The 57,671-nt window shown below is 35.9% G+C and carries 29 protein-coding genes (2 of these 29 cut by a window edge); 5 read left to right on the top strand and 24 right to left on the bottom strand.

Annotated features, from left to right (window positions below):
• The 5 genes from A8B35_RS03215 to A8B35_RS03195 all read right to left on the bottom strand — a co-directional run.
• Positions 1 to 740: the 5' portion of a glycoside hydrolase family protein gene (locus tag A8B35_RS03215; protein WP_075601967.1), read on the bottom strand. The gene continues 529 nt to the left of window position 1, outside the view; the window shows 740 of its 1,269 coding nt (coding positions 1–740); the start codon lies at positions 738 to 740; its stop codon lies off the left edge, out of view.
• Between the two features lie 159 nt (positions 741 to 899).
• A complete protein-coding gene (locus tag A8B35_RS03210; RefSeq protein ID WP_075601966.1) occupies positions 900 to 2,756 on the bottom strand; it encodes a T9SS type A sorting domain-containing protein in 1,857 nt (618 codons plus the stop codon).
• A 58-nt stretch (positions 2,757 to 2,814) separates the two neighbouring features.
• Positions 2,815 to 6,138, bottom strand: a complete 3,324-nt coding sequence (locus tag A8B35_RS03205; protein ID WP_075601965.1) for an Ig-like domain-containing protein — start codon at positions 6,136 to 6,138, stop codon at positions 2,815 to 2,817.
• A gap of 342 nt (positions 6,139 to 6,480) precedes the next feature.
• Entirely contained in the window at positions 6,481 to 7,377 is an 897-nt protein-coding gene (locus A8B35_RS03200) for a sialate O-acetylesterase (RefSeq protein ID WP_075601964.1), read from the bottom strand.
• Positions 7,378 to 7,552: 175 nt separating this feature from the next.
• The gene (locus A8B35_RS03195) at positions 7,553 to 9,172 is read right to left on the bottom strand and encodes a hypothetical protein (protein ID WP_075601963.1); all 1,620 of its coding nucleotides are present in this window, start codon (positions 9,170 to 9,172) and stop codon (positions 7,553 to 7,555) included.
• A 509-nt stretch (positions 9,173 to 9,681) separates the two neighbouring features.
• Between A8B35_RS03195 and A8B35_RS03190 the strand changes: the two genes are divergently transcribed.
• The gene (locus A8B35_RS03190; RefSeq protein WP_083634290.1) at positions 9,682 to 12,780 is read left to right on the top strand and encodes a T9SS type A sorting domain-containing protein; all 3,099 of its coding nucleotides are present in this window, start codon (positions 9,682 to 9,684) and stop codon (positions 12,778 to 12,780) included.
• A gap of 87 nt (positions 12,781 to 12,867) precedes the next feature.
• Here the strand turns inward: A8B35_RS03190 and A8B35_RS03185 are convergent, their stop codons facing one another.
• On the bottom strand, positions 12,868 to 15,504 hold the full coding sequence (locus A8B35_RS03185; protein WP_075601961.1) for a PQQ-binding-like beta-propeller repeat protein: 2,637 nt from the start codon (positions 15,502 to 15,504) through the stop codon (positions 12,868 to 12,870).
• Between the two features lie 290 nt (positions 15,505 to 15,794).
• Here A8B35_RS03185 and A8B35_RS03180 point away from each other — a divergent pair, with 290 nt between their 5' ends.
• The gene (locus A8B35_RS03180) at positions 15,795 to 16,760 is read left to right on the top strand and encodes a beta-1,6-N-acetylglucosaminyltransferase (RefSeq protein WP_075601960.1); all 966 of its coding nucleotides are present in this window, start codon (positions 15,795 to 15,797) and stop codon (positions 16,758 to 16,760) included.
• Positions 16,761 to 16,833: 73 nt separating this feature from the next.
• On the opposite strand, the gene A8B35_RS03175 is transcribed toward A8B35_RS03180, so the two are convergent.
• The 6 genes from A8B35_RS03175 to A8B35_RS03150 all read right to left on the bottom strand — a co-directional run bounded on the left by A8B35_RS03175 (position 16,834) and on the right by A8B35_RS03150 (position 30,319).
• Positions 16,834 to 18,294 (bottom strand): sulfatase family protein, encoded by a 1,461-nt coding sequence (locus tag A8B35_RS03175; RefSeq protein ID WP_171973145.1) that lies wholly within the window; start codon positions 18,292 to 18,294, stop codon positions 16,834 to 16,836.
• Between the two features lie 220 nt (positions 18,295 to 18,514).
• Positions 18,515 to 19,678 carry a T9SS type A sorting domain-containing protein gene (locus tag A8B35_RS03170; protein WP_171973144.1) on the bottom strand — a complete coding sequence of 388 codons (1,164 nt, stop codon included), beginning with the start codon at positions 19,676 to 19,678 and terminating at the stop codon, positions 18,515 to 18,517.
• Between the two features lie 610 nt (positions 19,679 to 20,288).
• Complete coding sequence (gene galB, locus A8B35_RS03165) at positions 20,289 to 22,739, bottom strand: beta-galactosidase GalB (protein WP_075602146.1); 2,451 nt, start codon at positions 22,737 to 22,739, stop codon at positions 20,289 to 20,291.
• A 192-nt stretch (positions 22,740 to 22,931) separates the two neighbouring features.
• Positions 22,932 to 24,455: a sulfatase family protein gene (locus A8B35_RS03160; protein ID WP_075601958.1), complete on the bottom strand. Its 1,524-nt coding sequence runs from the start codon at positions 24,453 to 24,455 to the stop codon at positions 22,932 to 22,934.
• A gap of 241 nt (positions 24,456 to 24,696) precedes the next feature.
• Positions 24,697 to 27,492: an outer membrane protein assembly factor BamB family protein gene (locus tag A8B35_RS03155; protein WP_075601957.1), complete on the bottom strand. Its 2,796-nt coding sequence runs from the start codon at positions 27,490 to 27,492 to the stop codon at positions 24,697 to 24,699.
• Positions 27,493 to 27,742: 250 nt separating this feature from the next.
• On the bottom strand, positions 27,743 to 30,319 hold the full coding sequence (locus A8B35_RS03150) for a T9SS type A sorting domain-containing protein (protein WP_083634288.1): 2,577 nt from the start codon (positions 30,317 to 30,319) through the stop codon (positions 27,743 to 27,745).
• Positions 30,320 to 30,496: 177 nt separating this feature from the next.
• On the opposite strand from A8B35_RS03150, the gene A8B35_RS03145 reads away from it, so the two are divergent.
• On the top strand, positions 30,497 to 32,539 hold the full coding sequence (locus A8B35_RS03145) for a T9SS type A sorting domain-containing protein (protein ID WP_075601955.1): 2,043 nt from the start codon (positions 30,497 to 30,499) through the stop codon (positions 32,537 to 32,539).
• 70 nt (positions 32,540 to 32,609) lie between these two features.
• On the opposite strand, the gene A8B35_RS03140 is transcribed toward A8B35_RS03145, so the two are convergent.
• Entirely contained in the window at positions 32,610 to 34,892 is a 2,283-nt protein-coding gene (locus tag A8B35_RS03140) for a beta-galactosidase (RefSeq protein ID WP_075601954.1), read from the bottom strand.
• 925 nt (positions 34,893 to 35,817) lie between these two features.
• Between A8B35_RS03140 and A8B35_RS03135 the strand changes: the two genes are divergently transcribed.
• On the top strand, positions 35,818 to 37,125 hold the full coding sequence (locus A8B35_RS03135; protein ID WP_075601953.1) for a chitobiase/beta-hexosaminidase C-terminal domain-containing protein: 1,308 nt from the start codon (positions 35,818 to 35,820) through the stop codon (positions 37,123 to 37,125).
• Between the two features lie 394 nt (positions 37,126 to 37,519).
• On the opposite strand, the gene A8B35_RS03130 is transcribed toward A8B35_RS03135, so the two are convergent.
• Complete coding sequence (locus A8B35_RS03130; protein ID WP_083634287.1) at positions 37,520 to 39,331, bottom strand: alpha-1,3-galactosidase-related protein; 1,812 nt, start codon at positions 39,329 to 39,331, stop codon at positions 37,520 to 37,522.
• An 82-nt stretch (positions 39,332 to 39,413) separates the two neighbouring features.
• On the bottom strand, positions 39,414 to 40,871 hold the full coding sequence (locus A8B35_RS03125) for a sulfatase family protein (protein WP_075601952.1): 1,458 nt from the start codon (positions 40,869 to 40,871) through the stop codon (positions 39,414 to 39,416).
• Positions 40,872 to 41,323: 452 nt separating this feature from the next.
• On the opposite strand from A8B35_RS03125, the gene A8B35_RS03120 reads away from it, so the two are divergent.
• Positions 41,324 to 43,777 (top strand): T9SS type A sorting domain-containing protein, encoded by a 2,454-nt coding sequence (locus tag A8B35_RS03120; RefSeq protein ID WP_075601951.1) that lies wholly within the window; start codon positions 41,324 to 41,326, stop codon positions 43,775 to 43,777.
• Positions 43,778 to 43,870: 93 nt separating this feature from the next.
• Here the strand turns inward: A8B35_RS03120 and A8B35_RS03115 are convergent, their stop codons facing one another.
• The 9 genes from A8B35_RS03115 to A8B35_RS03075 all read right to left on the bottom strand — a co-directional run.
• The gene (locus tag A8B35_RS03115; protein ID WP_075601950.1) at positions 43,871 to 48,019 is read right to left on the bottom strand and encodes a hybrid sensor histidine kinase/response regulator transcription factor; all 4,149 of its coding nucleotides are present in this window, start codon (positions 48,017 to 48,019) and stop codon (positions 43,871 to 43,873) included.
• A 103-nt stretch (positions 48,020 to 48,122) separates the two neighbouring features.
• Entirely contained in the window at positions 48,123 to 49,073 is a 951-nt protein-coding gene (locus A8B35_RS03110) for an alpha/beta hydrolase family protein (RefSeq protein WP_139314793.1), read from the bottom strand.
• Positions 49,018 to 50,007 carry a family 43 glycosylhydrolase gene (locus tag A8B35_RS03105; RefSeq protein WP_075601949.1) on the bottom strand — a complete coding sequence of 330 codons (990 nt, stop codon included), beginning with the start codon at positions 50,005 to 50,007 and terminating at the stop codon, positions 49,018 to 49,020. Before A8B35_RS03105 ends, A8B35_RS03110 begins: the two co-directional genes overlap by 56 nt.
• A 164-nt stretch (positions 50,008 to 50,171) precedes the next feature.
• Positions 50,172 to 52,580, bottom strand: a complete 2,409-nt coding sequence (locus tag A8B35_RS03100; RefSeq protein WP_139314792.1) for a glycoside hydrolase family 2 TIM barrel-domain containing protein — start codon at positions 52,578 to 52,580, stop codon at positions 50,172 to 50,174.
• A 146-nt stretch (positions 52,581 to 52,726) separates the two neighbouring features.
• Positions 52,727 to 53,572 (bottom strand): patatin-like phospholipase family protein, encoded by an 846-nt coding sequence (locus tag A8B35_RS03095; RefSeq protein ID WP_075601948.1) that lies wholly within the window; start codon positions 53,570 to 53,572, stop codon positions 52,727 to 52,729.
• A gap of 41 nt (positions 53,573 to 53,613) precedes the next feature.
• Positions 53,614 to 54,129 (bottom strand): hypothetical protein, encoded by a 516-nt coding sequence (locus A8B35_RS03090; RefSeq protein WP_075601947.1) that lies wholly within the window; start codon positions 54,127 to 54,129, stop codon positions 53,614 to 53,616.
• Positions 54,130 to 54,431: 302 nt separating this feature from the next.
• A complete protein-coding gene (locus tag A8B35_RS03085; RefSeq protein ID WP_083634285.1) occupies positions 54,432 to 55,451 on the bottom strand; it encodes a DUF1254 domain-containing protein in 1,020 nt (339 codons plus the stop codon).
• 191 nt (positions 55,452 to 55,642) lie between these two features.
• Positions 55,643 to 56,965 (bottom strand): hypothetical protein, encoded by a 1,323-nt coding sequence (locus A8B35_RS03080; protein WP_139314791.1) that lies wholly within the window; start codon positions 56,963 to 56,965, stop codon positions 55,643 to 55,645.
• A gap of 353 nt (positions 56,966 to 57,318) precedes the next feature.
• Positions 57,319 to 57,671, bottom strand: partial view of a LytR/AlgR family response regulator transcription factor gene (locus tag A8B35_RS03075; protein ID WP_075601945.1) — the end only. Its footprint extends 415 nt past the window's final position; 353 of the gene's 768 nt are visible here — the last part of the coding sequence; the start codon falls outside the window, past its right edge; it ends in the stop codon at positions 57,319 to 57,321.

The following is a 57,671-nucleotide window of genomic DNA, read 5'->3' as shown; positions in this document are numbered from 1 at the left end:
TCGAGACGCAGCGTGCAACCTCCTAAACCGTATAAGTTTTTAAATAGGATGTTTTCGCCCAACTGCATTTGCACCAAACCGTAACCGTAATCGGAATTGTAAATAGATACATCACTAACAACGCCATTTACGGGTCCGTAGAGGTACGAATCTATTTGGAGGCTATTGAAAACAAAGGCCGAATATTTAGAATAATTGTCTAAAACCTTAATATTACTGAGCTTGAAGTTTTGTACATTTTTTAGGTTGAATACCCTATTCAGATGGTTGTTTACCTGTTGCATATCGATGGTAAACATGCCCCCCTTGCCCTGAATGCTAACGTTTTTAATGGGGTCGGTGGTATTACTAGTTAAATGAAATAGTACAAAAGATCGATACCCTTTTTTGGTTTTATTTACATCGATAGGCGGTCGGATGCTTGCATTTTTATCCACAAGGATATGTACATTGGATTTCATTTGTATTTCAGCAAAGGTATACTCTCCTTTGGGGATAAATATTTGTCCGCCGCCCAGGCTGGATACTTCGTTGATGGCCGCTTGAAATATTTCGCTAATGTTTTGCGAAAACTTACCGCTAGCTTTGTAATCCTTTTTTAGGTTTTTATTGAGTGTAAACTCGCTTGGCGCTTTGAAATAATCGGCTTCGTTGGTGCTTTGTGCAACGCCATTTATTGATACGATTAATGACAGCATTAAAAGCCATTGTTTGCAAGTGTTTATGTATTCTTCATTCATATAACTTGGTTTTATTTTGAATAAAGATGCACCGTATTTATGAGTTAATTGTGCGGCTTAGTTTTGTTTTTGTACTTGACACAATATTGTAGCTGAAGTACATTGACGAAATAAAAAAGGCGCAACGTAATGCTGCGCCTCTAAACTATGAATTAACAACTATTTAACCACTAATCGTTGTTGGGCATTATTGCCTACTTTAATAAGGTATATCCCTTTAGGTAAACTTGAAATATTTAACTGATATGTACTATTGGTTGGTATTTGCTCAACTATTTGGCGAACGCCCCCAATGCTTACAAGCTCAACAAAAACACTAGCGTTAATAGGATCTTTTACCTTAATATTAACTTGGTCCTGTGCTGGATTGGGATAAATTGACAACTCGGCCTCTTGCTCAGTAAGCGATGAAGCTGTGGCTACTTTGAGATCGGATACTCTTTGCAGTGTAAATTTATCGAGATTCCATGCCCAATTAGGTCCGCCAGCGGTTAACCTTATTTGATGATTTCCGGCGGTAAAATTGGCGGTTTTACTTGCCGTTAATGCCTGAAAGTTGCTCCAACTCCCATTATTAGGAACTGTAGTAGTATTAAATTTTGTACCACTCACACTAAAATCAACGGTTGATCCTGTTGAAGGAGATGATATGTAATACTTTATTTCGTATGCACCATCGCTGGGAATAGAAACAGTATACTCTGCCCAATCCTCTTTATTTACATAGTTAATAATTGTTCCTCCATTATTCACACCATAACTTACATAACCATCGTTAAAAGTACCTCCGGTATTGGTAAAACTTTCTGCTTGTATGGTAATTACTTCGTCGGTTCCACCAGAGTTTCCTCCATCATCATTAACGGGTTTGTAGGCTCGTACCCAATCTACTTTCATTTGATTTTTTGTGGCATTACCCAAATCGCTTGCTGAAGGTGTTGAACCTGTTAACCAACTTTGCGATTCAATATTGATAATAATTTCAAGCTCCTTGGTAAAACCTTTGGGTTCGTTTGTAACGCCATTGCCATCAACATCACTACCATCGCCACCTTGAAACCAACCCGGATCAATTACACTGTAACCTTTTGAAGCATTGCTTGCGGCTTTTAAAGTTGCCAAGCTATACGAAGTACTTGTGGTATGCGTAGTAACATCGGAATATCCTGAACTGTTATTGGTAGGCATATAATATCCATTACTATCTTGAGTTACCGAATTGTAATAGGTATACTGCCACGTTCCGTTAATATTGGTAGCCATGGCATTGTAATACATTACACGAACCAATTCACCATCGATATAATATTCCCAATGTTTAGGGCCAATCCAATTAACCCCCATGCGCATGTATTTTCTATTTCCGCCATTCCAACAATATTCTCCCCAACCACCTGCAGCTGTAACTTCTGCAATAGGGTACCAACTATTCCAATCGCGCGGTTGGTAATCGGTAAAGGGACTTCTGACAAATGAATGGTGACTAATGTGTGTAAAGTTTTTATACCAATTAACACCACCATAATTTTCGATTATATCGATTTCTTCAGTATCATCAGGACTTAATAACCAAAAACAAGAAGCCAAAGAAATATTAGCAACACTTAATGAGGCTTCAATATAAACCGGATACTTTACTTTGTTGTTTGAGGTAACACAACCAGATGCCACTCCATACGAGCCACCCTTGCTATTGCTAGAAGTATAACCTGCTGTAATTACCAAGTTATCGCCATCAACTGAAACCTGAGAATTATTCCAGTAAGTATAACCAGGACCATCCCATGCATTGTGATAAAAGTTATACCACTTACCACTACCAAAATTTGTTTTGTTAGCATATGCTCCTGAACCAAAGGATTTGGTGTAGTTAAAATCGTCGGAAACATTATCCTGAAGTTCCCAAACTTTGCCTTCTCCTGCATCAGCAGGAATTGGAATATTACTCCAATCTTGGGCATTAAGCATCATCGAAAAGATGAATACTATTAATAATAGACTTGTACTTTTTTTCATTTTTCGTATTTAATTAAGAGTAAAAATGAAAGGGCGTGTGCACCCTTTCGGAAATTTATTACTTTTTGATAAAGCGTTTAACGGAATTGATATTACCATTACGGATTTTTACAATGTACATGCCTGCAACTAAATCACTAACATCAATTGTATTACTTCCTTCTGATATAAACTCTGATTTTAATAGATTACCCATCGAACTAAATACCATTATTTCGACTAAAGAATCTGTTATTCCCTCAACTTGAATACCTAACTTATTAGAAACTGGATTAGGAAATAACTCAACTTTAAGGTTATTCAAAGACGTATAGTTTGAACTTGATTGCTTTAATAAATCATTTGACAATACAATCTTATCTAAATTCCACTGCCACAAACTTGTACCCGATGCTAATATTTTCACCACATGGCTTCCTACAGGTAAAACAACTTCGCTTGATGCCTGCAGTGCATTGTAAGAGTCCCAATTATTGTTATTACTCACGTTATCAGTACTGATTAAACTATCATCAATATAAAACTGAATTTGAGCTGCATCAGAAGGGGTTGAAATGTAATAAGTAATTTTATATGTACCTGCGGTTTGTACATTCAAGTTATATTCTGCCCAATCATTTGAATTTACATAATTGATCCCAATATTACTTTTATTAACCCCATAGCCAGGACCTCCGTATTCAGCATCATTGTATGTTCCACCTGTTTGAACAAAATCCTCAGCTTGAATTATAAATTCAGACACAATAGGTACATTGTTTACTGTAATATCACAAGTTACTGACTTATTACCTGTATTGGTTGTTGCGGTTATAATTGCAGAACCTTCCGCAATAGCATTTACCTTACCCAAAGCATCAACAGTTGCAACTGAGGTATCACTACTTTTCCAACTTACTGTTTTATCCGTTGCATTATTTGGTGTAATTATAGCTTCTAAAGTAATTGAATTACCAACCGATAAATCAAGAGTTGTTTCGCTCAATGTAATCGATGTTGGATTAATTACATTATTAGAAACAGATACAGAACACTGGTCTGAAATTGATTCATCATCAGCTGATGATACCGTAATAATGGCATCCCCAGTAGTTATTGCACTTACTACTCCAGTTTGGGATACACTTGCAACTAATGCATTAGATGTACTCCAAACAAGCCCTTTATTTGAGGCTGAAGTTGGCAAAACATTTGCCGTTAATGAACTAGTTGAACCTGCACTAAGACTTAACGACCCAGTAACTAAGTTAACATCGCTTACAGGAATATAAATATCCTTTGTAGTTTCCCAAGTCACAATATTAACCACGTTTACCTCTCCACTATGATGAAAATCGACTTCTATTTTATTATTAGCCTTCAATACACTGACAGGAATAGGAATATCAAGAGTTCCGAAGTATCTACTACGCCCCTGACTTTTTCCTTTCCAATCTAACGGAGTTTCTACTTCTGTACCATTAATTAATAACTTATCTATTGATAAGAAGCCAACTTGGTCATCCTTTGCATCAAATAAATTTGCTGTTATTTTTAAAAGAGCTTGAGATTTATTAGAATCAGTAGGTACCGTTACATTATTAACATAAAATGTATTTAACCCTGCTTGAATACTCACTCGTTGATCATCACTAACAGGTTCACCATAAAACTTATACTCATTCACTACATGTTCAATATCTATACTTTGAGAATAAGTATATTTTATAATCATAGTACCTTCAGCAGCTAAAGAAACAGAGGATGGAGCTTCTGAAAAATTTGATTTATTGAGTATGATATTATCTTCGCCTTGTAAGTAAAGATGCTTAATATTAACATTTTGTGGAATAAGGGAGGAACCTAATATTCCCAAACTAACATTCGCTTCTGTTTCCTCTAGATTATTTAATATCAAGTACACATTTTTATTGTCAATATAACAATCTACTTGAACATCAGGATCTGTTGATTTTGTATACACACGTGTACCTTTTACTTCAGACCACAATTCAAACCATTTGATATAATCACTCCATTCAAAAACACCATCATCATCATCATCGCGCATCATTTTATATTGATATGGATATTGCAAACTACCATCTGCATTCTTGATGTCGCCCCATTGTGCTTTAATTGGCGTAAATGGCATTGTTAGAGGTATATAATCTGGCCTCTGCAAAAACTGCATCAACATAGAGCTAAATGGTTTCAAACACTCCCAATCGTAACGCCTATCGTGCGGCTTATATTCCCATGCCCCTTGAACAGCTCCATACTCAGAAACAACAACGGGTTTACGATTTTCAATTCCATTTTTATAAACATCATACCATTCTACCATTTCAAGTGTTGCTTCAACCGCTGATCCACTTCTTATTGTTCCGCCAGTAGCATCATATGTCGGCCAGTCGTAAAAGTGTAATGAATAAAAATCCATATCCGATCCTGCAGTATTCATAAAACCTTTCCAAAGTACATCCCACTGAGTCCATGGACCAGTTTGTGTTAAATACTCCGATTCCATTTTTTGCTGCGCTAACTGTCTCATTACTTCATCACCTTCTGTATTTCCCCAATAGCCATCATGAAAATTAACAGTTCTACCTCTATTTAGATCATCACCTGCCAGATCATGCAATCCCCAGGTCATCCCGCCTATTTGAGGAGCTTTATTACCTAATCTTGCTTTTATGCCTTTTGCAACTAAACTATGATACTCCCATAATTCTTCCCAACTAGAAGCCATAAAAGCACCAGTATTCATAAGCATATCAGGTTCATTAATAACCTCCCAATACTTTGGAAGCAACTCGCCTTCTTCTTCTATAGAATTCGCAAAGAAATTATCGAGATATTCCACCATCCATTCTGCTGATGATTCTATACTAAGAGGAAGCCAAGCTTTTCCATTTGCTCTTTCTGTTTCGGTACCACACATATGCCAATATGATAAGGTAGGAAAGGTAGGATGAGGGTTTGTACCACAAATCATCCCTCTAGAGCGTTCTATATAGGGTTTTGTATTATTACGTGTAAGGATATTTTCATACTCTTCCTTCCACCATCCACTAAAGGACTTAAGACTATCAATATCAGCAAATCCAGGTCTATTTTGATCTTGTGCTGAGTATTGAAATTTCCAAGTTGCAGACCCGTTATCTCTACCTAAGTAAACATCAAGATCATTTAATAAATACTCCGCTTTAGTTTCCTCACCAAACCAATCGGTTTCAACTAATGAAGAATGTAAAGTAATATGCCGCTCTCGTCCAAAATCGGACACACCCTTAACAGAGTGTTTTATGTCGAGGTTAACGCTAACATCAACCTCTTGAGCTTCTGCTAATAGACAAAAAAATGCCAAAGCAGATAGTAATACAAATTTGTTCTTATTCATTTTTCGTATTTGATTAATTAGTAATGTTATATCTGTTGCAACAAAACTAAAACCGTGAACTACTAATCAGCAGCAACTCACGGTTGGGCCTAAATCAAAAGTAGATTTACTAGTACTAATTAACAGATGCTAAAATGAAGAATGATGAGGGTTAGTTGATAACACAGGTACCTCTATGCCTTTATATTAAAGGAGTAGAGCCTGGCGTTATTTAAAATTAATTCACTAGAACAGTTTAAAAACTAGGGATTATAACTAACGCTATTAAAATACAAGTAAAAGAAAAGCGTATCATTTATAATAAGTGACACGCTTTTAAAAAATTATGAAAGAAAAATGTAATTATTGCAACAGTATCAATTGAGAGCCCATTGCTTTGCCAAGCTTAATTTGGCCTTCGGCATTATAATGCACGTTATCAAAATGCTTTGGGTAATCATTCCAAGTTTTAGTACCATCGTTAACGGTTTTAATTACTGCAGTATTTGGTACTATTTCAGCTACATCAACAAAGGCCTTACGAACCATGGCTGGCCCTTCTTTGAACCTACCGTAGTTAGAGTTAATTTGTCCGAATACAAAAGGCATGTTGGGTGCATTAAACTCGGTACGGTAACAATTAATCAGCTGTTTTAAATTAGCCTCATAGCTACGAGCCGATACTTCCTTGGCTGCATCATTTTCGCCTTGCATCCAGGCCATACCCAGAATTACATAGGGTGTGCCTTCCTTTTTTAAACGGGCCAATTGTTCTTTAATTAAAGTAATATGCTCATCGTATAACTTTACGTTTTGTTTTTGTTCTCCTTTTTCAACGGCTTTCGATTTTTCGAGGCTCCACTCCGGACTCCAAGCGCCGTATAATGCGGTTCCGCCCATGGAATGTTTAATAAACAAGAATTCTCTATCGGGAAATTTTTCGCATAAGCTGATGGCAATACCCATTTCAGGCCCAAAGAAAGAAGCACATTTAAATTTTTCACTTTTACCTTTTGATAAATGTGGACCTACTGGCGCAAGTTTGTTTTTTGTGGCCATTGCTACTTTTGACTGCAAGTTCTCTATCTTCTGCATATTTTCAGCATCGATATTATCAAAACAACCCGATCCGGCCATATTTGATTGTCCGGCTAATAATACAACATATACAGGCTTTTTTGGTGATGTTGCAAATAAATTAATGCTTAGAACTATACTTACAATAAGCAGAGTGTTTTTGAGAAATGTACGTTTATTCATTTTACTGATGGTTATTTGTTATACTCAAATGAAGTAATTGTGGAATTAAACAATGTACTAATCAGTAATTATTAGTGGTGTGAGAAACAATATGCGCTGAAAGATCAGAAGAACTACTGCTTAGTCTGAAGCTCTACTATAAAATAGCATTGTAACTAAAGTCTCTGATGCAAACTTAAATATCAGCAATATAATTACTTAAGTTCTCCTCGCGTTTTAAACCCATCTTTTTTCTAATCCTATGCCTAGAAATATTTACGGTATTCAACGAAATATTAAGTAAACGAACCATTTCTTTACTATCGAAATTTAATTTTAGTAAGGCGCAATACTTTTGTTCGGTAGGAGTTAGATCTGGGTGTTTCTTTCTTAAGCGAAGGTAGAATTCTGAATTTACTTCAGTAAAACGTTTATCAAATTGCTCCCACATTACTTTATTACCTTTTGCCATAACCACTTTAATAGACTTATAATCAGCATACGAAAGGTTTTTTAGTTTTTGCAGCAAGGTGTCAAGTATTTTATCCTTTTCAATTATTTGTAGGGTATATGATGTAAGCTCCTTGTTCTTAATTTGCATGATGGCCTCTGCTTTATCTCGATCCAATTGAGCTTGCTTTTTTTCAATATTATACCTTTTTATACGCGAACGCATCTGTAAGAATATAGCTGACACAATAATTGCACAAATAATAAAGGCTATAAAAAGCTTCAATCGCAATTGAACTAGCTTAGTCTTTTCAAGTACAATGTTTTGATTTCTAATATACTCATCCTTTATACGAATGGTTTCTTCATGTTTATTTTTAATCTTAAATAGCTCGTTATTTTTAGATGTTTTTGCATTATACAAACTATCTGTTAGTGCATTAGCCATATAGATGTAAGAATATGCCTTAGACGAATTCCCAATTTTATTATAAATGATCGAAGTCTTTTTTAATAACTCTCCCTCCAAATTAGTATGTGAGTTTGTTTTGTTTAATCTATCTAAACTACTTAAATAGTATGTATTTGCTTTTTCCCAATCTTCCTGACCAGCTGATAAATCTCCCAAATTTAATCCTGTAATTATAGCATAATTACTTTCCTTTAATACAAAATGTTTATGTGCCTTTTCTAATAAGTTTTTCGCTCTTTTCTCTTGCCCTAACTTCATATAAATAATTCCGCGCTCGGCATCGGTATATGGAGTATTATAGTTATTAGGGGTTTTATTGACTTTAACCATTTCGCACGAGTCTAGATAGTTGAGGGCAATTTGATACTTTTCCATACTTCGTTTGGTTATCGCAATAGAATAATAAATCCCTGACAAGCCATCTTCGGGGAATTTATGTAATGAATTCTGCCTTTTGGCCAGACTTAAAGCAGTATTAAAATGATACTCGGCTTGCTCAGTTTTTCCGTAAATATTGTAAAGTGTTCCCAGATCATAATAAATATCAATCATTTCAAGGGAATCCTGTATATCTTCAGCCAAAAATAAGGCATCCCATAAATGATCATACGCCAAGCCGTATTGTCCTTTGGTTTTACGAGCATCTGCTATACCAATATGGCATTTAATGATGTTAGTTGTGTCTTTTTGATTCTCAAAAGTGACAAATAATTGCTTAAATAAAACAATGGCGCTATCTGCGTTTATGTCTAAGTATTGATTTGCAATTAATAATGCTTTTGTATACTCATTATCTTGGCTAGTTTGTGCGTAATTTTCAGAAACTGATAATGTGTTTACAAATAGAATTGTAATTAGAACGCGGATGATGAAAATATAGGATCGGAATTTCATGTGTAATGGATATGTAGGTAGTCCAAAGCTAGGTAATAAAAAGTAAATATACTTACCTCCTCAAAAGCAACAATTGTAAATATGCGTTTTCATTTGGGAGAGCATTCCAGTCTACTTTCGTTTTATCAAGCACAAGCGGCTGCACATCTAAACTATTTCTAAAACACAAACTCAACAACCAATATTACAAAAATCACATTATTAGACAGGTAAACATATCAAAAACTATACACAAAATTTCGACAGCCTTTTTAGAGACTAACTTTTTACAGATTCTCCTTTATAAAAATTCATATAAAATTTTTGTTCCACCCCTCCTCTTAAACTTCAAAAGTAAATATAAAATACATACTAAAATCACTACATGTAAATATATAGCTAATAGCTTTCTATGCTGCAAGCATTAATCAAAGAGTATATTTCGAATATGTTAAGAACCATCGCCTTCAATAAAAGAAAACAACAAAAATCCATATAATTTTTAATCTCATATTTATAAATCTACAATCATGAAAAAAATGATTTTGTGCCTCGCAATGGCACTCATTGCAATACCCATTTTATCAGCATCTGGATGGGGGTATAACAATCACCGAATTGCTGTTAGTGCAGATGGAAACAATCAACCCGACCCAGATACATGGGGTGGTTCGGTTTCACCTAATGCTCCTGCTGCTGATGTTGGTAATACATTTACTTATAATTCAGCTTGGCAAAGAGGCGATGAAGATGATTGGAGTGCAACTCCTGCCGCTTTGGCCATGCTTGCAAATGCTGGATTAGAGGGTAATCTTGTACATTATTCGTATAATAATTTCATTGGATCTCCTGCTCATACTACCGCAAGAAATATAATGAAAGAAGGAGTAGACGGAGCATTGCTACGATGGACGGATTTTGATGCTTCTGTATTTTACGATGTTTCTGCAGATAATACCGCAGCAATCAATCATTTGGCTGAACAAATTAAAATATCAACAGGAAGCGATCCTCTATACTTTGTGTCGATGGGACCTTCTGAGTTTCTTTACAGAGCTTTAGAAAAAGTAAAGGCCGATGGCAATGAATCTTCTATCAGTCATTTATATATTCTGTCGCATAGTAATTATAATGACAATCATATCCGAAGAGTAGATCACCGCAGAGTTGAGCATATTTTAAATGATTTCCCTGTTACTGAGGGTGTAAATTTCAAACGAATTAAAGATCAAAATCAGTCTTCGAACCTTAATAATGGATGGAGTTCTTCAAAAGTAAATGGCAGTAAAACGTGGTATCCGTACAACTTTTTGAGAGATCATTTTGATCCAGATTGTAATTTCTTGTGGGATATGCTAAATGTGGATGCAAGCCTTAGTAAACCAGATATTTCTGATGCTGGTATGATTTGGTTTCTTTTATACAACGATCAGGATGGTAATCCGAGTAAATTAAAAACACAGTTTATTGATGGCATAAAAGCAGGCAGTACTCCCCAACCTGATGGGTATTGCCCCGCATTAGATTCTTATGAAACCGATGGTCTTTTAGTATTTGAAGCAGAAAGAATTGAATTAAAAGGAGATTGGAAATTAGGTACAGATGATGCTAACGCGTCGGGCGGTAAATATATTTATTACGACGGTCCAAACAATTATCAAGCTCAAAACCCTGCTAATACATTATCTTATAGTTTTGACATAAATACCCCAGGCACCTACACATTTAAGTGGTTTGTTCGCCAAAATGAAGAAGAACGCGGTAAAGTTGAAGGACAACAAGGTACTGACCTAAGTAATGATGCATGGATAAAATTTTCTGACGGTATAGGCTATTTTGGTGAGGATCAGGTTACGGATTTTATTAAGTTTTACGGACGTAGCGACCCTGGTTTCTGGTTGCATGGTGTTGGAGAATATAATCATTCACACAAATGGGTAAATGTAAAAATTCCTGCGGCAGGTACCTATACTATGGAGATAGCAGGGCGTTCGCACGGTTATCAAATCGATAAAATTGTTATGGCTAAAGGACTCTCTAATTGGGGTTCGTATACTGAAAAAACCGAGGCCCAGGCTCGCAAATACTGGTCGGAGACTGGAACGCCGGACCCAGATTGTGTTAGGCCAGTAAGAGGTTGCGAAACAATATTAGCAAAAGATTTTACCAATCTTAATGTAGATGATTATGACCCAGCTACAGTTGAATGGAGAAAAAGCGTTACTTGGGATGGAGGTGCTAAGGAATTGATTAAATGTAATGGAACAAATGGAATAAACAGGCCAATTGCTGCTGAGGTAGTTTATAGCGGTACTCCACAGGGTAATGCTACATTTAAGGTTCATGCCATGCAGGAGCCTGATGGGGAATGTACTTACGAAGTTTTTGTTAATGGCATAAAGGTTGGCGAGAAACAAATTTCTTCTTCTTATGATGTAACACATGATATTGAAGATGAGGGATTAAGAAATGCCATTGAGATATTGGAAATAGAAACGCAGGCAACAATCATAACTGGTGATATTATTAGGGTTACATCAAACCAAGTAACAAACGGAAAAGTACCCGAAGAAAATACAACTGCAACAGCTCGCGGACGCTGGTATGCTTTGGAAGTTTGTGTTGGAGATGGCCCCATTCAGGATAGATATTTAATTTCGAGCAGTAAAGTAAAAGCGGTTGTAAACACAACTGAGGCAGATAATAAAAACATCACTATCGGAATTACATATACAGCTTCTGCAATTTGCGATTTAGCCTATGCGATAAAAAGTATGGATGATTCCGAAGAATTTGCTTTTGGTCGTATAAACGGAATTGAAGCAGGAACGCATTCTACTGATTTAGAACTAAATCTCAAAACAGCTTTGGTGCTGAATACAGAGTATAAAATTGTGCGTTGGTTTATGCCTTCTGGAGGAACATTCAATGATCAGTTTGAACCAACCCCAACGGATATTAACTGGACTTATGGAGCTTCGGCAGGGCCTCCAACTATTGTTTTTAATGGTACAGAACCTAATGAATGGGGTTATATTGACGCAGGGTCTGCTGCTGCTGGTTCATCATTAGAAATAACTGGAACAGGTTATACTGCAGGTGATGTGGTGACTGGTACATTAACTCCCTGGACAGGATGGAGTAATGCAGGTGCTACTATTTATGGTACATATGAGGCTACGGCCGATGCTTTGGGAAATATTTCAGGATCTTTAATTATTAATCCTACAACCCCAATTGGCTCAAAATTAGACACAGGTTCTGGTACCGGTTACATGATTCAATTAAGAGGTACAAGCGGAGGTAATGTTATTACTTTTAAGCATACTAAAAACTTTACAAATATTAAAATCGATATATCAGAAGCAATTGCAACTACCATTAAACCAATAATCGACAAAGAGCTTAACGTATTTCCAAACCCTTGTAACAACTGGGTAAATTATGAAAACAACGGAGAAATTGAATCTGTTGATTTATATAATATAAACGGTCAAATATTATTATCAGAGAAGGTTAATAATGGATTAAATAAATTATCACTTGAAAAATACGATAAGGGTATTTTTGTACTTAAGTTTAAATGTATTGATCAATCTCAAAGAATAATGAAAATTATAAAGAACTAATTGATGAATTCTCATCGAAATTAGTGGCCACTCAAATACTTGAGCGGCCTTTTTTATCAGTACTAATACTTTGCTATTTTAAACTAATTATTCAAAAGTAAAGTCGATGAATTTGGCAGAACCCGCAGGAACAATTGTTTTTATCGCATCACTTACTTTAATATTTTCTTTACTTAAGATATCAACAGCCTTACTAGGCTTCGAGCCATTAAATGTAATGGCAACTTCACGATCTTGAGGATTAATATACCCTTGATCTACCATAATAACACGAATATGTGTTTCATCAATTCTAATGGCACACCACGAAGCTCCTTTTACATTGATGCGCATTTGAGCAGCTCCTTTACTTACTTCGGAAGAAATTGTTTTACCAAACTCTTTTGCACCAACGTCTTCTCCATCGATAAAACCAGTCTTAAGGTCTGTAACAAAATATGGAATACCTGCACCTTTCAAATCTTTTTCCATTTCAACCGGACCAACAGGTATCATTCCGTTTGGCATTTCAGGCATATAATTCATCCAACGATAATCCGAGCCTAATGCTTTAGAATAATCGTAATCATTAATTGTACTTCCTGCCCAATGCATTTGGCTATTCGCAATTACAGCATTGGTATCATCCGTTTTAAACTGCTTCATGTTATGATGATCATCTACTGAGTGAATTAGATCTGCATTAACATCCTTTATTAACATCCAAGAGCTTACCGATTCAATATCTTCCTTCTCAACTAAAGGAATTGCTCCCGATGTCATCAATGCAAATAAAGAATTTAAACCTGGATCTTCTAAATAACTATTATTGAAGATGATTCCGTAATGACCACCATAAGCTGCCATCATAATACCATTACGTAAATATGGCGAAACTGAACGCTGACCTCCTGGTGTATATGGTCTCCAACTGGTTGGATTATCATCGACCAAACGCATGGCATAATCATCAACAAAACCACCCATTAGCATTCCCACACGACCGGAAAAATTTACATCCTGTGTACGTGATGATGTATCCTCGGCTGCCGGAACTAAGATATCGGCATACTTTCCGCTGTAAAACATATCTTTCCAAATTCCCTGGTGCGAACTAGCTCCCCAGAACATGTTTTTATATCGGAAATATAATTTTGCTTTACCGTTTTTACGAAGTGCTGTGGCCAAACGTGGCATATATTCGTTTACAAAGTGAACCACACGTGGATCATTAGGATCGTGCATCTCAGCATAAACAAAACCATAACAAGTATTAGGAGCTACTCTTAAAATTTCTTCTAAGGTTTCGATATGTAAATAAAATGGATCGGTTACATGACCTGCCCATATGGTAAATGGCTCGCCCTTTGATTCGTAGGCCTTAGCCATTTTAATAATCTCAGCTCTTGATAAATTATACTTACCACGCTTGTCCTTCTTTAAAGCATCCTTACCAATGGCAGCAACTAATTCTTCACGCGAAGTATTTTCTTTCCAACTTTCTTGAACTACTAATTTAAGATCACCTCCCTTTTTCTTCATCACCTTAGCTTCCGGCTGAAACGGAGTTATCATCACCCATTCTTTTTCTGATTTAGTTTGGTATGATGGTGGTGTAAACTTTAAAGCTTGCTGATAAAGCTTTTCAATATTTTTTTGCACCTCTATCATTCTTCCTTCTTTTGTTTGAGGAGTTGTTAACCACGATGCTTTGTTAACAGGATAAGTGTACATTTTATTTCCACCTCCTACTTGACCACCAGCAAATAATTGTTTTGATGCCGCATCAAAGGCTAATTGATTAAATATAATTTCGCCATAACGCGATCCTGTTACTTCTAAATCTTCACCTTTTAAACTTAAACGGTGCATAAAACCACCATGCTGAAAAGCAATTTCATCACGCACTGGCAATAAGCAAGCACCCTGTGAATGTGCATAACGCTGTTTCTCTTTGTTTTTACCAATATACTCGGCTACCTGATTAATTTGGCCATCTAAACCAATAAACACGCCTGCTGTATTAGTACCGTAGAACAAAAGATCATCTAATCCATCTTTGGTAATATCAGCTACCTCAAAATCAGTGATCATCATTTTAGATAGCATTTTGAGCTTCTTATTTTTTGGCAATTGTTTTTTAAACGCTTTGGTTTCAGTATCAATAATTCCGAAAACTTCCCAACGGTATTTATCGTGTCCATAGGTCATTACGAACAGGTCTTCCCTATCAGCTGATAAAAAGTTCCCCGAGTCCATTAAACGAAATACACCATTTATTTTAGTTGTACTTACTTCTTTCCCTTCTGTATCGAGCTCGTAAAGTTTAGAATCGTTACCTCCAGCAAATACTTGGGATTTGCCATTATTCTTAACTACAGCAACTTCTGTAAAACTCACGGGAGATTTAGGACTATATTTCCATAATAACTGCCCTTTACTACTCCAACAGTAAATATTACCATCGGCTGAAGCGACTAATAAATCGTCATTTCCATCGCCATTGATATCTGAAGCCTTCAATTTAAACACGAGGGCCTTTTTATCAGTAGCTACCTCCCATATCTTCTTTCCATCAATGCTATAGGCAGCTATTGCCCCATCAAGTTCAGATATGTATAAAACTGATTTACCTTTTACCGTAGCCGTAACCGTATTTCTAATACCATTACCATCAGTAACAAAGCTTTTTGCACTAACTACTAATGAAAATAGCGCAATTACTATTGTGAAAATTTTTCTCATGATGTATTCTATTACTTTTGCTTTTGCAATTAATTTACAATCACTAAGGTCGACTTTCGAGGCTATAATAATGTTCTTGTCGGTAAATCACTTACATTTACCACTAGAAACAATTACCATACAATAATTTAATTAACAACACCTTATACAATAACTTCACAGGTTAAACACGGTTACATGTACTTATTGTAAAAACGTTAGTAAAAAAATTATAGCAACTCATAAATAAAACAAAGCTAATGTGCTTAATTTAAATACCTTTCTGTTGAAGTTGCTTAAATATAATAACCATGAAGAAAAATTATATTGTTTTAACCCATAAAAATCAGGAGCACATCAGACGAATTATTGATATTCTTGATGATGGAGAATCGCACTTTTACGTACATATTGATAAAAGAAAACCCTTAAGTGAATTTACTCTTTTAAATCTTCCTTGTGTTACTATAATTGAGGAACGTGTACATTGCTATTGGGCCGATTTTTCGTTGGTGCAGGGTACTGTAAATTGTATTAAACAAATTGTGAAAGACAAGCGATTATACAGAACTATATTATTTAGTGGTCAGTGCTATCCCATAAAAAATAAAGAAGCAATAAATACACTTTTTGAAGGAGATGAAAATGATTATATAACCATTGAACCTATAGAAAAGAAGTGGCCTACATCGTACTTTAAACGCATTGAAGATTACAAATTTATTTTAAGCCAAAAACGAGGGGATAATATGGTAGTTCCCTACATTTTTAATTTTAACAGAAACCCTTTTAAAACTTTTGCAAAGTATTGCATTCTCGCTTATACTGCAGTACGATATGGAGAATTAGCGCCAATTAAGCACTTTTTTAAAACCTTTAGAAAACGAAAAAATCCAGTAATAAAAACGTATGCTGGCCATCAGTGGTGGGCCTTTAAAGGCGATACAATTAAACGTATTAACGATTACATTATAAATCATCCTGAATACTCAGAATACCATACCTATTCCGTTTGTCCTGACGAAATGTTCTTTCAAACCATACTGATGGAATTGAAACAACAACATTCTGATATTATTACAAAACCTACCTTAACCTATGTCAATTGGGATCGGAAAGGTTGCAATTTACCGGTTACTTTTGAAACTCCTGACGTAGATTTAGAAGAAGTTATGGATGCTGCAGACAAAGGTTATATTTTTAGTCGCAAGTTTGTTCCGGAATCTCCAATTCTTGATTTAATTGATTCACGAGCAAAACATAAAAAAATGAGATGATAAAAAAAGATGCCTATTCTGGATTTCCAAAATAGGCACCTCTACAATTACTATTTAGGGATAAAATATTATGCTATTTAATTTTGTATGGTTGTGTTTTTAAGCCAGGTTCTTTGTATTGCTCTAGCTGAACAAACAACTCTTTTTGCATTTTAGTTGCAATTTCTTTGTATTCAGGATTGTTATAAAAATTTTTGGTCTCAAAAGGATCTTTCTCAAGATCAATTAACCAAGGTTTCTCTTTTTTATCAATAACCAATTTGTAGCGATTGTTAACCGCACAAACCCACCATCCGCCATTTTTGGCAAAGTAGGTGATTCTATCATCCTCAACCTCTTTAGTTTTGCTAGTAAAATCAGTAGATGCATCAATACCCTCAAAGAAAACTTTATTTTCTGCACCCATTAAACCTAATACGGTAGGAGTAAAATCAACATTAGTATAAGCTTTACGAATAATCTTTCCGGCAGGAATAGCTTTTGGATATCGCATTACATAAGGGATACGAGCGGAAGCCTCATAAGGCACACCTTTATTCTTTCTGTTGTGCTCAAAGAACATATCGCCATGGTCAGCTGTAAATACTATAATGGTATTATCTGTAAGGTCATTATCATCTAAAAACTTTAAAATGCGCCCTACATTATCATCAATACAACTTACCATCCCGAAGTATTCTCGAAGGGAACGTTTATCGAATTCTTTGGCCTCATTTTTATCATCTTTATTAGTGCTTTTTCCCCAGCTTGGCTTTTGCGATACATATTCAGGAGCCATAGTAAAAGGTGCTTCTACGGGCATATCTTTATACATGCTTTTGTATGGTTCGCGAGCAGCATCTGGTGTATGTGGATCTGGAATAGAAAGCATCAAAGCAAAAGGTTTATCCTTATCGCGCTCTAAAATTTCTAATGTTCTATCGGTAAAGAAATCTGTTACATATTCAATATTATCAGCACCGTCTTTAATTGCTTTTTCGCCTTCGCGCTGACCTAAAGCTTTAATTTCACCATTGGTAATTCTAAAATAAGGCGCATGCCCACCAGTCATCATATAACGATTATCGGCAAAGCCCGCTTTGTACTTAATATCAAAAGCATATTTCTTATGGCCAGCTAAATGCCATTTCCCTACATACGAAGTTGCATAACCTTGATCTTGCAGGATGGTAGCAAATGTTGGAATATCCTCACGAATACTCATCCCATTTTTTGGTGCTCCTGTTGATTGTGGATAAAGGCCAGTTACCATTGATGCACGAGAAGGGGTACAAACTGGCGATGATGCATAGTAGTTCATTGCAATAGCTCCTTCGTGCGCAATTCTATCAATGTTTGGTGTTTTTGAGTTATTTCCCTTACCCCAAACAAAGGCTTGATCTTCGGGCATTAGCTCTTGGTAACAACTTAATGTTCTGAAGCTATGTTCATCGGTATGAATAACTATTAGGTTGGGTTTTTCTTGCTTCTTTTTTGCGTAAGCATTACCTCCCAACAAGGTAAGAGCTACAAATACTATTGTATTAAATTTCATATAAATAAATTTAGGTGTAAGCTTTCTATATAGCTCACACATTCATATAGTGTTATGATTTCGAATACAATATCAATACAATTACTCTGAGGTTTGTTTTCGTCAGTTTAAATTAAATGCTCATAAATTATTAAACTGAAAAGTACATAGCCTTGTCTTATGTTGAAAACAAAAAAAGGGGCAATTTTCACTGCCCCTCGATTTTAATTACTTTGTTTTTTTACTTTTTAAGTACTCTTGTTGTTTGTTTACCTGCTTTTACAATATATATACCGCTTGGTAAAGGTTTCATATCTATAGAAACTACATTAGCTGAAGCAGGAACTGATGCCACTAGAATACCAGTTGCATTATACACATTTACTACCTCATTATTCTCCAAGTTTCTCACTGATAGTATATCTAATACCGGGTTAGGATATACACTTATTTCTTGTAATGGCGATTTTTCAACTCCACCAATTGAAGTTGGTGAATCATTTTTCTCAAGATTCAAATAACTCCATACTGTTGTACTTGTATCCTCAGAGTCATTGGTTGCATTTCCATCACCATTAAAATCATACTTAATTCTATTTAACTTACTATACCCTGTAAATGCTAAAACCGAAGCATCCGCAGCATAAATATCAGCATGGGTAACAGTTCCTTGAACGGTTGAACCTACCATATTAAAATCTTCACCGGCAGCTTTATATACTTCAAACGCAATATCAAGTTCGTTAGCTGTAGTGCTCTTAATCGCTGTACAAATAATTCTTAATTTATCATCTAACTGTAAATCTGACACATTCATAGTTAGGTTAGCTTTATCGTTAATTATGTAAATTTTTAATTGGCCTATGTTTACTGTAGCATCAACTCCTATACCCATTGTATACGCTAAATCACTGACTGCTCCATCTGCCCCATTATTATTGGCTCCTTCGCCTATTCTTCGTATGGTAAAGCCGTAGATCATCTGATTTGCTACGGCCACATAATCTTCTTCTGGCTCAGTTAGCATATTTTTGGATAATTGGTGTACATTTAAATCAATAGTAAACCTAAGTGCTTCTCCTACTGTCCAGTTTAATGGTACTTCCTTTAAGTTAGCACCTCTCCAGTTTCCTGGCCATAGCCCCTTACCATTTGGTTCTAAATACCAATTATTTACTCCCTGTATAACTTGATTCGCTCCAATCCAATCTGGTGTACCACTACTAATTTTTTCTAAACTCTTTATACTAGCTAGTTCTGAATTTGCTAAATCAGAATCGTAGGCCGGCAAATCTGTTGTAAAATCAGCTTCGTATAAACTTACATACTGTGCATTTACATTTGCGTATACATTGAATAAAGTAACCACTAAGACTAATTGTAATACGTTGTAAATTTTTTTCATAAATCTAATTTTAATTTTAAATAATTTCATGCGTCTAATAAACTATGCGGTAAAAATCTTATTTAACATTGCTTTGCTTTTCCAAAGCACTCATTAATGTTTTTTAACTTTTGTAAAACTAGACGAAAGAAGCTGCATAGACTAACTAAACTGTAATAAAAACAGTGGATAAATTTTATAAAATACAGCGGTAAAATTAGATCTATTAAAAATTTTCACGAGAGTACTTTCTCATTTTCAGACCCATAAAATACCATCAATAACTATACAACAGGATATTATATCATCACCTGAAAATTAAAAAATAAAAGCAATTATAAAACGTGGCTAGTTTTTGATTTAACATATTTATTCAGGAGACTACGAACTAATCGCTTCATATTAGTTTTAACGAGGAAGGTATTGGCTTAGCTTTTTATTCGCGATTTACATTATATAGGGCATAATTGAATTGACTTTGCACACAGAATTTCACATTAGTAATAACAACTTTATACAAAACAAAGGGGATATCCGTTACCAGAAACCCCCTTTGAAATCAGCATCAACAAATTATTAACTCATTATATATAACTTAATATACTATCAAGTTATTGTAAAATTCTAAAGATTATTCTGTTTTTAACGATATCGAAGTCGCTTTTAAACCTTCAGATTCAGCAGTAAGTTTTACTTTACCCATTTCGCCTTTTTTAGAACGAACAATTACCAAAGCCATACCATTAAAAACTTTTCGCTCTGAAGCTTGATAAGGCTCAAAACTTGTTGGGTCGCCATTACCTACAGCTAATATCTCAGCAGGTCCGCTAATAGAAAACTTAATATTATTATGTGTTTTTGGAACCATTAATCCTTTTTTATCGCAGACTTTAACGGTAATAAATGATACATCTTCACCATCGGCATCAATGGTAGCTCTGTCAGCCTCTAATGCAATTTTAGCAGCTACTCCCGTAGTTTTAACTACATCTGTAGCCCACTCTTTTCCATTTTTATATGAAACCACTTTTAACTCACCAGGTTGATAGGTAACATCATTCCAACGCATACGGTACTCATACTGCGCTTTCTTTTTACGACCTAATGATTTTCCGTTTAAGAATAACTCGGCCTCATCGCCAGAGGTATACACAAAAACAGGTGTTACTTCGCCTTCGCGACCTTCCCAATTCCAATGTGGTAAAATATGCGCCATCGGTAATTCTGGACGCCATTTGGCTTGGTACAAATAGTATCTGTCCTTTGGGAATCCACACAAATCAACAATACCAAAATAGGAACTACGTGGAGGAATTTTGTTCCCCAACTTCTTCATTTCCTCTTTAACACGTGCACGCTCCTTTGGATCGGCATAATTTAAAAGGTTGGTTTTATCTTTATTAAATGGAGTTGGCTCTCCAATATAATCAAAGCCAGTCCAAACAAACTCACCAATTATAAAATCGTGCTCATCTTGTGCTTGAAACTCTTTATCGGCAGGATAGCCGTTTGGCGATGCATATAATCCATAATCACTTACATGAAACTGACCGCCTACACCCTCGCGTTGAACATCTGAAACAGGGAAGAAATATTCGCCACGCGAGCTAATGCTCGATGTAGTTTCACTTGCATATATAGGTAAGTCAGGATACTTCTCTCTTAACTCAGCATATGCATGTGGTTTGTAATTTATACCAACCACATCGGCCATTTTAGCCCATCCGCTGAAAAGCGCTTCAGGACGGCTTAAACCAAAACTAGTTGGGCGTGTATCATCTTCTGATAAAACAATATCACGCAAATGCAATGCTAATGGTGCATCTTGTATTTTTTGAAGTTCAATCATTTCGTTACCTGTACTCCACATCACCACACAAGGGTGATTACGATCGCGGCGTACCATATTGCGTAAATCACGCTCGTGCCAAGCTCCAAAAAGATGCGCATAATCGTTATCTGCTTTCTTCTTTTGCCATACATCAAAGGCCTCAACTTGCACCATTACACCCATTCTATCACACAAATCTAAAAACTCTGGTGCCGGTGGGTTATGTGCTGTACGAATGGCATTGGTTCCAAATTCTTTTAAAATTTCAATTTGGCGCTCCATGGCTCGCACATTAATAGCAGCTCCCAATGGTCCTAAATCGTGGTGCTGACAAACACCATTCATCTTAGTTTTCTTTCCGTTTAAAAAGAAACCATCTTTGGTATATTTGATGGTTCTAACACCAAAAGTACTTTCGTTATTGTCAATTACTTTTCCATCCTCTAAAAGAGTGGTTTTTAAAGTATATAAATGCGGATTATCTAAATCCCATAAAGTAGGATTTGCCAATGTAATGTTACAATCGCTATCTGCTTTTACTTTTGCACTGGCCACTTTATTGTCACCATCAAAAACCTCGTAAGCCAATTGTAAATTATTACCTTTTCCGTTTACTTCTGTTTTAATATTAACTGTTGCATTGGCAGCATTTACTTCTGGAGTAGTAACAAATACACCCCAATGCTCGATATAAGTTTTCTCAGTTGTAATTAATTTTACGTTACGGTAGATTCCACCACCAGGATACCAACGCGATGATTCTTCCTTATTATCCAAACGAACAGCAATGGTATTTTCTTCGCCTGGTTTTAGGTAATGTGTAAGCTCCAATTGAAAAGAAGAATAACCATAAGGCCACTCGCCAACATATCCGCCATTAACCCATACTTGGGTTCCAGACATAGAGCCGTCGAACTCAATAAACGTTCGTTTATCAGCTGCTGCGGCATCCACCATAAATGATTTACGGTACCAACCAATCCCAGCCCAAGGTAATTTACCTGTACGGTTAGGTAAATCGTAACGGAAAGGCCCTTCAATACCCCAATCGTGCGGCAGGTTTAATTGACGCCAATCAGAATCGTCGTAATCGGCTTCATCCATATTTTTGGGTTCTGCCTTTACTGATCCATCAGGCATTGCACCAAAGCGTGCAAACTTCCAATTGGCATTAAATTTTTTAATATCGCGAGCTGATGCACTAGATAGTACAAGCGTAATAGCGATAAGTGATAATATTAATTTTTTCATTTTGTATGATTGTAATCTGTATTCCATTGAATAATAGCCTGGTTTATTGGCGCTTCGCCCAAACCCGATTTCATTTCTTGTCTTGAAACAAGAAACGAAAGCAAAGAAATTCAAGGCTGCTTTTTAAAAACCTTTCTTATTTGTAAAAATCTCTTTTAAAAAGAGGCCAATTAAATGAGGCGCACAATTTGATTAGTCCTCGCCCATAAATTGGTGGTACTCTTCGTTTACATCGGCACCTTTAAATTGTTTACGATCTTTCCAAAGTTCGTAAGTAGCTTTTAGTTGATTTGGATCTTCAGGATACTGACCTTTATCGTCGGTAGATTTAATCCATTTATCCATCATTTTACGATGCTTTTTAAGTACACTTTGATATTCTGGATTTAATGCCAAATTATCCATTTGATTAGGATCAGCTGCAATATCATATAATTCTTCTACTGGTCTTTCATGAAACCAATGTTGCTCTTGGTATTGTGTTAAACGGCCCGCTTCATGCTCTGCTCTCAATCCTTCAACAATAGATTTTCCATCGCGATAGCTAGGTTGCATCATGGTGCGCTCATTTTTTAGGTTACGGATATAACGGTATTTTTCAGTACGTACGGTTCTAATTCTATCGATGGTAAAATCGCAACGGTCGCGTGCTCCAAATACTTCCTTAGCAGCTTTGTAATCTTTGGCAAATACATCCTGTCCATCGAAATATTTTGGCACTTCTAGTCCTGCTAAACCAAGAGTGGTTGCCGAAACATCAATTAAAGTAACCATATCGTCGATAACTGTTCCTGCTTTAATTGAAGGATGGTTACCAAATACCATTAGAGGCACGTGTAAACCGCCTTCGTAACAAAACTGCTTATGACGCAATGATGTTGGACTACCATGATCAGAAAAGAAGAATACAATTGTATTTTCTAATTCGCCATCAGCCTCAAGCTGATTTAAAATCAATTCTATTCTGGCATCAGATCCACGTGATGCATTATAATGATCTGTCCATGGTTTTTGCTGAGATGGAATATTTGGGTAATACGGAGGAAGAGGAACCGCATTAGGAGCTAAACGCTCGCCATCGCGTACATATTTGTAATCTTTTTTACCTCCCATAATCTGAACTTGTCCGAACCAAGGTTGGTCTTTGTCCTTACGTGCCGACCATACATCTTCTGTCCACGATAAAAAATGCTCAGGGTGATTTCCTTGCCAGCCATTCATATGATGCTTGTAATCGGGCTTAGTGCCAACTGTGTATAAAGCACGGCGGTCGTAGTCAAAATTGTAATCGTCTTTTCCACCATTAAAAGTAAAGTAACCCGCTTCGCGCATTAACTCAGGTACAGTAGTGATATAATCTGGCAAATGAATTCTTAATTCTTCTGGCACAATTTCACCATCAGTATATCTGCTTGAACGATGCTCGTGTGTACCTATGGTTGTTGAATATTTACCCGTAATAAATGCAGAACGGCTAGCAGAACAAACTGGTGCCGTTGCGTAGGCTCTTTTAAACAATACACCATCACTTGCCATCTTGTCGATAACAGGTGTATGACCAATGTTAATGGTATCGCCATAGCAACCCATATTCGGATTTAAATCTTCGGCAATAATCCATAGGATATTGGGTTTACGGTTTTGAGCTGTGCTCGATGCAAATGAAAAACTGCTTACGAGTAACACAATGGCTACTCTTAAAAATGTACACTTCATGCTGTTTATATTGTTTATCAATAATTGGATTTTCACTAAGGCTAAGGTAAGTGATTCAGAAAACCAAGGAGTACACAAGGGTACAATTAATGTTCTTTACTGTTCGAGTGGAGGTTAAAACTAGCTTATTAGCCTAATATAATTGAAATTCAGAAGGCTTTACGAATGCAATAAAAAATGCGCAATGCCTAAAAAAAGACATTGCGCATTCGCATATTTATTAGGGATTTATTACAAATTGTTATTTTAATTCTTCACTTAATTCGATATCAATAAAACGAAATAACCCGCATGGAACATCTACAGTTACATTGCTCGGATTAGAAACTTTAAAAGATTTTCCATCTAACAAATCAACCATTTTAACTGGCTTTACTGTATTAAAAGTGATTTTTGCTTCTCTATCCTTAGGGTTTATATAACCACCATCAATTATCGTTAATCGCAAGTTTTTAGGACCTGTTTGAGCAACTACCCATGCTACATCACCTTCAACTGTTAACGGTAATTTTTGTGCACCCTCTTCAATATCCTTCTGAATAACTTTATAATATTCGTTGGCAGAATAAGTCTTAGAACCATCGGCAGAATAATATTTGGCACCATCGGTAATGTACTCCTTGGTAATATTCTTATAAATTGGGTGTAACTGATTTACTAAAGCTTCGCGTTTTGCATCTTTCATGGCAAACTTACCTTCTTGCACCGGCGTCATTAATACCATACCATTTTTGTAGTTTGGTAAAAAGTTTAATCGGCGATCTTTAACCCCTGCTGCATAGTTAGAGAAATCCCACTCTGTAACAGGAGCTCCGGGCCATGATCCATTCAGATGACTAAACACCATTGGATTGGCTTTCTCCTTTTTTTCATCGTAAAAGGTAAGCCATTTTACATTATGTCCTTCTTCAAGCATATGTTCATCGGGCGGTAACATACCTAAATGTACTGGCGATAAACTCAATAATTCGTTACGCTCAGGTACATATAAAACACCTTTGGCGATTAGTTCCCAAAACAAACTCATATATTCTTGATCAACTACAAAATTGTTCAGGTAACGAGATCCGCTGGCCACATTATATACCATCTGACGCAGGAAGTGGTTGGGAATATCTTGATGTGAGTGCTGACGCATACGATCAAAACTAGTATTATCACGCGCACAACGAGCTCCCCAAGAGTCAACAGCACCACTCATCCAATATCCCATACGCGCTGCAACGCTCAGCTCCATACTTTTATCGGTGGTTTCTTCCATACTTGGTACAAATACATCGGCAAACTCACCAGATAGCATTCTGTTCCATTGTGGCATATATGCCGGTCCCTGCCAAAAAGTGTGCTTTGTTCTGATATAAATATTTGTATTTCTACCTTGTGCATACTCAGCAAGCGGATAGATATGGTTATTTAATACCCATTTAAAATCCTCATCGTGCTTCTCTAACTCAGGGAAAATAAACACTGTCTTTTTACCATGGGCAGCATCAATAATCTCCTTTAGCGTTTCTAAACTATAGAAGTAAGGATCGTTTCCGTGCCCTCCCCACATAGCAATACCTGGCATTCCATCATATTTTTTAGTAATCTGTGAAACCAGTTCTTCTTGTGTTTTTGTGTACTTTTTGCGCTTATCGCGTTTCTCAACATATTTGGCATTCCCTAATTGCTCGCGATTCCAATCCTTAGGATCTTGAGCAAATGGCGAAAAGTAATAATTTAAAAAGATGGGTGATTCATAATTTTTCTTGATATCAGCCACTATTTTTTCTGCTCCATCAAATTTACTATCAGATAGCATGTAAACGGGTAGTGGATCACGTTCACTACTTGGCTTTTTATATTTACTTAATTGCTTACGCGCCGTTGCATGATTATCAAGCATAGCTTGTACATTACCGGCTGGAACAAGTTTCTTGTATTCATTCTTCCATGACTTTGAGTTTAAATCGATAATGTGAATTCCATTACCACCACTCTGCGCACTAGCCAATACTAATTGATTGCTATTGGCATTATACCACATATCGTTATACGAACATTTACTAGATAGTACCTCTGCACTGCCAGGTTTCATGTTTGTATCCATAAGAATGATGCGTGTTCCAAAAAGTGATAAAAACTTAGTTTCTCCACCTAACTTAACTGCTGCTGTTTGAACCACACGGTAGCCAAAACGATCGAATTGCTTATGTAAAGGTTTAAAGTTGAAGTATTTTTGCGTGTTATCAACCGTATTATAAACTGTATAACCGGCATCTTGAATCATACTAGAAGGACCCAATATCAACTCTTGATTTCCATCTCCGCTAACATCATATGGCTCCATGTAACCTTGAGCTTTTTTTGACTTTATCTTTTTTGTACTGTAGGGTTTATCTGCCAATACATCGAACATATACAAGCTACCTGTAGTTTGCATACTGTTGTTGGTACCTAAAACAGCCAATTTCTCTGAACCATCGGCCAATTTAACCTTGCGTAAAAAGTTTGCAATATGCGTGTTTTTTGGCGGCATCTTAATTTCAGTAACATCGCCAAAGGTTTTCTCTTTTGAGTATGTTGATGACTTAACTTCCTTTATTTTTTTCCCTTTAACATCTAAATAGAAAATAGAATTTGAATAATCTCCACAAACCACATAAGGTGTACCCTCTTTATGCACCACTGCAATGGCGTACATAGGTGTTTCTGAGTTTTTAAATTGCCACAATACCTTTCCTTTGGCATCTAAACAATACAAGTTTCCATCGGCATTAGCGGCAAAAACTTCATCTTTACCATCGCCTGTAATATCTTCGGCCCAAAGCTCGTGATTCATATAACCCGAAAGCTCATTTTCCCATAGCATTTTGCCTTTATAATCGTAGGCAAGTACTTGCCCATCGTAAGCACTGGCTACAATAAACTCTTTATTGCCACTGTTGGCAATTCTTACTTTTGTAATGGTATAGTCTGTTGTAATGCTTTTTATGGCAAAGGTATTTATTGCACTTAGCATTAATATAACAGCTAAAAACACAAGCTTCTTCATCGTTATAAATTTATGTTGATAACATTATTCCTTATTTAAAGCAAAGGTTATACTTTAAGTTAATAATTAATATCCTAAGCGTTTATAGCATTTACTCCCGAGTAAAATTACGGATGAGTATAGGTATTCGACTAGCTCTTCCGTTTTAAGCAATAGGATTACTCAGTTCTGTATTTGACTACAAAGTACATTATTGTGGAACATACCTTGAAATCGCATTTTGCAACGCGATAACACAGTACCTAAGAGATTACTTCTTCAATAACTTAAAACTTTTTACCCAATTGCCATTGTTCACTTTTACAATGTAATTTCCGTGTGCGAGATAACTTGGCAAACTGTAGGTAATTTGATTTACAGAAGTGTAGTTTTTACTTTCGATAAGTGATCCACTCATATTGTAAATACACACAGAGGTATTGCGCTGCATATCTGAGAATTCTAAATAAAACTGTCCTGAAGTTGGATTAGGATGAAGCGATACCTTAGTTTCTCCTTTTCCTCTTACACCATCTCCAATAGTTGTGAGATCTTCCTCATCCATTACCTCCACAAAAAATACTTCGTAAGGCTCAAGCGTAGGATTATGCGAAACATAAACCCCACTGAGTGCATCTTTACAAGCTGTTCCGACTGAAGCATTTTTTAGCGTAATGTTTAGTTCAGCGTTGCTTTTACCCACATTTACAACAGAAAGTAAATTGTTTCCGGCATCGTTTTTAATGACCTTCCATATACATCCTTTATGCCCGCCAGTATTGGTCTCCTCTACAGTAATTTCTGGCTTACTATCCGCATCTAGCTGATCCATGGCAGCAGTATGTATGGCCTCTACTGTACTTTTGTAAATAAGTTTACCCAATCCGCTACTTAAGCTCGATGCCAAATCTCGTTTATACTCATCCTTTTTAAAGGATACCTCATCAATAATAACCGTACCTCCATTATTCAGATAGCTTTGTAGAGCATCGAATTCCGATTGTTTAACAAACTCCGTTTTGTACACTAAAATAGCATCCCACAAACTATTATTTTGCTTGGTGATGATGTTTTCTGTAGCAAAACCGATGGGTACACCTTCAAAAACCATATCCTCATACAACTCAAAAACATCATCCATATGAGCCGGTTTATTTAAGGCCGATGTTTCTGAATGAAAAATACGAAGTGGTTTACGCTGGCGTTGATAGGCCATAACCTCTTCACCATAACTATTTAAATCGAGTACGGTTGATTCTAGTTCGTTGGTAACTCTCGGCTGCTGATTGTTAGATCCGCCATAACCTTTTTCAGTTTCTGATTTGGGCGATCCATCCTCGCGGCGACACCAAAACCAAGTTTGACTTACTGTTAACCCTTGCGTGTAAGCCAACCAATAGCATGCTCGTGCATACATCGGGTTCATATATAAATCGCGCGATTTAACGGTTGATAAGTAGTGCGATTCTGAATTAATTACTCCCTTCTCGGGACTGACGGATTTCATAAAATCATAACTCATACTCATTTCGCGCCACTCAAAAGCATAATGCTCTTGCCACTCAGGTGTTGAACCCCACATTTGGTTGTAAGCAGCACCTGCATCGTTACCGCAAAACTCGCTCAACTCAGTTAATTGTTCCAAGTTTATGCCGTGCCCACGTTTGTTCTCGCTCCAAAGATTTGGCATAATTTTAATATGCACCTTGGCATCGGCATCGCTTTTGCGAATTTCGTTCTTCATCCAAGTATACCAATCGGTAACACGGTATTGGTTAAAACTTACCCAATCGAACCACTTCGCAGTTCCTTGTTCCGAATTATCAATAGGAATCTCAATTGTAACATCATTAAAACTAGTAAAACTACTCCCCCATAATGCATTTAAATCGGCAATACTAGCATGTTTATTACTCAACCATGTTCTGAACTTATCTATGGTATACTGCGTAACTGTAGAACTAGCCCAATCGTATTTATCGCCAGTTTTAGTAGTATAAAAATGAGGTTCGTTACACAGTAAGTAACCCAACTCGGAGTATTTTTGCCCAGCCATGTAAGGAACTGTTCCGTCAAATAACATTCCCATCATTTCTTTGGCACCCGGGTTATCAATATCGTATTCGGTATAACGAACATCCTTACCCAGATTAAAATCATCGCCATATTTATCAACTGCCCATTGAGGCACATTTTTATGGTTGATAAAATTAAAACCTAAAGTACCACTCTCTTTGCTTGTAAGATCGTTTAAAATCCATTTTTTAATGGTTCCTTCCTCATCTTCAACATGTGCTGGTGAAATGAAGAAGCCATCTAACTGACCATAGTAGTCGCGCAAATTGTGCTCGCCTGCTGTTGCTAGCTTCCAGGTGTAATCCGATAAAAATACAGGTTGCCCATTGTAGTTTATTTCATCGCCATTGTGTTCGGCTGTTGACCAATCGAAATCGACAAATTCTTTGCGTGTGACTTCGCCATTTATTAAATCCTCAGCATAAGCTATTCCGTTATCTAACAGTTTTATAATATCGCCTCGCTCCCAATCTGGCAAATCATCGGCCATTTGCTGGGCATTATCTTGGTATGCAGCAACAAGCTCAAACATGTTTTTATTAATCGCCACATTCGCTTCGTCCCAATCGGAATAAAAAAGAAAAACCTCTGAAGTTCGAATGGCTAGTTTCTCTTTGTGCATATCCAAGCCTTTGGATTCTCCTTGCGTAATTAGAGTTTGTAATTCTTGAATTTTACTTTGTATTTGCTCGGTAAGTGTTTGAGCAGCCATAGTAAAAGGCAATACCATAAATAGAATTAAAAGTGTTTTGTGATGTGTAGTTTTTTGCATGACTATAATTTAGTTTGTGTCAAATATATAGGATGCCTTACATGCATTTATACTCATTAGTTTATTGTGTATACTTACTCGTAAAAATTACGTTCCAATTAAAATAAATCAGTACGACTCTTTATGTATTTAATATAATTAGGGTTAGTTTTGCTCCCCTCATTTTAAACCTCAATTATGATTAAACTTTTAACTAATCGCACACTCTATTTCTACCTCCTCCTATCCATTAACTTTTTCTCCTCTTTCAATGTTAAATCGCAAGAAACGGCAAATGGCTTTAAAGGTTTATGGTATGCACTGGGGCAGTATGGACCATACGGTGATAAATATTCGGGTGGTTTAGGAACTTATACTGCCAAGCACATTCCACTGGCTATATACTCAGAGGTGGCTGATAGAACTTTCTTCACCTATGCAGGTACAACTGCAGAATCAGAATCTAATCTGCTCATTATGATTTCTTACTTCGATCATAAAACCGGACTATTAGCAAAACCAACTGTAGTTCATAATAAACTAGGAATCACTGATGCGCACGATAACTCAACTATTCAGATAGATTCGGATGGATTTATTTGGGTTTTCATTAGCGGCAGGTATTCTTATAGAAACGGCTATATATACCGAAGTGATATGCCATATAATATCTCTAACTTCACTAAAATAGACGAAAGTTCATTTAATTATCCGCAACCAAAATTTATAAAGGATAAAGGTTTTGCTTTATTATTGACTAACTACATTGGTGGCCGAAAGTTATTTATACGTACAAGTAATGATGGATATACATGGTCGGCTGATACCAAATTAGTTGACTTTGATGGCCATTATCAAATATCAGCTAATACGGATGATAAAATAGGTTTTTTCTACAATTGGCATAAAAACAAAAATGTTGATAATAGAACTAACTTATACTACATGGAATCATATGACATGGGTAAAACATGGGTTGATATCAATAATAATCCACTAACTATTCCCTTAAGCTCAGTAAGCAACTCTTCGCTTGTTAAAGATTATAATGCTTTAGGTTTAAACGTATACTTAAAAGACATTAGATATAACGAAGAGGGTTATCCGATGATACTGTACATTACCTCGCCAATACACATTTCAGGTCCTTCAAATCCTGACCGAAAATGGTTAATTACACAATGGAACGGCACCGATTGGGTACATTCTGAAATTACAAAAGCCTATCATAACTATGATATGGGCAGTTTATATATTGAAGACGATGGTAGCTATAGAATTGTAGCCCCTACGGAGGTAGGCCCTCAAGAGTGGGGAACAGGCGGCGAAATGGCAATATGGGAGAGTTTTGACAAAGGGATTACCTGGACAAAGTTTTTTGACATAACCAACAGCAGTGCTCGTAACCACACCTATGCAAGGCGACCTTTTTTTACCGACCCTGATTTCTATGCCTTTTGGGCAGATGGAAATACAAAGGCTTTTTCAAAATCGTGCTTGTATTACACTAATAAATTTGGCGATGTTTATCAGATGCCCTATGAATCAGAAGACAATTTTCAAACTCCGATTCCTATCGAGGATATAGAAGAAAGCTATCCTCAAATTTATAGCGAAAGTAATTCTGAGTTAAATTCGCCATCACTTAAGATTCTTGATAATGATAAAGTTAATTCAGGATGGAAAGCCATATACTTCCCACAAAATGTAATCATTGATTATGGTGAGCAAAAATACTTTAACACCTCGCAATTGATCCCTTACGAAAACCGATCATATAATTACACCGTTGAACTCTCTACTACCCCTGATTTTTCTGATAGCAATTTCACTGTTGATCGTAGGTCAAACTCTGATAATTTAAATATAGACCATTTTAATACCACATTAGGAAGGTATGCTAAACTAACCATTACGGGTCAAAACCAACTTACCGATAGGGCTATTAAAATTTCGGAGTTCATTCTTGAAGAGAATAACTCTACTAAATCGGCTGATGAATCGGAATCTTTTGTAAGCATATTCCCTAACCCTGTATATCAAGATTTCTTTACAATTAAAGGAATAAAACCCGACTCTAACATTACTATTTACACAGCCAATGGTACAAAAATATTCTCCACTAAATCAAATGCAAATAGCATGCGCATTAATTGTTCTGATTATAAAGCAGGAGTTTATTTAGTAGAAATTACTGTTAATCTTCAATCGCACACGCAAAAAGTGATCATCCAAAAATAAATTCAGGAAATAAAAAAGCGGGATGAATCACTTCATCCCGCTTATATCAACTATAATTTATCCTTACGAATTACTTATCTAACACCTCAACAAAATAAAGCTCATTAGGCTTTAATGTTGGCGTGGTGCTGGCATCAATACCATCAATTAAATTAAAACACTTGGTGCCTTTTTTAGCATTCTTCAATGTAATATTTAAAGTAGCATCCGTTTTACCAACATTAATAATTGATAATACATTATTTCCTTTGGCATTTTTCACACACTTCCATGTACAGGTTTTTATACCCTGCTCGTTAGTTTCGGTAATGGCAACCTCAGGTGCAAAACCTTTTTCTTCAACTAGATCCATGGCTTTATCTGCCATTTCTTTAACTGAGTTTACTCTAATTAATCGGCCTTTCCCCTTTAATTTCTTAGTATGTAACTGACCATACTGGTTGTATTTAAGACTAGCCCAATCAGAAATAATCACACCACCATTATCAATATAACTCTGAAGAGCATCAATCTCGGCTTCAGTAACTCTTGCGGCACTCTGAATTAAAATACACTCCCACGATTTGTTATCCTGATTTTTAATAATTTTTTCAGTGGCAAAACCTAAAGGCACACCATTAAAGAACAGGCTTTCGTAAACACTAAATACTTTATCCATGTATTTACCATTATTTATGGCCGAAGTTTCCGATTGGAATATACGTATTGGCTTAGCCTGACGTTGCATGGCCATTATCTCTTCAGAAAAAGAATTAAGGTCAATAACAGTTGAGTGTACTTCGTTTACAATGCGTGGCTGTTGCATGTTTGAACCCGCATAACCCTTACCTGCTTTCACACTTACCGAACCGTCCTCTTTACGTGGCCAATACCAAATCTGACTCACATCTAAACCTTGTGTAGTGGCTAACCATTGCGTAGCTCTTGCATATTCTGGCTGCAAGTATAAATCGCGCGATCGAACTGTTGATAAGTAGTGCGCCTCGGTATTATACGATATTTTATTCGGGCTAACCGATTTCATAAAATCAAAGCTCATCGCCATTTCTCTCCATTCAAAAGCATAATGCTCCATCCACTCGCCTGGCTTACCCCACATTTGCGAATGAGCTGCCCCTGCATCATTACCAATAATACCACTTAACATGGTTAAATCTTCAAGGTTTATACCATGTCCACGCTTATTCTCAGTCCAAAGATTTGGCATAATTTTCAAGTGCACTTTAGCATTCGGGTCGTGTTGTTGAATTCTACCCTTCATCCACGCATACCAATCGGTAACACGCTCTTGGTTAAACGATACCCAATCGAACCACATAGGAGTACCTTGCTTTTTAATATTGATAGGAATATCAATGGTAACATCATCAAAACTCGTAAAATTGCTTTCCCACAAAGCATTTAAATCTTCAATAGAAGCATGTTTCTCGCTCAAATACTTTCTGAATTTTGCAAAAGTATACTCCGATACAGGTCCACTTGCCCAATCTAATTTTTTATCGGTACGCGTAGTATAAAAATGAGGCTCGTTACAAAGCATATAACCCAGCTCTGTATACTTTTTACCTTTCATTATTGGTACGGTAGCATCAATTATATAACCATACATTTCGCGGGCACCCGGATTGTCAATATCGTAAGCCGTATACGTATCCTCACGCATTACAAATCCTTCGCCATATTTTTTTGCCGCCCACTTAGGTGAGTTTTTATGATTGTAGAAAATAAAACCCAATTGTCCATCAGGCTTAGCATTCAGCTCTTTCATTACACGTGGCTGAATGGTTCCATCGGCCTTAACAACATGCGGAGGCATTAAAAAATAACCATCTTGCTGACCATGGTATTCCATTAACTCCGGAGTACGCGGCTTCCATGTATAATCGGCCAGAAACACCGGACGATTATTAAAAGTAATCTGATCACCCTCAACATGCGCCTTGCTCCAATCAACAAGCGGACTAGGCGTACGTTTTACCTTACCCGAAATTAATTTTTCAATATAAGCCGTAGCCTCATCAAGCATAATATTTACCTCACTACGCTCAAAATCAGGAATCATTTTAGCACACTGCGCTGCCGAATCTTCATAGATTGATGTTTGTTTAAACAGTTCAATATTTTCTTCAGGATGGGCCTCATCCCACTTGGCATATTTCAGAAAAAGCTCGGCAGTACGCACCGTCATTTTTTCTTTCTGCACATCAATTTTCTTCTTTTCGGCTTTCTTTATAAGCTTCTCAAGTTTGGTGATTTTTTGTTTTGCATCTTGCTCTAAATTTTGTGCTAAGGTGGTAAAACCAAAGGCCAAAATCCCAATTAACAAAAACAGACTTACTTTCATATAATTCATAAATAGTTGTGTAAATGATTATTTTTTTTCAGAAGCAAATGTTTTCATTTCGCGCCTATTCAACGTACCTAATAGTAAATATAGTGGGTCTATAAATTAATTGTTTGCTGTTTTTTTCAATTTTAAACCATTGCAACAATTTACAAATTTATATGGCGCTAGTCCTGCTATCCGTTAAAGCCTTTATGCTTTGGTTTAAGTTTAGCTAAGCCATGCGTGTGCTCCTATGGTCGCAGCCGCTAGCTAAGCTTCACTATAACCAAAGCACAAAGGGCTACCACTCCTATCAGGGCGCTAAACAACTAAATATAAAACAGAATAAAAGCAGGCAAATCCCTTGCATAAAAAAAGCAGGTCACCTTTGAACGTCAATTTGACTTGCATAAAAAAATAATCCCTCCTCTGAGCTCAAATAGAGCTTGCATAAAAAAAGCAGGTCACCTCTGAACGCCAATTTGGCTTGCATAAAAAAATAATTCCCTCTCTGATCTCAAATAGAGCTTGCATAAAAAAAGCAGATCGCCTCTGAGCGCCAATTTGACTTGCATAAAAAAATAATCCCTTCTCTGAGCTCAAATAGAGCTTGCATAAAAAATTGTGCCTGTTCCCAAGATTAATTTGGCTTGCATAAAAAAATATTGTTGCCCAATATTTACATGCACAAAACTTCTCATACTAGACACAGAGGACGTGTTTTTTTATGTTATAATAAAACTATACTACATATAACACTAGGCAAAAGCAAGGTTATTATAACTTACATATCCACTTAGTTTAATTAAGTATATAGCGATCAGGAAAGCGCCTTCTTAAATTATCATAAGTAGTATTTTTTTTGTATTTTTACGGCCGTAAAGAAACCATATAGATATCTCGTCACAAAACATGAGATACAGAATCGTTACCCACAATAAGGCAAGATAAAATGAAAAAGACTATAATAGCCATCACAATATTTAATCTATTTATTGCAACTCATCTCTTCTCTCAAGTTGAATCTAATTCGTACAAGAAAGTTTTTGTATTAGGTAATTCCTTGACTCTTGGTTTTGGAACACATGGAATGGCATCAACAGATATTAATACTGATTATTATTATTGGGTACAACAGTCCCTAGTAATAAATAATAATGACTTATCAATGAATAGGTTTAGCGGCACAACTTGGGAAACGGGGAATACTACAACAAGATTAAGTTTTTTAAACAATACAGTGTCAAAACGTATCACAGGTGATGAAGATCTTATTGTAATTCAATTAGGAGATAATGTCAATACTGATGAAAGAAAAAAAACATTGAAGGATGATGCTGTAAAATTAATTAATTGGTTTGCTACAAAGTGTCCAAAAGCTGAAATAATTTGGGTTTACGGATGGTATCAAATGTCGACAAATATGCCACTTATCAAAACAGCAATATTAGAAACAGAAGGGTGTAAATTAGTTGATATATCTCAATATAGTCGTAAACAGTATCAAAGTGCAATAGGTAATACTTACATAGATAGCAATGGAGAAGTTGCAACAATATCTTCATGGGGTGTAGCTAGTCATCCTGGAGATCTGGGTATGATAATGATAGCCAGTGAAATAATAAATAAATTAGACTTAACTAACAAAATTGGCACTTTATCTAACCCAATTATAAAAATTACTGGTAATCAATTTGAAATAACATCCTTAATTAAAGATGTTGATATATTTTACACAATAGACGGTTCAATACCATCTTCATTAAGTTCAAAATATTCAAGCCCTATTGAAGTTGATTATAGTAGAATTATAAAAGCAGTCGCAATGAAGAGTGGTTATACAAATTCAGAAGTTTCCATAGATAGCATATTAGTTTATAAAGAAATATCTGATTTATTACCATATGAATTTCCACGTATCAAAATCAATTATGATGGAATAAATGTTGAAATTATTTCAATAAATGAAAGTTCAAATATTTTTTATACAACTGATGGTAGTATTCCTTCAATGGAGAGCAATCTCTACACAGAGCCTTTTATATGGGATGGGAAAGGAACAATCGCTGCAGTCTCTATTTTATCTTCAGAAATAGAATACTTAAATACAAATTCAGATATATATATATCCTCTAAACAAATATTTGATTTGAATGGAAAAAGAATTACAAAGTTAATCCCTAATCAAGTTTGCATTATAAAAGAAATTTTCTCTGATGGAAGTGTTAAAACGTACAAAGTTGTTTTTAGTACAAATTGATATATTCTAACAACTGAAGAGAAGTTGAGCTGCCGCTAGACGATTTGCTTAGCCGAGAGCATCACACGCCAACATAGCTGAGCTTCGATGATCTTTTCTCAATACCTAAACGTATACTATTTTCCATTTACTTTCTGATTCTTCCGATGATGTCAAAGGCAGTATCTCAGCGAATTTAACAAGCTCCACGCTAATTTGTTTTTCGAGTAATAAAAATGTTACCCTGAATAAGCTTAATCTTTTTTTAATTGCCTAAGCCAAAAACATTCAAAATAGTATAAGTTAGATACGATAAAACGTTTATCATATAATCTTGAAGAAGGGTGTATGCAACAAAAAACCCCAAGCGACAGAATCACTTGGGGTACAAAATGTGTAATACTATGATTTGATTCTACTTAAATCCTTTATTGCCCTTTACTTTAAGGGTTTTGGCCGATTTCTCATCTGCTTTAACAGCTTCTTTGTAATCGCCTTCGTACTTGTTTTTGATGATTTGCACATCTTTACAATTATCTAACTGAAACAAGGGTGCATCAGGGTATAATTGCTCTTGTGTTCCATTCTTTTTAATGGTGTTGCTACGGATGATTAAGCCTTCAGCTCTATCGGCCCACACAATACGGTTATCAAATGTTTCAATAATGTTATCTTCAAAAACAATATTTCTGTCGTAACACTCTGTCTGATCAAATGCCTTACCCAAACGCGGTGTAATGTACATTACAGCATGCTCGCTTCCACTATAGGCCACATAATCAAAGTGGTTGTTGCGGATGGTAACATCTTCTACAATTCCCGACTCGTACCAATAGAATGTTTCGCCACGGAATAAAATGGCCGACATCATTGATGAAAAATAGTTATCCTCAATCACCGTTTTCAATGGCGTTTTAAGTACTATGTTACGCGCACGGTGGTTTTGAATGGTACAACCCTTTAATGTGAAGGTTGGGTTCCAAGTTTTATTCTCAAGGATATCGCCTTTTTTAAGGTTCGCAGGTAATTTATTCTCGAAAGTAATATCAGCAAAATGGTCGTTGATAATTTTTACTGATGCTACTGTGTCTACTTCCTTTTTAGCAGGACTAGGCGTGTGAATAAACCACATCTCATCTCCTTTATCAGCAAATTTAAACCCATACTGCTGAAAGTGCTTTAACTGGTAACGAAGCGTATACTCGTCTATCACTTTATTCACCTCAACATAGGTACCATGTACGTTTGTTCCGTCATCGAGCATTTGCTCAAAACGACAATTCTCTACCAGAATATGTCCTTTACAGTTACAAAAGTGCGTTGCATCTGCAATAATAGATACCACGCGCTCTGAACCTTCGCGCACATAAATTCCGCTATTAGAAATGGTTCCGGTATCACAACGCTCTAACAAAAAGCCCATTCCTAAAGCATGGTGAATTGTTATGTGGTCGAAGTGAATGTTGTTACTTGAGCTACAGTGGAATGCTGGAGCATATCTATTTTCACCTTTTGGTCCTTTAAAATTCTCGATGTTACCAACTGTTGGAAATTGGTTTTTATGCTCGTAAATACGAAGAACTCCGTTCGGGCGTTTCTCTACTTTACTAGGTCTGCTTGAAAAATCGTAAGCACCATGTGCCACTCGTTTTGGATCTTTTTCAAACTCTAAATTACTTCCTAATGATGAAAACTTAAACTCATCTATATTCGGAAAAGTAACTCTACCACGTTGTAACTTCCAAGAAAAACCTTCTGTAGCAGGCTTAATATCTCTCCAACCCTCTTTGGGATTAACAGCCATTACTTCCCCTTGAAAAAGGAAAGGGATATCCCAATCGATGGTGAAGTTTTGTGCTTTAACGCTATTGCAGTTTTCAAATACAAATGGTGCAACTTGTCCGTGAAATATAAACTCTGATCCGTTACCTTCTACCTCAACAGAGTTAAAATCAAAAAACGGAAAAATAATACGTTTGTAACCGTTCTCATGATTGGTGATAAAACAATATTTACTGAATGCATAATCGGGCATAAATTTGTAATCTCCCTTTTCGAAAACCAATTTAATATCCTTCTCTTTGGCATTTTCTATGGCTGCACGCACTATGGGAGTCATATCCTTAGTACTATGTTTGATATTAATTACTTCGGTAGCCATCACCGATGTAAAACCAAATACAGTAAGCATTACTGCCACACTTATTAAAAATTTCAATTTATTCATTTGTCTGTTATTTTCTATTTCTTCAATAATCTGTTGATATACCTTCAGCTTAGGTAGCTCAACCTTTTTTTTTAGGAGCTCACTATAGGTTAACTCCAGTTCCTTGCATAGAATTATCGTGATCCCACATAATAACCCAAGGATCGCGTGTTTTAAGTTGAAATGCTTTTAGTGATTCTTGCATATCTTTTAGCACTAAAGCATATTCTTTATTATCAGCTAGATTAACAGATTCCAATGGATCGTTATCTAAATTATACAACTCAAATTCAGCTCTAAATAGGTAATCTTCTACTTTACGTTTTCCGAAATACTCAATATCATTACGATAGATTGATTGCCATGTTGATGATGCCCATAAATCAGATGCAAATGGGTATTCTAAACGCCACGCAGTATTCCAAATTAATTTGAAATTGCCTTTACGGTAGGCACGCATCGGGTAATACATGGTAATTTCATGAAAGGTATGTGAAGCATAAATCTCATTCCAACCCTCAGCTTCAGTATCTGTTAATATGTTTTTAAACGATCTGCCATGGAACGATTCGCTGGTTTTAGCACCTGCCATATCTAAAATCGTTGGTGTTAAATCGGCCCACGATATCATGGTATTGTTCACAATTCCCTTGGCATCTTGCGTTGGATCTTTTACAATACATGGCAAGCAAATACCCGGCTCATAAACTGTGGTTTTAGCACCTGGGAAAGCCATTCCATTATCTGATATATATATTACTATGGTATTATCCGCTTTGCCCGATTCTTTTAAGTAAGTCATTAACTTACCAAAACCTTGATCGATACGAGAAATACTTTGGTAGTATTGTGCAATCTCTTCACGGGTTTCTTTATTGTCTGGCAAATACTCTGGCACATAAACATCCTTAGGATCGTAAACCACAGTCTCAACACCCGGATAGCCCTCTGGTTTATTACCAAAATTATTAGGCATATCCCAACGCTCAGGCTTAAACGGATTACCACGGTGCGGATCGCTAGTACAGAAATATAAAAAGAATGGGGCTTCTGAATTGATCACATCAACACACTTATCAGCCATTTCAACGGTATTGCGTTCATCAGCTTCAAGCACAGTATTAAAATGATATACCGATTCGGGTGCCAAATGGTATTTCCCGATGCGAGCGGTATAATATCCGTTTGCTTCTAATAAAACAGGAAGCGATTTTACAGTATCAAAAGTACTAAAGTGGTGGTAATCGTGCGTATGTCCGTACGAACCTGTGGCATGACCAAACTTACCCGTTAGAATAACCGAACGACTGGCAGCACAACTAGCACTAGTACAGTAGGCTTGGTTAAACATTACACCATCCTTTGCCAACTGATCAAGGTTAGGCGTTTGAATAATATCGTTCCCATAACACCCCAAAGCATCTTTACCATGATCATCCGATACAAATAAGATCACATTGGGTTGGTTTGCTTGATCTGTTTTTGCTTTGGGTTGAGGTGCACATTGAACCAACAAAACTACGCTAAGAACACTCAATACCTTTATTGCTATTTGCTTCATTTTTATTCTTTTAATTAGTGAGTTTATTGTTAAAACTCTAAGATCCGTTTTTTTCTAATAACAAAACAACTAAAAGAATGTGGTTCAGCTATCCCCATGAGTTCATGTAATGTACTTTGGCGTAAAATAACTCAAACACAAATACAGAGTACTGAAGAGTATTTTTATAACATGTGCTCATAAGTATCCATTTGTGTGATTATTTGTACTGAGCAATATTTTATACATTTTCAGCTATCATAATCATTAACAAATTACTCCAACTGCAAGGTTAAGCGCTAAAACCAACTTAAATCCGATTACTATACAACTAACAATAACAAAACGTCCACCATATTGCTATTATTCATACATGTTATATTCATTCGGTATTGGCTAATATTGGATGTTATAATTTGAGTGTTTTAAAACTCAAACCATCAATTAGCTTAATAAGGTTTAATTAAACTCATATGCAAAAATCTACAATTCACTTCAGCTTTCTAATACTAGCTTTAAGTATTACGGTAAGCAGCTTAGCACAACAAGACCTCCATGTTTATTCCACCGAAATTCCTTGGAGCGAAACAACACCCATTGAAGAGGCTGGTAAGATATATTCTATTACAGAAGCCATTAACTCCGCAAGTGCCGGAGATATTATTTGGGTACATGAGGGAATATATCGAGAAAAAGTGGTGGTTAATAAAAATAACCTTGCCATTAAAAGCTTCGAGAACGATTACGTACTTGTTACAGGCGCAGAAGTAGTTGAAGGTTGGGATGATGCTACAGGCATGCACGAAGGTGTTAAAGTAGCCGACATTTCTAGTTTCAATATTGAAACGGACTACACTCAACTTTTTGCCGATGGTAATAAACAAATGATGGCCAGACACCCTAACAATACAACGGGTGATATGATGGACCCCATGAATATAAAAAGTGGGTATGCACCATTGAGCAATGTTTATAAAGATGCTGGAGTAAATGCGACAGGTCATGCTACTTTTGAAGATACTACTTTGCCAGATGTGGACTTAAGTGCTGGTATTTTTCGCGGTTTAACCGGAAAAATGCGTCAATATGTATACGGAGACATTACAAATAAGAATGGCAATACGGTTTCTTTTAAGGCAATGAATAATGGTGATTGGAAAATTGAAGCTGGCTTCGACAATACCAAGCACAAATTTAGTTGGGGTTTTGTGATGCATAAAAACCTAATTGACTACCCTGGAGAATGGTTTGCTGATGGTGATGAGCTATACTATTTACCTAGTAATGCTGAATCCTTTGATGATACGCGTATTGAAATTCAGGTAAGAGAGAAGGTTTTGGTACTAAATAATACATCAGGCGTAAGTATTAAAGGGCTAAATTTTGTAGCAGGTAATATGGATATACAAAATGTAACAGGTGCAACTATCGAAAATGGTAGCATCCGTTATGTACATCCGCTTTGGATTCCCAAAGGTTACGGCCAGGGCGATAGTGACCCGAAAGGAATTTATCTTAGAAATAGCTCAAACAATACTTTCAAAGATTTACATGTAGCACATTCGTGGGGTAATATGTTCTCGTTAAAAGATGGACAAAATAATAGTTTCCAAAATTGTATTATCGAAGATTTTGGATGGGTAGGTATTTTTACTTCGGGCGTTCATGTTAATACCAGCGATAAAACCAACATCAACAACTGTACTTTTGGCGATGCTTGTAGATTCCAAATTCGAATTGACGGAGGTGATGCACAAGTTAATATTATGGATTGCGACTTTTACGGCTCAATGAAACTAGGGGAAGATGCCGGACCAATAGAAGCTACCAGCACTGGTAAAATAGCAACCATCAACCTAAAAGATAGCGAAATTGCCTATAACAAAGTTCATGATGTAGTTGGCGTTCCTGTATCGAGTTTTAACTATAAAAGAGTTAAAGCAACGGCTTTTTATATGGAGGATGTAGAAAACTACACGGCGCACCATAACTTGGTTTATAATATTAAACACACGGTAGAACACGACTTTGAAATTGAACCTGTTGGTGAGTTTTTGTACTTAGGTCCGCGTTACAATGCCATGCACCTTCCGGTAAACTATTACAACAATACTATTTGGAATGTGGATGAGAATATTGGTATATGGAATATTGAAATTGCCAATTGGGAAGAGTTAGGGATACCAGAAGCTGATAACACAGGAATGATAGACGATGGTCATTTTGTGAATAATATATTTATGAATGGTCCTGGCTATAAAATATCGTACAACAGACAAACACTAACCAGTACAGGAGGAAAAATAACATGGGAAGAAGCTCCAGCCGGATCTAGTTTATCAACTCATGATTTTAACGAATATGTAGAACATTGCGCAGAGTGGGGCTATCATTTTAATCCGGAAACCAACCAGTTTTTTGATTCTGACGATGCTGCCAATAACTTTATAGATGCTGCCAATGGAGATTTCACTTTAAAAGCAGGCTCTGCAGCTAAGGCCTCAGGTACTGAATTAAGTGGCTATACCAATTCGGCTACACCCGATTGTGGTGCCTTAGAAGGTGGCGATCGTGTTTTAAATGCAGGTGCTACTTTAACAATACCTAACTACAAAGAGGTAAGTGAAATTATACCTGATGAAGACGACGATACTGACAATGCGGTTAATCCCATCATTAGAGATAATACTGTAGTTTACCCTAACCCGGTATCAGATGTTTTATACATAAAAAATGCCTTAGTTAATTTTGATGCTTCAGCACTTCACATTTATTCTGTGTCAGGAAATAAAGTAAGCATCAACCAACAAGTCCAGTATGCTAATGGTGGGCTACAAGTAGATGTGAGCCAACTAGCCACCGGACTATATTTTGCACAAATTGATAACGAAGGTGAGGCTTATCGTTTTAAGTTTATCAAGAAGTAATAATACAGAGATGCGTTAGTAACTTATAATTAAACAAAAAAGGCAGAAAGACTTGAAGCGTCTCTCTGCCTTTTTTATAAGATAAACTGTTCTTTACTCCGGATTATCAGTATACTTTTTAGCCGCTTCTGATGCATATTTACCAGGAGTTACTCCATAACGTTCCTTAAATAATTTACTAAAGTGCGCACGGCTTTTAAAGCCAGTCATTATATAAACCTCGTTAACCGATAAACCTTGTTGCACCAAAAATTCTGCTGCTTTAGAAATCCTGTATTTCTTCATCATCTCAAACGGAGTACTATCTGTTAAGGCCTTCACCTTTTGGTAAAAATGAGTTCTATTCAGATAAAGCTCCTTGGCAAACGAATTCAAATCCAAATCTTGATTATCCAAGTTCTTTTCAAATAGGCCATAGAGTTTCTCAAGAAATATTTGATCATTTGAATCGGTACCTTCTTCTTTTTTAAGCGTAAGCGGAAAATCAATTTGAAAACGCTCACGTAGTTGTTTCCTATTTTTTAATAACGATTCGATGCGAGATACTAAATGCTGTGCATTAAATGGTTTCTTAATGTACGAATCAGCTCCATTTTTAATCCCCTTTATTTGATCTTCCATGGCAGTGCTTGCTGTTAACAGGATGACCGGGATATGGCTCGTTTTTATATCCGACTTAATATTTTTACATAAATCAAAACCATTCATCTCGGGCATTAGCACATCACTAACCACAATATCAGGCCACTCGCTCTTCATGGCATCTAAACAGGCCTGACCATTTTCAAAACCTTTTACAATAAAGAAATGCGATAACACATCTACAACAAAGTCGCGCATATCAACATTATCTTCAGCAAAAAATACTGTAATATCAGATAAATCTGCTTCTAATTTTATGTTTGAAACATCTACCAAATCAAGTTTACTTTCCTTGAGTTCTGCTTGTTTATCCTCATAAATAATTTCTTCCTCAGCCTCTAAATAGCCCTGCTCAAGTGCATCACTCACAATAGGCAAGTCAACTACAAAGGAGGTTCCTTCACCTAAGGTACTGGTTACCGAGATATCGCCATAGTGCATAGCTGCCAATCGCTTTGAAAAAGCTAAGCCTATACCTGAGCCTCCGGTATATTCAGAATTCTCTTTACGAGATTGGAAAAAACGCTCAAAAATAAATGGCACATCATCCGCATGTATTCCTTTACCAGTATCGGTAACCGCCACTATTAATCTTTTACCCTCTACCCTATATTCGATGGTTATTTCATCCTCGCTTTTAGTAAACTTAAAAGCGTTATTTAGTAGGTTATTAAAAATTTTCTCCAGCTTATCCTGATCTGCAAATACAGTAACTTCATTTTTAGGACCTTTTGCTTTCAGCACCTTTTGGTTGCTTGTGGCCATAAACTCAAAGTCTTTTAGCACCCCATGGATAAATGTATTAAACTCAAATTTCTTAGAGTTCATAATTAGCTGATTGGCATCAGAACGCTGAAAATCATGCACCTGATCAACCAACTGCGAAATCTTTTTGGCCTGACGCTGCACTAAAACTAGTTTATCAGCAATATCTTGCTTGCCTTGAAATCGTTTCACCAAAATATCTATCGGCCCCGAAATTAAGGTAAGCGGTGTTTTAATTTCATGCGATATATTTGAGAAGAATTGCAATTTAGCGGTATTCACCTCTTTTACCTTATCTTTTTCAAACTGCTCTAGCTCAAGATTATGTTTGAGCGACTGAAGCCTTTTAGCATAAACAAAAACCACAATAAATATTAAAGTAAACACTACAAAATAAAGCATTAAAGCCAAATTTGATTTCCAAAACGGAGGCAATACTTTTATATTTAATTCAATCGGATCTGTCCATAAACCCATTGTATTTGAGGCAGACACTCGCAGTATATAATCTCCAGCAGGCAAGGCACTGTAAGATATCTGACGTTGATTAGACGGAACCTCCACCCACTCATCGTTTACAGGTGATAATTGGTATTTTATATGATAATTCTCAAAATTTGAGAAGTGTAACGATGTAAATTCAAATGAAAAAAAGTTCTCATTATCTTTTAATTCTATCGTATTTAGCTTGTTTAAAGGCTGGTCAAATAAAACTCTATCGTTAATTGTATCTCCACGATGAATATCTTGGTTTAATATTTTAATATTAGTGAGTTCTAGCTTGGGCAGATTATCTTCCTGCGGAATTTCGGAAGGCTTAAAATAACACAAACCCTGCATACCTGAGAATAACATCAATCCGTTATCAAGTACATCTGATGCATACCAAAAATCTTCGAATGGCAATCCATCAGAAACATTAAATTTGCGAAAGTATCTATCTTTAGTATCAAACTTATTTAGGCCTATATTGGTAGCAATCCACAGGTTGTATTCGGCATCATACAATATAGATTTTACTACGTTGTTTGATAAGCCATTTTTTTCGGTGTAAGGCACAAAGGTAGCCTCTGTTTCACTATCTATAACTTTACAAACACCACCTCCTTCGGTACCTACCCAAAATTCTTTGTTGGGCAATCGTACAAAAGAAGAAACAAAAGCACTACTTAAAGAATTTGGATTATTAGGCTCTGGTTTAAACTGCTTCATCTTCAGTTTTGATACCTTTCTCTGTGTAGAAACATCCACTCTAATAATTCCATTAGTATGCGTACCTATCCATAAAAAATCATAATGCGGATCCATATATAAAGCACGCGATCTGCCTAAATCTACATCTTTAAATACGGGATTATCACTAATGCTTTCTACCTCAATTACGGTTCCTTTTCGGTTTACTGATATTCGAAAAGTACCCTCCATTGATACAAACCAAATATGACCTCTCCGGTCCTCTTGAAAATCATAAACCCTATAACTTGATGGAATAACACTACCATCTTTACACTTTACTTGCTCTAATTCTTTACTATTATGCCTTACTCTGCAGAATCCTCGCTTATTGTTAAACTTAAGCCAAATATCCCTTCTTGAATCTACGTAAACTGAGGTTATGGTTTTACTTTCTTTTTCTGAAATGGCAAAAGGTAATGGTTCAAAACGATTTCGTTTTACATTAAATAGGGCCAATCCTCCTCTACTTGCTGTTAAAAAGATTCTATTTTGATCCAACCTAGCAACACTAGTAACATTATTGGCCTTTAGTCCATACTTATCTTTTACTTCGGTATTGTATAGGTGAAATGGATTCTCTTGTAAATTAAAACGATACAATCCTTTATTATACGAAGCAGCCCAACAACCATAACTTGTATTGGGCAATATTTGACTCATCCGCAACAAACTATTTTTTGGCTTAAAGCGTGATATCTGATAAGGTAGGCCTTGCGTGAAATTTGAGCAATTCTTAACATGAATAATTCCCTGACTTAATCCACTCATCCATAAGTTCCCAACTTTATCAATAGATAAAAAGTTCAATTGATAATCTGAAAACGCCTTTGATTTAAATTTAAATTGATAGGAACCAGATTCCTCAATAAACGACATAATAAAAACCCCACTCATTGAACTTACAATAAGCTTATTATCATATTTTACTAAGTCATAGGAATTCCGAACAATCTCGCCTAGAACTCGAGTAAACTTTTCGGTTTTAACATTAAATAAAAACAAGCCCTTGTTACAGGTGATTACGTAATTATCCGCATCTAATGCTATACCACTATGAAACAATGCTTGTTTGGTATCTTCAACTCCTAAGGGGCTATATTGCTTGATGAAATTATACGATTTATCGAAAAGTAATATCCCCGATTTTTCAGTAGTGCATATTATATGATCGGAATTTGGATTAATTATGATCCTTCGAATTATAGGTCCGTTTAATTTGTTCCCCTTCTTCTTGTTTGTATAAATATTTTTAAAGGAACTTGTATCGTAATCAAACATCATTAAACCTTCATCGCTCCCTATTAATATGTTGCCTTGTTCATCTTCGGCTAAGGTTCTAACTCGGTTACTTGTTAATAACTTATTATGTATGGTGTTTTTATAGGTAGTAAATTTATAGCCATCGTACTTATTTAGGCCTTCGAAGGTTCCAATCCAAATAAAGCCACGTGAGTCTTCAAGTAAAGAAGAAACGCCATTGTGCGACAAGCCATTACTAATGGTAAGCTGGGTTGTTGGAACCAGCTCTTTAGTTTTGGCAATAAGCTGAATTGAAAAAGATAGGATTAATAAGGCGGCTAGAAAATACTTATCCCTCATTGCATTTTTTATTGAGTTGAAACGCAAACATAATGAAAGAATATTAATTATCTAGGCTAATTCTTAATGGATGTTAATAACGCTAGTGAACTATATAGAGGACTTATTTGATATACTTTTTAAACCATGAAATAACCTCCTCTTTATAAGAGGAATTATAAAGCATCCATTTATCGGTATGAGCATGAGGAATTTCTTCATTGGGAAAATCATCAACAAGCTGAGGAATGGGCACTTTTATAAAAGATAGTGTTCCATATTGATCTAAATTATTTTCAATAATGTATTGCTCTTCTTTAGATGGGGTATCATTATCAAAACCATTACTACTAATTAAAGCAGGGCGTCCATTCATGCGCTTCATACGCATTTTTGCTTGGGCACGGTATTCTTTTAATGGAGATCCCCATTCTTTACCCCGCCACTCTTGCTGTCCATCATAATGATCATGAGAAAAGAAACCACACCATAATTCTGCGATTTCATCATTGTATAAACCTAGGTAGTTAACCGCTATAGCTCCACGTGAAAACCCACAAATAAAAATTTGATCCTCATTTCCACCGTATTCTTTACACACACGTGGTATATTTGTTAGGGCATAATTAATAGTTTCTTCTTCATTGCCCCACCATTTTAGGATAGATTGACCTTTCTCAACATAAGGTAAAACTATCCAGATGGCACCTAACTCCTCAGCGAGAGCATAAGCCAAATTGGCATCTTTTACTTCGCCTGTTGAAGCTGTTGGTGGAAAATAGTTTCCTGTATATTCAACTATAACAGGATACTGATTTCCCACTTTATAAATTGACGGTAGATAAATAGAATAGTATACATCGGTATTTTCATATTCTGGCGGAATAACCTTTACCCGCTTTCCTGCAGCTGGTTTATCAGGTTCCATTTCAGGCACTGTAAGTATTTGGGCAATGCTTGTTAAGCAAGTTCCTATAACTACAGCTACGACGAATACTATTCGTTTTATCTCCATATATTTAGTTAATTTTTGATACTCCTTCTCTTGTTGGCGAAACAGGAATAATCTTTCCATTTTCATCCCACTCTAATTTATCTACACAAATAGAACGTTTGAAATTACTATCTGAATTATCTTTAGTGTGGTAAAACACATACCATTGTCCTTTATACTCCACAATTGAACCATGTGATGTACCTGAACTAACCGACTGCATTACTTTTCCTTCGTAGGTAAATGGCCCCATTGGATTGTCTGCACTTGCGTAAACCATAGTGGCATCCTTGGCCCAACCGTTTGCATAAATCAAAAGGTATTTTCCGTCTTTTTTCAGAATCCAAGGTCCTTCGCCATAAACACCATCGCCACCATTACTAGCTTGTATATTCGGCTCTCCTTCTTTGGGTTCGCGCCATAATAAGCGGTTTCCTTCCTTATCGTATATTTTAAGTTCCTGAAGTTTACCATCGCGCTTAATCATATTCTTTTTAAGCTTTACTACACGTGCCTCTCTGCAACCAAAATACATATAGGCTTGCCCATCATCATCTATTAAAATAGTTGGATCAATTGGCTCAGCTCCTGCAAAAGGTTCGGCAATACCATCAACTAAGGGCTTACCAAGAGCATCTTTAAAAGGACCTTCGGGCTTATCAGCAACAGCCACACCTATTTTCTTGCGTTCAACTGGGTAATAAAAATAATATTTACCATTACGCTCAATACAATCTGGCGCCCAAGCCCATTTATCGGCCCACGAAATATCATCTAAAGAGAATATTTTACCATGATCTGTCCAATTTACCATATCGGTAGTTGAGAAACAAGCCCAATCTTCCATATCAAAATACTTGGCATCATCTCTATCATGTGATGAGTATACATACAAGCGACCGTTGAATACACGTGCCGAAGGATCCGCCGTAAATTTATGCGTAACAAAAGGGTTTTGAGCTGTGGCTAATGCGGCTACAACTAATAAACTTAAAAGATTTAAAATGCGTTTCATTTATTTTATTTTTATCGGTTTTGTATTAAAAAACAAAGGTCGAAGGTACTGAAATGAAAAAGTACAGAGGTAATTAAATATTGACTATTTAGGGGATAAAATGTCTGATCTCACTTAAAATAACTCCTAACTATATTAACAGCACCCTGATCCTATTTAATGCTCTACTTTGCTATTTTTATTGAATTTGACTTAAGACCATCGCCACTAACTTCAACTGCTAGTTGATTTGAATTATTATTGGTTTTAATAATTAATAAACATCGCCCTAGATGAGTAGATCGCGATGAAATATTACTATTGGGCTCAACACATTCTACATCTCCATTGTGGATACCAATTATTTCTCCGGCACCCAATACCGCAAAATGCAGGTCTTTTTCAGAATTTCTTACGGCATTCCCTTTTTTATCGGTCAATTGTAATTCCACATGAATAATATCATCTGGTACTAATTTTTGTTTATCCAGCTTAATATTTATTCGTTGAGGCTCTTTTGCTGTTTTTATAGTATGCTCACAAACTTCTTTTCCATCAATGATACCTACAGCTTTAAGAGTTCCTGATTGATAATTAAGTTTACGCCATTTCATAATCCAATTTGGAATATCTGCCAACTTTTGATTGCCTATGAGTTTGTTGTTCAGATATAAGTTTACAGATTCGCAATTGGTATAGTTAACCACATCTAGTTTATCGCCCTCATTATAATTCCAATGCTCATTCATTGGAGGCCAGCCCCATCGTCCGGAAGTAGAGAAGTCATCTGCATCACCTTCGTAAACTTTAATATGCACCATGGGTTTATCGCTCCAAAAAGCCTCATATAAATAGGATGGATTTTTACGGAAGCCTGCCATATCCAATAAACCCGAGTTGGAACCTGTTTTAGGAAACGTGCGCGATTCGCCTAAATAATCGATACCTACCCAAAGGAATAAACCCATGTTGTTGTTATTTTCTAAAACATCAATCCAAGGGCTTCGCTCAATATTTGCAAAACGTTTCTCAAGTTCACTATTAAAATACGTATAACTCTCCGTGCTAACATATGGCTTCCCTGGCTTTTGTGCATCAATTAATTTACACCACTGTTCTCCGTAATTCAGTGCAATTAAATCCATATAAGTACACGTTTCTATAATATCAGAAACCTTTTGTACTACTGGCAAATCTTTACCTCGTTCCATACCAGAAATAACTGGGCGAGTTGGATCCATCGACCTTACGAAAGAAGCATAATTACGCAGTCCGTTTTTCTGACCCAAGGTGCCTGGTGAATGATTCTCGTTACCTACGCTCCAAATTATAACAGAGGGATGATTTCTATCTCTACGAATGGTTTCTGCAAAAAGACTTTTCCATTCTAAGCTAAAGTTTGGATCTGCCATAGGCACATTGTAAAATTTAAATCCTGGATCGGATTTCTTGCGGTACAATTTATCCCATTTATCAACAAACTCATTCATTACCAGAAAACCCATTCTATCACATAAATCAAGAAATTCAGATGACGATGGATTATGCGCCGTACGAATTGCATTGCAACCTATATCTTTTAGTGTTTGCAATCTACGCTCCCAAACCGCATCCGGAACAACAGCTCCCAATGGACCACCATCGTGATGTAAACAAACCCCCTTCATTTTAATGTTTTCGCCGTTTAAAAAGAATCCTTTTTCAGCATCGAAAACAAGCGTACGAATTCCAAAGGTACTTTCGTACACATCCAATACATTTCCGTTCTGCTTTATAAAAGACTTTGCAGCATATAATACAGGGTTTTGAACAGACCATAACTGAGGCACAGCAACACTTAAAGTCTGAGTAAAATCCTTTTTACAGTAGCGCCCCATTTCAATTTCAGAACTTGAACGTGATACTTCAACCCCTTGAGGATTGTAAATAACCGTTTCTAACTGAAATGTTTTACCCTCATCCATATTTTCGAGTGAAGTTTCAATTTGGATACTTGCCTTATTTTTGGAAACCTGGGGGCTTGTGATGTATGTACCCCAATTTGCCACATGCGTATTATTAGTAACTGTTAACCACACATTACGATGAATTCCTGAACCGGTATACCAACGACAGTTTGGCTGTATAGAATTATCAACACGAACAGCTATTGTATTACTTTCGCCATGTTTTAAAAGTTCTGTTACATCGTAATAAAAACTGGTATAACCATCATGATGAGTCCCCACAGGGGTGTTATTAATCCAGATAGAAGCATTTTTATAAACACCATCAAATTGAATTTCAATGTGCTTACCTTTATAAGTATTAGGTAATATAAAGTGCTTTCGATACCATGCAATACCACCTGGCAAGAAAGCATTTCGGCCTGAGTTATCGGCACTAAAAGCTCCTTCAATACTCCAATCGTGCGGCAGGGTAAGTTTACGCCAATTGGCATCTTCAAAATCATGGCCTGCATAATCTACACTATCCCCTAGCATAAATAACCAATCGTTGTTAAAACTTTCTTTTACTCTAATTGAATCTTGTGCAATCCCTAAATGTGCAAACATCAGCAATATAAGCACCTGAAAATTTCGTATTCTTATCATTTTATAATAGATCTGTTTATTCAGCTTCGAAGTTGTATTATTAAAGCTGATAAGACGTGCCTTTTAGTAAATGATGTGTCACAACTGGTAAAACAATTTATGTTCTATTTATGGTAAGTAGCCTATTCTCTTTACAGGATTGTAATTTACATCCAATCTTGTAAAAGGGGCAAAAGCTCTTTACTGTATTGCATAGCCTCGTGGTAAATTGCTTCCGTTTTGTTTGGATCTTTTTCAATTCGGCTAACATTTAATTCCTCCTTCGGATAAATAACAAATGCTTTTCCTTGCTGCTCTAATTCATTTAGTCGCTGTAAGGATTGATTATAACGGCTTGCTCTACTGACTAACATTTCGTATACCTTGGGATACTTCCTGTATTTCCATTTGAAGATTTTTTTAAACTGAATATCCTTCTTTAAGTAACCTTTGGGCTGTGTTACAATTACCACAAGTTTATAGGCGCCGTCTTTTAAGGCTTGTTCAAAAGGGATAGCATCGGCCAATCCACCATCTAAATATGGCTGACCTTGATAAGTTACTATTGGAGTTAATAATGGTAAAGAAACACTGGCTTGTATCACCTTACGAATATCATGTTTACTCAGGTGGTTTGTCTTAACAAATTCAGCATTGCCACTATTACAGTTACTAATGCCCACATACAAATCTGTAGATTTACGAAATGCCTCGTAATCGAAGGGATAAATTTCGTGTGCCAATTCACCCAATACAAAATCCCAAGCTAGATAAGAACCCGAAAGTAATAAGTGTTTTAAACCACTGTATCGCTTATCGCCAATATATTGGTTAATATTAAGGTTACGATTCTTTTGCTGCGATACAAACGATGCTCCATAGGTAACGCCTGCAGAAACACCATAAACCGCATCGAAATTAATATTCTTATTCAAGAAGGATTCAAGTATACCGGCAGTGAACATACCGCGCGTTCCGCCTCCTTCAAGAATTAAAGCTGTTTTTTGCTTCATGATGTTTTTTTACAGAGTATGTATTACTATATATCGCATCCCTATTTACCTGTTTGCGCTTCAAATATTATTGCATCATCATTATAAATCATTACAATTTCATCTTGATTTAAATCCAAAACATCAATAGTCTTCTGGCGAGATGGTTTTGAAAAAATAAAAAACAGTAAAAGTATACTTGTGAATATTAAAAAATACAATTCTCCTGTTAAAAGAAATACTACTATTGAAAATAATGAAGGGCCTTCATACAAGGCAAACCTAATAATATTGGCGCTTTGAAAAATGGCCATTTTCTCAGTAATAGCTTCTTTAGATTGCGCTTGTTTTAGTTTAACTGCATAAACAATTTTGCAGACGATTATACAACTAACTGTTAAGCCTGCAACTATATAAGAAAATGGTGCAGATAAGGCTCCTGTACTTACTTTTCCGCTTGTTAATTTTAAATTAAGGACAATGACTAAGAAAACAACTTGCCCTATTAGCATGGCTAAATGTATTAGTGAAAGAGTCCTAAAGAACTTTTTAGAGTTTTGTGTTATTGCTTGTTCCATTACTTATAATTAGAGTCTAAATTGAAAAATACTTTTTTTACATGCTAATGTTTAAATCCCATTATCAACAAACCTAATCAAGTTTTTAGGTTTCCTTTTGAAAGGGTTATTTATCGATTCGAAATATCTTTTCCATTTTCCAACCTTTGGCTAATCGATAAGTGTAAAAATACTAATGGTTAGTGTAAAGGGCGTTTGTATACCTTTTATACTAACCATTAGAGGCTTTATTCTAATTGAGAAGTGTACATAACTCGATAAAGCTGCAAATCACCCCAACTAATTAAATTCTCAACGATTATTTATTTAACTCGCTTAATAAATTTAGTAGCATCATAACCTGGTTCTTTATTACTCACTTCCTTACTCGGGTTATAATGACGCATTAACACGTTAAACTTTCCGGTTTTATTTCCTTCTCTAATTGGAATATTATTGGCTTGTCCATCACACCCAAAACGCAAGGTAATGGTTCCGTCTGCGTTTTTAGTTGGATTCATTTCACTTGAGATATTCGCTACATCATTGAACATTCGTCCATCGGCATTGTAAACTGTAGCTGACCAAAATGATAAATCTTTCGGATCAACGAAAGTCATTTCGTAACATCCATCGGCTTCGAAATATGGACTCGTTTGATAAATATTATCCTCAACCATAGCGCCACCCCAGCCTCCGGCACATCCAACGTAGTTCATGTAGGCCGTTTGTCCACTCTCAGCATTTCCAAATGCTTTAGATTGATCATAGCCATCACTAAAGTCTAGATTCCCAGCTTTGTCTATTTTTTTAAACGATTCCATATCCCATTCTTTTACCACAAACGGAGTAGCACTGCCTGCTTCAATAATCAAATTGCGCCTTGCAGCATCTTCAAGAGCACGAACAATCACAAAAGCGTGAGTAGTTTTAGCGGTGATTTTATGCCTACCAGAGCCATAGATCATTGGCTGAGTCTCGTGATTCTCATCACAAATTTGAAGAGACACATATTTGTCAGTTTCAGGAATAGTAACAAAAACACTATCACTCGACATATCTATAACGGATACTGAATAGTAAGTATCTCGATTCATTCTAACAACAAATTGTTGTTCAGGAATACTTGGCGGTACAGGCATCTCGAAAAAAGTATTGATTGCTCCTGCTTTTTTCAGAACTGCGCCAAGACGCATGTTTGTGTATGCCTGCGGGAAATTATCCTCAGTAACAATTGTTGGAGATGATTCAGTTGATACTTTTTTATCTTTTTTAGAAGATTGACAAGATGTAATTAACACTGAGATGAAAATTACAAATAGTAATTGATTCAATTTTTTCATAAAGTTTTAGTTTTATATTAGTTAATGATTATAACGGTTCGTAAGCGAATTTGAAAAGCTAGAGCTCTAAAACCCAAATTAACAGAAGCTTTTGTTTAAACTATAAATTTATTCTTTTGTTTAGCCGAAACAAAAGTTTTGACGACATTAATAATATGAACCAAACTTGGAAATTTATGCGTTATGCAATGTTATGGTTTAATATTACCATACATATCTGTCCTTATAACTCTAACATCTGATCTATTATTACAAAACATCTGAATATTCAATTCTTTTGTTACTACTGCAGAATGAGCGTACCCTTCAATATATTCTTTCCAGTATACTAGTTCCCCATTCTTTTTAACTTTGCAAATTGCAACATTATCACTGCCAGTCCATCCAATTAAAACTAGCTCCTCATTAACAAACACCATTTCACTGCAAGAATCAAAACTCGACATTCCGTAACTTTTCTCATATACTGTATTAAAATTTGAATCTAATTTTAGTAAATAGTAATTCCATCCATGTTCAGATCCAAGCCCATGTCCACTTAAATAAACGTCACCATTACTGTCTATTTTAAAATCGGTACAATCTAAATTTTTTGTTAGTAAATCATATCCAAGACGTTCTCCTTTAGAATTTAACTTATATAATTTTGTTTCGTATTGATGATCTAACCAGGCACAACGGACTATTAATATATCTCCAGATTCTGTTATTTGTATAAATGAATTTGCATAATATACCGTTGGTTCTTCAAACTGCTTTTCCCATTCAACTACACCCATCTCATTAACCTTAAATAAGATGCTGTTATCAACAATCACTAGGTATTTTTTATCTTTAGTGATTGCAAAATCATTTGGTTCAAAACCATTTAATTTAGTCTGCCAACTAAGTTCTCCCTTAGCACTTGTTTTAATTATCATGGCTGTATCAAGGCTAATACCAGAAGCGCCGATAGCTATAATCTTATTTTCATCATATTTAATTTTCTTACAAGATCCATATCCAAAATTTAGCGACCTTTTAAAAGATGCCTTTTCATCAAGGAAAAAAATATTAAAAGATGAATAACCCATTCGTTCGTATAGAGCAAAAGCGATTGTATTTTCATCAATTAAACACGAAGATGCACCATCAATAGAGTTATGTTTTATAAAATCTAAATCTTTTATATAAGTGTCGGCATTATTCTTTACCGTTGATATCCAACAACTATCATATATATTTGGGTGATCCTTTAGCCAAACCTCAACTAAGGTATGATCATTAACATCTTCGGGCGCAGTATATTTACCCATATTATCAATTAATCCCTTTCCTTTTTTGATATTCCAATTGACTGGGTAATCATTCGAATTAAGAATATTTAATTGCAAATCATCTTTGGGTAACAAAGAAATATTGTGCTGAGATAAAGTAATTTCATCAGGTAAAGGCAATTTTTTTGCTTCTTTCTTACAAGATGTAAACAGCGCTAACATATATAATGACAAATAAATACTAATTTTCATGTTCATTTTAGTTTGTAATTTTTCATAACTACCTCCCTAAACAAAACTACCATATGTTCTGCACACAAACCTGCAATGTCAATATATACTTAAGGCTGTAGTTGGTTTTAGACGATGAAAATAGTTAATTTAATTTTATGTTCAGGCGCTTATGTTCTATTTATATTGATGCTAAACTAAATGTTATTGGGTAAAATACAGAGATAAAGCCACCCGCACAAGGTTTAAGAACATCCGTACTATGTTGGAACCGTCCGTACCGAGGGTGAGCCTTCCCTACTCGAGATATAGAGTTTTTTGTCTAAAAAGGGTTACTGGATTTCTTTAGAAAAAAACTTCTATTAGCAGTAGCTTAATTATCAACTTGCAAAAAGAGACTTTACATTCTGTTTAAAACTTCGGCCAATAGGCAATACTGCATCATTATTAACAATAAGTTCGTCAGAAGAATATTTAGTTATATGATTATTATTTACAATAAAGGCACGATGAATACGCACAAAAAACTTAGGTAAACGGGCTTCAATTTTACTGATGCGTTCCTTACTTTTTAATTCCCCCCCTTTAGTATGCAAAACAATGTAATCGCTCAAACTTTCAATATAGAAGATATCGGCGTAAGCCACATTAACCTTCTTTCTATTGCTAACAATCTCTATTAAAGCCTTACTCTCTTTTTTCTTCTCTGATTTTTGTTGATCAATAACTTTAG

The organism is Saccharicrinis aurantiacus, from assembly GCF_001660705.2.
Taxonomy (GTDB): domain Bacteria; phylum Bacteroidota; class Bacteroidia; order Bacteroidales; family Marinilabiliaceae; genus Saccharicrinis; species Saccharicrinis aurantiacus.
Note: the sequence above shows the minus strand (reverse complement) of the source record. Positions and strands in the feature narration are given on the sequence as shown.

Bases quoted from the DNA above. Each gene is read 5' to 3' on its own strand.
- A8B35_RS03210 (WP_075601966.1), bottom strand. From the start codon at position 2,756: ATGAAAAAAAGTACAAGTCTATTATTAATAGTATTCATCTTTTCGATG.
- A8B35_RS03205 (WP_075601965.1), bottom strand. From the start codon at position 6,138: ATGAATAAGAACAAATTTGTATTACTATCTGCTTTGGCATTTTTTTGT.
- A8B35_RS03200 (WP_075601964.1), bottom strand. From the start codon at position 7,377: ATGAATAAACGTACATTTCTCAAAAACACTCTGCTTATTGTAAGTATA.
- A8B35_RS03195 (WP_075601963.1), bottom strand. From the start codon at position 9,172: ATGAAATTCCGATCCTATATTTTCATCATCCGCGTTCTAATTACAATT.
- A8B35_RS03190 (WP_083634290.1), top strand. From the start codon at position 9,682: ATGAAAAAAATGATTTTGTGCCTCGCAATGGCACTCATTGCAATACCC.
- A8B35_RS03185 (WP_075601961.1), bottom strand. From the start codon at position 15,504: ATGAGAAAAATTTTCACAATAGTAATTGCGCTATTTTCATTAGTAGTT.
- A8B35_RS03180 (WP_075601960.1), top strand. From the start codon at position 15,795: ATGAAGAAAAATTATATTGTTTTAACCCATAAAAATCAGGAGCACATC.
- A8B35_RS03175 (WP_171973145.1), bottom strand. From the start codon at position 18,294: ATGAAATTTAATACAATAGTATTTGTAGCTCTTACCTTGTTGGGAGGT.
- A8B35_RS03170 (WP_171973144.1), bottom strand. From the start codon at position 19,678: ATGAAAAAAATTTACAACGTATTACAATTAGTCTTAGTGGTTACTTTA.
- galB (WP_075602146.1), bottom strand. From the start codon at position 22,739: ATGAAAAAATTAATATTATCACTTATCGCTATTACGCTTGTACTATCT.
- A8B35_RS03160 (WP_075601958.1), bottom strand. From the start codon at position 24,455: ATGAAGTGTACATTTTTAAGAGTAGCCATTGTGTTACTCGTAAGCAGT.
- A8B35_RS03155 (WP_075601957.1), bottom strand. From the start codon at position 27,492: ATGAAGAAGCTTGTGTTTTTAGCTGTTATATTAATGCTAAGTGCAATA.
- A8B35_RS03150 (WP_083634288.1), bottom strand. From the start codon at position 30,319: ATGCAAAAAACTACACATCACAAAACACTTTTAATTCTATTTATGGTA.
- A8B35_RS03145 (WP_075601955.1), top strand. From the start codon at position 30,497: ATGATTAAACTTTTAACTAATCGCACACTCTATTTCTACCTCCTCCTA.
- A8B35_RS03140 (WP_075601954.1), bottom strand. From the start codon at position 34,892: ATGAATTATATGAAAGTAAGTCTGTTTTTGTTAATTGGGATTTTGGCC.
- A8B35_RS03135 (WP_075601953.1), top strand. From the start codon at position 35,818: ATGAAAAAGACTATAATAGCCATCACAATATTTAATCTATTTATTGCA.
- A8B35_RS03130 (WP_083634287.1), bottom strand. From the start codon at position 39,331: ATGAATAAATTGAAATTTTTAATAAGTGTGGCAGTAATGCTTACTGTA.
- A8B35_RS03125 (WP_075601952.1), bottom strand. From the start codon at position 40,871: ATGAAGCAAATAGCAATAAAGGTATTGAGTGTTCTTAGCGTAGTTTTG.
- A8B35_RS03120 (WP_075601951.1), top strand. From the start codon at position 41,324: ATGCAAAAATCTACAATTCACTTCAGCTTTCTAATACTAGCTTTAAGT.
- A8B35_RS03115 (WP_075601950.1), bottom strand. From the start codon at position 48,019: ATGAGGGATAAGTATTTTCTAGCCGCCTTATTAATCCTATCTTTTTCA.
- A8B35_RS03110 (WP_139314793.1), bottom strand. From the start codon at position 49,073: ATGGAAAGATTATTCCTGTTTCGCCAACAAGAGAAGGAGTATCAAAAA.
- A8B35_RS03105 (WP_075601949.1), bottom strand. From the start codon at position 50,007: ATGAAACGCATTTTAAATCTTTTAAGTTTATTAGTTGTAGCCGCATTA.
- A8B35_RS03100 (WP_139314792.1), bottom strand. From the start codon at position 52,580: ATGATAAGAATACGAAATTTTCAGGTGCTTATATTGCTGATGTTTGCA.
- A8B35_RS03095 (WP_075601948.1), bottom strand. From the start codon at position 53,572: ATGAAGCAAAAAACAGCTTTAATTCTTGAAGGAGGCGGAACGCGCGGT.
- A8B35_RS03090 (WP_075601947.1), bottom strand. From the start codon at position 54,129: ATGGAACAAGCAATAACACAAAACTCTAAAAAGTTCTTTAGGACTCTT.
- A8B35_RS03085 (WP_083634285.1), bottom strand. From the start codon at position 55,451: ATGAAAAAATTGAATCAATTACTATTTGTAATTTTCATCTCAGTGTTA.
- A8B35_RS03080 (WP_139314791.1), bottom strand. From the start codon at position 56,965: ATGAACATGAAAATTAGTATTTATTTGTCATTATATATGTTAGCGCTG.